Origin of the sequence: Methylobacterium sp. EM32 (assembly GCF_040593685.1) — a bacterium.
In the GTDB taxonomy this organism is placed as follows: Bacteria; Pseudomonadota; Alphaproteobacteria; order Rhizobiales; family Beijerinckiaceae; genus Methylobacterium.
Genome location: NZ_JBEXZS010000263.1, coordinates 1 through 49,448, shown reverse-complemented (window position 1 = coordinate 49,448; position 49,448 = coordinate 1). Strand labels below are relative to the sequence as shown.

General features: G+C 70.0%; 44 protein-coding genes and 1 tRNA gene. 22 read left to right on the top strand and 23 right to left on the bottom strand.

What is annotated here, in order from left to right:
* Positions 1-64: 64 nt before the first annotated feature.
* The 6 genes from ABZT49_RS32400 to ABZT49_RS32375 form a co-directional block, all read right to left on the bottom strand.
* Positions 65-967 carry a LysR substrate-binding domain-containing protein gene (locus ABZT49_RS32400; protein WP_355292489.1) on the bottom strand — a complete coding sequence of 301 codons (903 nt, stop codon included), beginning with the start codon at positions 965-967 and terminating at the stop codon, positions 65-67.
* Positions 968-1,076: 109 nt separating this feature from the next.
* Entirely contained in the window at positions 1,077-1,724 is a 648-nt protein-coding gene (gene ycaC / locus ABZT49_RS32395) for an isochorismate family cysteine hydrolase YcaC (RefSeq protein ID WP_355292487.1), read from the bottom strand.
* A gap of 197 nt (positions 1,725-1,921) precedes the next feature.
* Positions 1,922-3,379, bottom strand: coding sequence for an aldehyde dehydrogenase family protein (locus ABZT49_RS32390; RefSeq protein ID WP_355292485.1), 1,458 nt, complete (start codon positions 3,377-3,379; stop codon positions 1,922-1,924).
* A complete protein-coding gene (locus ABZT49_RS32385; protein WP_355292483.1) occupies positions 3,376-4,653 on the bottom strand; it encodes an FAD-binding oxidoreductase in 1,278 nt (425 codons plus the stop codon). The genes ABZT49_RS32390 and ABZT49_RS32385 overlap by 4 nt, the downstream gene beginning before the upstream one ends.
* 52 nt (positions 4,654-4,705) lie before the next feature.
* Positions 4,706-5,575 carry a GNAT family N-acetyltransferase gene (locus ABZT49_RS32380; protein WP_355292481.1) on the bottom strand — a complete coding sequence of 290 codons (870 nt, stop codon included), beginning with the start codon at positions 5,573-5,575 and terminating at the stop codon, positions 4,706-4,708.
* Between the two features lie 101 nt (positions 5,576-5,676).
* On the bottom strand, positions 5,677-6,564 hold the full coding sequence (locus ABZT49_RS32375) for a GNAT family N-acetyltransferase (protein ID WP_355292479.1): 888 nt from the start codon (positions 6,562-6,564) through the stop codon (positions 5,677-5,679).
* A gap of 317 nt (positions 6,565-6,881) precedes the next feature.
* Here ABZT49_RS32375 and ABZT49_RS32370 point away from each other — a divergent pair, with 317 nt between their 5' ends.
* The 5 genes from ABZT49_RS32370 (at position 6,882) to ABZT49_RS32350 (ending at position 13,572) form a co-directional block, all read left to right on the top strand.
* Positions 6,882-7,238: a cupin domain-containing protein gene (locus tag ABZT49_RS32370; protein ID WP_355292477.1), complete on the top strand. Its 357-nt coding sequence runs from the start codon at positions 6,882-6,884 to the stop codon at positions 7,236-7,238.
* 1,178 nt (positions 7,239-8,416) lie between these two features.
* Positions 8,417-10,027, top strand: coding sequence for an ABC transporter substrate-binding protein (locus tag ABZT49_RS32365; RefSeq protein WP_355292475.1), 1,611 nt, complete (start codon positions 8,417-8,419; stop codon positions 10,025-10,027).
* A 73-nt stretch (positions 10,028-10,100) separates the two neighbouring features.
* Positions 10,101-11,057, top strand: coding sequence for an ABC transporter permease (locus ABZT49_RS32360; RefSeq protein WP_355292473.1), 957 nt, complete (start codon positions 10,101-10,103; stop codon positions 11,055-11,057).
* Positions 11,054-11,917 carry an ABC transporter permease gene (locus ABZT49_RS32355; protein WP_355292471.1) on the top strand — a complete coding sequence of 288 codons (864 nt, stop codon included), beginning with the start codon at positions 11,054-11,056 and terminating at the stop codon, positions 11,915-11,917. The genes ABZT49_RS32360 and ABZT49_RS32355 overlap by 4 nt, the downstream gene beginning before the upstream one ends.
* On the top strand, positions 11,914-13,572 hold the full coding sequence (locus ABZT49_RS32350; RefSeq protein WP_355292469.1) for an ABC transporter ATP-binding protein: 1,659 nt from the start codon (positions 11,914-11,916) through the stop codon (positions 13,570-13,572). Before ABZT49_RS32355 ends, ABZT49_RS32350 begins: the two co-directional genes overlap by 4 nt.
* A gap of 34 nt (positions 13,573-13,606) precedes the next feature.
* Here the strand turns inward: ABZT49_RS32350 and ABZT49_RS32345 are convergent, their stop codons facing one another.
* The gene (locus ABZT49_RS32345) at positions 13,607-14,083 is read right to left on the bottom strand and encodes an Lrp/AsnC family transcriptional regulator (protein ID WP_093564527.1); all 477 of its coding nucleotides are present in this window, start codon (positions 14,081-14,083) and stop codon (positions 13,607-13,609) included.
* A gap of 357 nt (positions 14,084-14,440) precedes the next feature.
* Here ABZT49_RS32345 and ABZT49_RS32340 point away from each other — a divergent pair, with 357 nt between their 5' ends.
* Both ABZT49_RS32340 and ABZT49_RS32335 read left to right on the top strand, forming a co-directional pair.
* A complete protein-coding gene (locus ABZT49_RS32340; protein WP_355292467.1) occupies positions 14,441-14,725 on the top strand; it encodes a hypothetical protein in 285 nt (94 codons plus the stop codon).
* 170 nt (positions 14,726-14,895) lie between these two features.
* Positions 14,896-14,971: transfer RNA gene (locus ABZT49_RS32335), tRNA-Ile, on the top strand.
* Between the two features lie 404 nt (positions 14,972-15,375).
* On the opposite strand, the gene ABZT49_RS32330 is transcribed toward ABZT49_RS32335, so the two are convergent.
* The 4 genes from ABZT49_RS32330 to ABZT49_RS32315 form a co-directional block, all read right to left on the bottom strand.
* Positions 15,376-16,128 (bottom strand): ABC transporter ATP-binding protein, encoded by a 753-nt coding sequence (locus ABZT49_RS32330; protein WP_355292465.1) that lies wholly within the window; start codon positions 16,126-16,128, stop codon positions 15,376-15,378.
* Positions 16,125-17,903, bottom strand: coding sequence for a branched-chain amino acid ABC transporter ATP-binding protein/permease (locus ABZT49_RS32325; protein WP_355292463.1), 1,779 nt, complete (start codon positions 17,901-17,903; stop codon positions 16,125-16,127). The genes ABZT49_RS32330 and ABZT49_RS32325 overlap by 4 nt, the downstream gene beginning before the upstream one ends.
* Before the next feature lie 2 nt (positions 17,904-17,905).
* Positions 17,906-18,943 carry a branched-chain amino acid ABC transporter permease gene (locus tag ABZT49_RS32320; protein WP_355292461.1) on the bottom strand — a complete coding sequence of 346 codons (1,038 nt, stop codon included), beginning with the start codon at positions 18,941-18,943 and terminating at the stop codon, positions 17,906-17,908.
* Positions 18,944-19,192: 249 nt separating this feature from the next.
* Positions 19,193-20,350: an ABC transporter substrate-binding protein gene (locus ABZT49_RS32315; protein ID WP_355292459.1), complete on the bottom strand. Its 1,158-nt coding sequence runs from the start codon at positions 20,348-20,350 to the stop codon at positions 19,193-19,195.
* Positions 20,351-20,584: 234 nt separating this feature from the next.
* Between ABZT49_RS32315 and paaG the strand changes: the two genes are divergently transcribed.
* The 4 genes from paaG to ABZT49_RS32295 all read left to right on the top strand — a co-directional run bounded on the left by paaG (position 20,585) and on the right by ABZT49_RS32295 (position 24,043).
* Entirely contained in the window at positions 20,585-21,391 is an 807-nt protein-coding gene (gene paaG, locus ABZT49_RS32310) for a 2-(1,2-epoxy-1,2-dihydrophenyl)acetyl-CoA isomerase PaaG (protein ID WP_355292457.1), read from the top strand.
* Between the two features lie 35 nt (positions 21,392-21,426).
* Positions 21,427-21,834: a hydroxyphenylacetyl-CoA thioesterase PaaI gene (gene paaI, locus ABZT49_RS32305; RefSeq protein ID WP_355292496.1), complete on the top strand. Its 408-nt coding sequence runs from the start codon at positions 21,427-21,429 to the stop codon at positions 21,832-21,834.
* A 236-nt stretch (positions 21,835-22,070) separates the two neighbouring features.
* Complete coding sequence (gene paaK / locus ABZT49_RS32300) at positions 22,071-23,405, top strand: phenylacetate--CoA ligase PaaK (protein ID WP_355292455.1); 1,335 nt, start codon at positions 22,071-22,073, stop codon at positions 23,403-23,405.
* 8 nt (positions 23,406-23,413) lie between these two features.
* On the top strand, positions 23,414-24,043 hold the full coding sequence (locus ABZT49_RS32295) for a TetR/AcrR family transcriptional regulator (RefSeq protein WP_355292453.1): 630 nt from the start codon (positions 23,414-23,416) through the stop codon (positions 24,041-24,043).
* Between the two features lie 227 nt (positions 24,044-24,270).
* Here ABZT49_RS32295 and ABZT49_RS32290 read toward each other — a convergent pair whose 3' ends face one another.
* Together ABZT49_RS32290 and ABZT49_RS32285 are read right to left on the bottom strand one after the other, a co-directional pair.
* Positions 24,271-24,807 carry an N-acetyltransferase gene (locus ABZT49_RS32290; RefSeq protein WP_355292451.1) on the bottom strand — a complete coding sequence of 179 codons (537 nt, stop codon included), beginning with the start codon at positions 24,805-24,807 and terminating at the stop codon, positions 24,271-24,273.
* Positions 24,808-24,985: 178 nt separating this feature from the next.
* Positions 24,986-26,152, bottom strand: coding sequence for a type III PLP-dependent enzyme (locus tag ABZT49_RS32285; protein ID WP_355292449.1), 1,167 nt, complete (start codon positions 26,150-26,152; stop codon positions 24,986-24,988).
* 704 nt (positions 26,153-26,856) lie between these two features.
* Between ABZT49_RS32285 and ABZT49_RS32280 the strand changes: the two genes are divergently transcribed.
* The 6 genes from ABZT49_RS32280 to ABZT49_RS32255 all read left to right on the top strand — a co-directional run bounded on the left by ABZT49_RS32280 (position 26,857) and on the right by ABZT49_RS32255 (position 33,970).
* A complete protein-coding gene (locus ABZT49_RS32280; protein WP_355292448.1) occupies positions 26,857-28,476 on the top strand; it encodes a glucan biosynthesis protein G in 1,620 nt (539 codons plus the stop codon).
* Positions 28,473-28,985, top strand: coding sequence for a GNAT family N-acetyltransferase (locus tag ABZT49_RS32275; protein ID WP_355292446.1), 513 nt, complete (start codon positions 28,473-28,475; stop codon positions 28,983-28,985). Before ABZT49_RS32280 ends, ABZT49_RS32275 begins: the two co-directional genes overlap by 4 nt.
* Before the next feature lie 175 nt (positions 28,986-29,160).
* Positions 29,161-29,562, top strand: coding sequence for a hypothetical protein (locus ABZT49_RS32270; protein WP_355292444.1), 402 nt, complete (start codon positions 29,161-29,163; stop codon positions 29,560-29,562).
* Between the two features lie 503 nt (positions 29,563-30,065).
* The gene (locus tag ABZT49_RS32265; RefSeq protein ID WP_355292442.1) at positions 30,066-30,743 is read left to right on the top strand and encodes a 2Fe-2S iron-sulfur cluster-binding protein; all 678 of its coding nucleotides are present in this window, start codon (positions 30,066-30,068) and stop codon (positions 30,741-30,743) included.
* A 10-nt stretch (positions 30,744-30,753) separates the two neighbouring features.
* Positions 30,754-31,722 (top strand): xanthine dehydrogenase family protein subunit M, encoded by a 969-nt coding sequence (locus ABZT49_RS32260; protein WP_355292440.1) that lies wholly within the window; start codon positions 30,754-30,756, stop codon positions 31,720-31,722.
* Positions 31,723-31,744: 22 nt separating this feature from the next.
* Complete coding sequence (locus ABZT49_RS32255; protein WP_355292438.1) at positions 31,745-33,970, top strand: xanthine dehydrogenase family protein molybdopterin-binding subunit; 2,226 nt, start codon at positions 31,745-31,747, stop codon at positions 33,968-33,970.
* Between the two features lie 242 nt (positions 33,971-34,212).
* Here the strand turns inward: ABZT49_RS32255 and ABZT49_RS32250 are convergent, their stop codons facing one another.
* The 7 genes from ABZT49_RS32250 to ABZT49_RS32220 all read right to left on the bottom strand — a co-directional run bounded on the left by ABZT49_RS32250 (position 34,213) and on the right by ABZT49_RS32220 (position 39,801).
* Entirely contained in the window at positions 34,213-34,950 is a 738-nt protein-coding gene (locus ABZT49_RS32250) for an urease accessory protein UreF (protein ID WP_407943616.1), read from the bottom strand.
* A complete protein-coding gene (locus ABZT49_RS32245) occupies positions 34,892-35,398 on the bottom strand; it encodes an urease accessory protein UreE (protein ID WP_355292436.1) in 507 nt (168 codons plus the stop codon). The genes ABZT49_RS32250 and ABZT49_RS32245 overlap by 59 nt, the downstream gene beginning before the upstream one ends.
* 29 nt (positions 35,399-35,427) lie before the next feature.
* Positions 35,428-35,928 carry a DUF29 domain-containing protein gene (locus ABZT49_RS32240; RefSeq protein ID WP_355292434.1) on the bottom strand — a complete coding sequence of 167 codons (501 nt, stop codon included), beginning with the start codon at positions 35,926-35,928 and terminating at the stop codon, positions 35,428-35,430.
* A 28-nt stretch (positions 35,929-35,956) separates the two neighbouring features.
* Positions 35,957-37,684: an urease subunit alpha gene (gene ureC, locus ABZT49_RS32235; protein ID WP_355292432.1), complete on the bottom strand. Its 1,728-nt coding sequence runs from the start codon at positions 37,682-37,684 to the stop codon at positions 35,957-35,959.
* A complete protein-coding gene (locus tag ABZT49_RS32230) occupies positions 37,684-38,244 on the bottom strand; it encodes an HD domain-containing protein (RefSeq protein WP_407943615.1) in 561 nt (186 codons plus the stop codon). The genes ureC and ABZT49_RS32230 overlap by 1 nt, the downstream gene beginning before the upstream one ends.
* Positions 38,241-38,861 (bottom strand): urease subunit gamma, encoded by a 621-nt coding sequence (locus ABZT49_RS32225; RefSeq protein ID WP_355292431.1) that lies wholly within the window; start codon positions 38,859-38,861, stop codon positions 38,241-38,243. Before ABZT49_RS32225 ends, ABZT49_RS32230 begins: the two co-directional genes overlap by 4 nt.
* 91 nt (positions 38,862-38,952) lie before the next feature.
* Entirely contained in the window at positions 38,953-39,801 is an 849-nt protein-coding gene (locus tag ABZT49_RS32220) for an urease accessory protein UreD (protein ID WP_355292429.1), read from the bottom strand.
* A 240-nt stretch (positions 39,802-40,041) separates the two neighbouring features.
* Here ABZT49_RS32220 and ABZT49_RS32215 point away from each other — a divergent pair, with 240 nt between their 5' ends.
* The 3 genes from ABZT49_RS32215 to ABZT49_RS32205 all read left to right on the top strand — a co-directional run bounded on the left by ABZT49_RS32215 (position 40,042) and on the right by ABZT49_RS32205 (position 43,092).
* Positions 40,042-41,370 (top strand): FAD-binding oxidoreductase, encoded by a 1,329-nt coding sequence (locus ABZT49_RS32215; protein ID WP_355292427.1) that lies wholly within the window; start codon positions 40,042-40,044, stop codon positions 41,368-41,370.
* A 48-nt stretch (positions 41,371-41,418) separates the two neighbouring features.
* Complete coding sequence (locus ABZT49_RS32210; protein WP_355292425.1) at positions 41,419-41,856, top strand: cupin domain-containing protein; 438 nt, start codon at positions 41,419-41,421, stop codon at positions 41,854-41,856.
* Between the two features lie 249 nt (positions 41,857-42,105).
* Positions 42,106-43,092 (top strand): helix-turn-helix domain-containing protein, encoded by a 987-nt coding sequence (locus tag ABZT49_RS32205; RefSeq protein ID WP_355292423.1) that lies wholly within the window; start codon positions 42,106-42,108, stop codon positions 43,090-43,092.
* On the opposite strand, the gene ABZT49_RS32200 is transcribed toward ABZT49_RS32205, so the two are convergent.
* Positions 43,089-43,598: a MucR family transcriptional regulator gene (locus tag ABZT49_RS32200; protein ID WP_355292421.1), complete on the bottom strand. Its 510-nt coding sequence runs from the start codon at positions 43,596-43,598 to the stop codon at positions 43,089-43,091. The two genes, ABZT49_RS32205 and ABZT49_RS32200, sit on opposite strands and share 4 nt — an antisense overlap.
* Before the next feature lie 275 nt (positions 43,599-43,873).
* Positions 43,874-44,644 carry an alpha/beta hydrolase gene (locus ABZT49_RS32195; protein WP_355292419.1) on the bottom strand — a complete coding sequence of 257 codons (771 nt, stop codon included), beginning with the start codon at positions 44,642-44,644 and terminating at the stop codon, positions 43,874-43,876.
* A 358-nt stretch (positions 44,645-45,002) separates the two neighbouring features.
* Here ABZT49_RS32195 and ABZT49_RS32190 point away from each other — a divergent pair, with 358 nt between their 5' ends.
* Both ABZT49_RS32190 and infC read left to right on the top strand, forming a co-directional pair.
* On the top strand, positions 45,003-46,235 hold the full coding sequence (locus ABZT49_RS32190) for a glycosyltransferase family 4 protein (RefSeq protein ID WP_355292417.1): 1,233 nt from the start codon (positions 45,003-45,005) through the stop codon (positions 46,233-46,235).
* 237 nt (positions 46,236-46,472) lie between these two features.
* Positions 46,473-46,994, top strand: coding sequence for a translation initiation factor IF-3 (gene infC, locus ABZT49_RS32185; protein ID WP_048430889.1), 522 nt, complete (start codon positions 46,473-46,475; stop codon positions 46,992-46,994).
* Positions 46,995-47,120: 126 nt separating this feature from the next.
* On the opposite strand, the gene ABZT49_RS32180 is transcribed toward infC, so the two are convergent.
* Complete coding sequence (locus ABZT49_RS32180; RefSeq protein WP_355292490.1) at positions 47,121-49,385, bottom strand: amylo-alpha-1,6-glucosidase; 2,265 nt, start codon at positions 49,383-49,385, stop codon at positions 47,121-47,123.
* Positions 49,386-49,448: the final 63 nt, after the last annotated feature.

Sequence of the window (49,448 nt, the reverse complement as noted above, 5' to 3'; positions counted from 1 at the left end):
GGCGGGCTGACTACGACGAAATCGTGCGAGGCGTGCACCGTTTTTCGTGGCACTCCCCGGCCGGTCACGCCCTGACCTGGAGCAGTGCGGCCTCCAGGTCGCGGCGCAGGCGCTCGGCGGCGAAGCTCGGCTGCCGGTCGGCCGGAACGCAGAGGTCGAGGTAGGTCTCGACCGGCATCGTGTCGGGGAAGGGCACCGCCACCATCGTGCCGGCGGCGATTCCGTCGGCGACCGTGGCGCGCGGCAGCACCCCGAGGGCGCCGGCTTGCACGATGAGCGTGCGCTGCAGGTCGAGGGAGGCGGCCTCGAAGGTCGGCACGATCCGGCACCCGGCCTCGGCGGCCGCCCGGTCGAGATAGGTGCGCACGCCGAAATCCGGGCCCGGCAGCACCCAGCGATAGCCCGCGAGCGCGGCCGGAGTGGCGCCGCCCTCCCGCGTCACCGGGTGGTCCGGCGGCGCGATGATGAATTGCGGCAGCCGCACCCGCTTGATCACCGTGATCGCGTCGGAGGCCGGGGCGAAGAAGGTGAGGGCGAGGTCGCAGGAGGCGTCCTCGATTGCCCGCACCGCGTCCTTCGCGGTCCCGGTGCGCAGCCGGGCGCGGACGTGCGGGTGCCGGGCCGCGAAGGCGGCGAGCACCGGCACCAGGATCGCCGAGGCGACGCCCTCGGCGGCGTGGACGCCGACGAGGCCGCCGCGCAGGCCCTTCAGGTCGTCGATCAGGCGGACGACGTGGTCGAGCTCGTTGATCGTCCGGTCGAGCTTGGCGGCGAGCAATTCCCCCGCCGCGGTCAGGCGGATGCCGAGGGGACTGCGTTCCAGGAGCGGCGCGTCCATGTAGTATTCTAGCTGCGAGATGTGCCGCGCCAGGACGTTCGGATGGATGTCGAGCTGGGTGGCGGCGTCGCGCAGCGACGTGCAGCGGGTGACGACCGCGAAGTACTGGAGAGCGACGATCTTCGCCATGCCGGAGAGCCCGTGACCGAGACCGATCGACCTTCCCGCACGCGGGGAAGGTCGATCGACGCGCAGGGCCGCTCTATGTCACGAAACTCCCGCACCGTCATGGCGCGGTTTAGGCGCCGGGATTCGCGTTCGGGATCGTGCCCCGGAGCGCGGCGTAGCTCGTCATCAGGTTGCGATAGTCCGGGATGTGGTCGCCGAGCAGCGTCGCCAGCCCCTCGACGTCCCGGCGCCAGTCGCGGTGCAGTTCGCAGGCGACCGCGAACCAGTTCACCAGCTGCACGCCCGCCGCCGACATCCGGTTCCAGGCGCCGTCGCGCACCACCGGGTTGAAGGTGCCGGAGGCGTCGGTGACGGCGAACACCTCATAGCCCTCCGCGATGGCCGACAGGGCGACGAAGGCGACGCAGACCTCGGTGACGACGCCGGCGATGATCAGCTGCTTGCGGCCGGTCGCCTTCACGGCGGCGACGAAATCGGGGTTGTCCCAGGCGTTGATCTGGCCGGGCCGGGCGATAAAGGGCGCGTCCGGGAACTTGGCCTTCAGCTCCGGCATGATCGGGCCGTTCGGGCCCTCTTCGAAGCTGGTGGTGAGGATGGTCGGTAGCTTGAAGTAGGCGGCGAGGTCGGCCACCGCCAGCACGTTGTTCCGGAAGCGGTCGGGGTCGAGGTCGCGCACCAGCGACATCAGGCCGGCCTGGTGATCGACCAGCAGGACGACGGCCTGGTCGAGGTCGAGGCGGGTATAGGGCTTCGTCATGGTCATCTCCATCAGGGGCGGCCGGTGCGGCGCCGTTTCGATGAAGAGAGTATGTCTGCGGCGTTTCTGGCTGGAAACAGAAACGATGGAAAACGATCGTTTCCAAAAGCCGTCCATCACTGCGGGATGACGGCCCGGCGAGTGGGCGTGCCGGACACTGAAGGCCGTGATCCTCCGGGATCACGGCCCCGTCCCGGCTACCGGTAGAAACCGAGGATCGCCTTGGTCTCCAGGTACTCCTCCAGGCCCTCGCGGCCGTATTCGCGGCCGTTGCCGGAGCGCTTGTAGCCGCCGAAGGGCGCCGCCGGGTCCCAGTCCGGCGCGTTGAGGTGGACCTGACCGGCGCGGATCTGTGCCGCCACCGCCCGCACCTGGTCCATGTCGGCGCCCTGCACGTGGGCGCCGAGCCCGTAGATCGTGTCGTTGGCGATCTCGACCGCTTCCTCGACGCTGTCGTAGGGCAGGATCGCCAGGACCGGCCCAAAGATCTCTTCTTGCGCGATCGCCATGTCGCGGCGCACCTCGGAGAAGATCGTCGGGCGGGCGAAGAGGCCGGTCGTCAGGCCGTCGGGCCGCCCGGGGCCGCCGGCGACGAGCTTGGCACCCTCCTCGATGCCGATCCGGATCATCTGCTGGATCCGGTCGTACTGCGCCCGGTTGGCGATGGCGCCGTGGGTGGTCGCCTCGCGCCGCGGATCGCCGACCACGAAGGCGGCTACGGCCTGCCGCGCCAGGGCCTCGACCTCGGCGAGGCGGGCGCGGGGCACCAGCATCCGGGTCGGCGCGCTGCACGACTGGCCGAGATTGCGCATCGCCGCGGCGACGCCGTGGGGAACGCAGCGGGCGAGATCGGCGTCCGGCAGGACGACGTTGGGCGACTTGCCGCCGAGCTCCTGCGCCACGCGCTTGACGGTGGGCGCCGCGGCCTGCGCCACCAGCACGCCGGCCCGGGTCGAGCCGGTGATCGAGACCATGTCGACCTCGGGATGGGTCGCCAGCGCCTCGCCGACCACCGGCCCGGTGCCGTTGACGAGGTTGAACACGCCGGCCGGGCAGCCGGCCTCGTGCATCACCTCGGCGAAGAGGAGCGCGCTCAGGGGGGACAGCTCGCTCGGCTTCAGCACCACCGTGCAGCCCGCCGCGAGCGCCGGGCCGACCTTGGCGGTGATCTGGTAGAGCGGCCAGTTCCACGGCGTGATCAGCGCGCAGACGCCGATCGCCTCGCGGGCGATGGCGGTGGTGCCGCGCTGCGACAGGAAGGGGTAGGTCGCCAGCAGGTCGCGGGCGACCCGCAGATGGGCGGCGGCGAGCGGCACCTGCGCCTGGCGCGCGTAGGTGATGGGCGCGCCCATCTCGGCGCTCAGCGCCTGGGCGAACAGCTCCAGCCGCTCCATCACCAGCCCGTGGACGCGGTCGAGGAGCGCGGCGCGCTCGGAGGCTTGCGTGCGCGACCAGGCCGGGAAGGCGCGCCTCGCCGCGGCGACCGCGTGCGCGACGTCGTCTCGATCGCAGAGGGCGATCTCGGCGATCACCGTCTCGCTCGCCGGGTCGACGACGCCGGCGCGCTCCGTCCCCGCCGGCTCGCGCCACGCCCCGTCGCTGTAGAAGCGGCCGAGGAATCCGGCCTGCATCAGGTGCCGAAGCGGATCGGTCATTGGAAACGGTCCTTGAGGCGGTAATAGGCGCCGATCACCGGCAGGAACCAGGGCGGGCCGAAATGGCCCGGAATCGCCGGCCAGGCGAAGCCGCCCCAGGGATTCAGCTCGGCGCGCCCGTCCATCACCTCGGCCATGATGGTGCCCATCAGGGTCGACATCTGGGTGCCGTGGCCGCTGTAGCCCATCGAGTAGTAGATGCCGTCGCGCTCGCCGGCCCGGGGGAGGCGGTCGCGGGTCATGTCGACCATGCCGCCCCAGCAATAGTCGATCCGCACGTCCTTCAGCTCGGGGAAGACGTCGTGCAGGGCGGCGCGCAGGATCTCGCCGCTCTTCTCGTCCGAAGCCGGGTTCGAGACCGCGAAGCGGGCACGTCCCCCGAAGAGCAGCCGGTTGTCCGGCGTGGTGCGGAAGTAGTTGACGAGGTTCTTGGTGTCGGTGGCGTTGCGGCGGCGCGGCGTCATCCGGTCCAGCATCGCCAGTGGCAGCGGCTCGGTGGCGATCAGGAAGGCGCCGACCGGCACGATGCGCCGGCGGACCCAGCCGAGCGGCCCGGCCTGCGAGATGCCGCTGGCGAGCAGCACTTGTTTCGCCCGCACCGTGCCCTTGGGCGTGCCGACGAGGTGGCCGCCGCCCGGTGCCGCCTTCAGGCTGGTCATCGGCGTGCGCTCGTGGATTGCGACGCCGCGGCGGGCGGCGGCCTCGGCGAGCCCTCGGACGAAGCACCCGACATGCAGGGCAGCGCTCTTGCGGTAGATCAGGCCGCCGTAATAGCGCTGCGACCCGATTTCGGCGGGGAGGTCGGCGCGGCTGACCATTTCGGTGTCGGGATCGACGGTCGAGGCGAGCAGCTCCTGGCTGCGCGCTAGCTTGTCATAGTGCTCGGGCTTCGCCGCGAGCTTGATCTTGCCGACACGCGCGAAGCTGCAATCGATGCCTTCCTCCCGCACCAGCCGCTCGACCGTGTCGACCCCGGCATCGAAGGCGCGGTAGAGCGTGTTGGCGGCCTCCTGGCCGAGCTTGCCCGAGAGGGTGGCGTAATCCTGCGCGAAGCCGTTGTTGCACATGCCGCCGTTGCGACCCGAGGCGGCGCCGCCGATCACGTCGGCCTCCAGCAGGACGACGCGGGCACCCTTCTTGGCGAGCGCCAGGGCGGCGGAGGACCCGGTCAGGCCGCCGCCGATCACCGCGACGTCGCACGTGCCCTCGACCGGCCCCGTGGCACCGCCGGTGAACGGGTTCGACGTGTCCAGCCAATAGGATGTGAGCTTCATAGCGGCACCGGAAGATTCGAGGTCTGGAGGGGCGACGGAACGCAGCGTCGCGCTAATGGAAGGATTGGTTGGCGAGGGCGAAGAGGCGCGCCGGCCCGACCGGCGCGAGAGCGCCGCGCACCATGGTGAGGGCGTCGCCGACCTGATTCAGCCCGATCTCGGTGAGCCACGGCGAGAGCCCGGCGCCCTCAGGCACGTCGATCCGCACGAAATGCCCGTCGAGGCGGGTGAGGGACGCCGCGATCAGGCGGCGCGCCTCGTCCGGGCTCCCGGCGACGACCGGGCCGATCACGTGGCCCCGGCCGAAGGGCCGGGTAATTGCGTAGGCCGCGGGCGCGCCGTCGCGCAGGAGCACTTGGCCCTCGCCGGCCGCGATCAGGCACTCCAGCAGCGGGCGCCGCGCGAAGCCGGTCGCCGCCCGGTCGAGCGCCGCGATCGCCCCGAGGTCGTCCGGCGTGATCGCCCGCAGGTCCGGATCCGCGACTGCCGCACCGCATTGCTGGTACGGACCCTGGTGCTGCCGGACGGTGCCGACCGGCCGAAAGCCGTAGCGCGCGTAGAGCGCGCGCCCCTCGGTGGTCGAGTTGAGGAGCAGGGTCCGGGTCCCGGCCGCGCCGAGCAGCGCCTCCACCAGCCGCGTCCCGTAGCCCCGCCCCTGGGCCGCGCCCGCGACGATGATCATCCCGATCGTGGCGTGGTCCGCCTCGTCGGGGAACCAGGCCGCCGTGCCGATCACCGTGCCGTCGCGCTCCAGGGCGAAGCCGCGGCCGACCCGCAGGGCGAAGTCCCAATCCTCAAGCCGGTAGGGCCACGACATCTCCCGCGACAGCGCGAGCGCGCCGGGCAAGTGCGCGGCGGCGAACGGCACAAGGGCAGTCGCGTCGGCGGCGATCCGGCGGTCCGGGAGGGTGGCGGTGTCCATGGCAGGGGTATCCCAGTCGATGGGGCGCGCGACGCGACCTTCCGCCCGTCGGGGAGGGCGGTCCACGTCATGCGTCGCATCTCGAAAAGTGGTCGGGTGCTCTAGCTCAGGGCGTGCGCCGCCAGCCCGTAGACGCCGGGGCGCCCGGGCTCGACGAAGGGCAGCGGGGCGCCGCGGGTCAGCGTCCGCACCGTATCGAACAGGCGCAGGCCCGCCGCCTCGAGGTAGCTGCGCAAGGGTCCCGTCTCCTGCCGGGTGTCGAGGCGGACGAACTGGCCATCGAGGCCGGCGAGCAGGCTGGCGACCAGCGAAGCGGCCTCCTCCTCGCTCTCCGCCACGACTGGGCCGATCACCGTGCCGCGCCCGAAGGCGCGGCGCATGCCGTAGCCGACCAGGCGCCCGTCGCGCCGCAGGCCGCGGATCTCGGCGGTCCGGGCGAGCTGCGCCATCAGCCGGGGGCGTTCGGCGCCGAAGCCGGCCGCGTCGAGGCCTGCGACCTCGTCGAGAGCGGACGGCATCAGCACCTCGACCGCGTCGGCGAGGCTGGGCCGGGGCGCGGCCGCCGACGTCGCCTGGCCCTGGCACTGGTAGACGGTGGCCTGCGGCTCGAAGCCGAGCGAGACGTAGAGGCGGTAGGCGGCGCGGGTCGAGTTCAGGATCAGCCGGCGCTCGCCGCATTGCTGGAGGATGCGCTCCATCATCCAGCGCCCGCCGCCATGGGCCTGGAGCCGCGGCGAGGTGATGACCATGCCGATCGTCGCGCACTCCTCGCCGTGGGGGAACCACATCGCCGAGCCGAAGACGCGGCCAATCTCGTCGATGGCAGCCACGCCGTGGCCGAGAGCACGCAGGGCCTCCCAGTCGCCCGGGCGGTGCGGCCACTCGACCCCGAGGGACAGCCCGTGGAGCGCGTCCACGTCGACGGTGGCGATGTCCTGCGTGGCGAGTTCGAAGGACTTCAGCCGCATCGTGTTGGGGGGCGTCGTCACCACATCCTCTCCTTGCCGGCCGGCGCCGCGCGGGCGAGACGCAGGGCCCGAGACCCGCGCCGCGCCGTCATGGCACCACCGCTCGCCAAAAAGATGACCCGGACCGCGCCGACAATTCCGCTGGAGATCGGGCGGTTTTCGGAATTTTCGCCCGAAGCCTCCCGATTTACGGCAGGAGCCCCGGGTTCCCGCCGTTAAGGTCGAGCCGGTTCAAGGGGAGGCCGGCTCCGCGCCGCCGGCCTTCCGCCTCGATCCGCCTGCCGCCGGCGACCGGCGCGGCCGCGGATCCCGACACCCTACAAGCCCAGGAGACCGGCATGAGCCTTCTCGTCACCCTCGACACCGATCCGCGCTTCCCCCCCAAGGAGGCCCTGCCGCTGCCCGAGCGCCTGATCTCGGGCTCGCCGGAATTCAAGACCTGGGCGCAGGACGACACCCGCGACGGGATGATCAAGACCGGCATCTGGGAGGCGACCCCGGGCGAGACCCACTCGATCAAGGGCACCACCTTCGAGTTCTGCCACATCCTCTCCGGCCTGGTCGAGATCGAGGAGACGGGCGGCGAGACCCGGACCTACCGGGCCGGCGACAGCTTCGTGATGAAGCCCGGCTTCGTCGGCATCTGGCGCACGATCGAGACGGTGCGCAAGATCTACGTCTGCGTCTACGAGTGAGCGCGGACTGACCCACGACAGTGTCGGGAACGGAGGAGGCGGCCGGGAGGCCGCCTTTTTCGTGTCTGGCCGGCGGGAGGCGGGCGGCGGGTGCTTTCGGTGACTGCAGGGCGGCAGGCAAAGAAAAATGCGTTGGTTTCTCCTCTCCCCGTGGGTGGGGAGAGGGTCGTGTCCCCGTTCAAGGGACGCGACAAGCCCACAGGGCGAGGGTGAGGGGGTGGTGCTGGATGAGCCTCATCCCGAGAGACCCCCTCACCCTTGCTCCGGCTCCGCCTCCGCTCACTTCACCCCCGACAAGGGGGTGAAGTCCTCTCGCCGCGGGCGGCGAGAGGGGAATGTCCGCGCCCTTTCTTTCCCCAACAGCCTTTCCCCGGCAGCCCGTGACCAGTTCAGCGCAGGAATCCGGACCGCAGCAGATTGTTGCGCATCGTGGCGGGCCACCGGCATCGTCGGCACTCCGCCGGGACCGTCGATCCGCGCGGTCCGCCATTCCGACGAGACCGGACATCCCCCACTCGCCGCGTTCCACAAATGGCGCCGCCCCTGATCCGTAGAGGAAAGCCGCCGGCCGGACGCGGTCGTCCCCGACCCGGCGCTCACGCCAGTCGATACAAGGCCTCACGACCTCTCTCTTCTGCCGGAACAGCGACGTGACCTCGCCCTCGACTGCACAACGCCTCGTACCGCTCAAGCTGTAACAAAGCCGGACATGCCCGCTTGCCGCCGGAGCGCCGCCCGGCGGCCCGCTGCATAAATTTTGCCGGGACCGAAGATTCGGAATTTTGTGCCGTCCCCCTCCGTCGTTTCGGTGCAAATCGCGAGGCGGATCCGCCACACTGCTGTCATTGAGAGCCGGGCCGGGCCCCGATCCTCCGGAGGGGGAGGGCGCCGGACGGGATCGGATGGCACGGACATTGCGCCATCCGCGGAATTTCACCCGCCGCCGCCCGGATCGCCGGCGGCGTCGGACGGCCCTCCCGCCGCGGGCGCGGAGCGGCCCCGACATAAAGCGTCACGGCCCGCGAGACCGGATGTCGCCCGCGTCCCGGGCTCGTGAGCCACCGGTCCGTCCGCGCCCTCGTCACGACCGTCGTTGCGGGATGTGGCCCGCGTCGACGCGAAGAGCGTCCCGATCTTTCAAGCCGACGACGGATCACCGTCGCACCAGGAGACTTGCGATGAGCGACAGGATGGCCAACTGGACTCCCGGTGACGACGCGATGGTCGAGACTGCCATCCGGCGCGGCGCCGACCGGCGCGAATTGCTCAGGATGCTGCTGGCGGGCGGCGTCGCCCTCTCGGCCGGCACCGCGATCCTCGGCCGCGCCGGCGCGGCGCTCGCCGCCGAGCCGGTCAAGGGCGGCCACCTCAAGATCGCGGGCTTCTCGGCCTCGACCGCCGACACGCTCGACCCGGCCAAGGCCTCCAACGCCACCGACTACACCCGCTGCTGCGCCCTCTACAACCGTCTGACCTACATCAACGGCGCCGGCCAGCTGACGATGGAACTGGCCGACAGCGTCGAGAGCGCCGACGCCAAGACCTGGACCGTCAAGCTGCGCAAGGGTGTAACCTTCCACGACGGCAAGAGCCTGACCGCGAAGGACGTGGTCTACTCGCTCAAGCGCCACCTCGATCCGGCCACCGGCTCGAAGGTCGCCACCATCGCCAAGCAGTTCGCCGACGTCACCGCCGCCGACGACCTGACGGCGACGATCACGCTGACGGCCGCCAATGCCGACCTGCCGACGATCCTGGCCCTGCACCACTTCATGATCGTGGCCGACGGCACCACCGACTTCACCAAGGGCAACGGCACCGGGCCGTTCGTCCTGAAGGAGTTCAAGCCGGGCGTCCGCTCGATCGTCGCCCGCAACACCAACTACTGGAAGTCGTCGGGTCCCTACTTCGACACCTTCGAGTATTTCGCGATTTCGGACGAGTCGGCCCGCCTCAACGCGGTCCTGTCGGGCGACATCCATGTCGGCGCCAACCTCAACCCGCGCTCGCTGCGGATCATCGAGGGCAACCCGGCGATCGCCCCCTTCATCAGCAAGCTCGGCACCTATACCAACCTCAATATCCGCCTCGATCTCGCGCCGGGCGACAAGGCCGGGGTCGTCGAGGGCTTCAAGTATCTGATCAACCGCCAGGTGATCCAGAAGTCGGTTTTGCGCGGCCTCGCCGAGATCGCCAACGACCAGCCGGTCCCGCCGTGGAGCCCCTACTTCAACGCCGGGCTCAAGCAGCGCGAGTTCGATCCGGAGCGGGCGAAGTCCCTGTTCCAGAAGGCCGGCATGCTCGGCCCGGAAATCCGCATGGTGGCCTCGGACGCCGCCAGCAGCTCGGCCGACTACGCCGCGGTGCTGCAGCAGGCAGGCGGCAAGATCGGGCTGAACCTCGTCATCGACCGCGTCCCGTCGGACGGCTACTGGTCGAACCACTGGCTCAAGGACGCGGTCGGCTTCGGCAACATCAACGCCCGCCCGACTCCGGACGTCATCTTCTCGCAGTTCTACCAGTCGGCCGCGCCGTGGAACGAGAGCCGCTACAAGTCCGAAAAATTCGACGCGATGCTGCTCGAAGCGAGAGGCGCCCTCGACCAGGCCAAGCGCAAGCAGATCTACGGCGAGATGCAGGCGATGGTCGCCAACGAGGCCGGCACCGTGATCCCGGCCTTCCAGTCGAACCTCGACGGCGTGTCGCCCAAGCTGAAGGGGCTGGTGGCGAACCCGCTCGGCGGCATGATGGCCTACGGCCTCGCCGAGTACGCCTGGTTCGGGGCCTGACAACCCACGGGTCCCGGGGGCGGTCCGCCGCCCCCGGACCTCCTTCATCGTCGCGGCCAGCGCGGGAGCGCCCATGAACACTCTCATCCTCCGCATGATCGCGGGCCGCGTGGTGGTCACGGTGGTGACGCTGCTGATCGTCGCCGTGGTCATCTTCTTCGCGACCGCGCTCCTGCCGGGGGATGTGGTGCAGATCCTGCTCGGCCAGGCGGCGACGCCGGAGGCGGTGAAGGGCCTGCGGACCGCCATGCATCTCGACCAGCCCGCCGCCCTGCGCTTCTTGATCTGGCTGAAGAACCTCGCGACGGGCGATCTCGGAATCTCCTACGTCAACAACATCCCGGTCGCCGAGCAGATCGCCGGTCGCCTCGCGAACTCGCTGAAGCTCGCCGGGGTGACCGCGGCGATCTCGGTGCCGGTCGCGCTGACCCTCGGCGTCACCGCCGCGATCCTGCGCGGCACGCTCGTCGACCGGATCGTCGCGGTCTTCACCATCGCGGTGATCTCGGTGCCGGAATTCATGGTCGCGACCCTCTCGGTGATCGTCTTCGCGGTGTATCTCGGCTGGCTACCGGCCCTGTCGATGACCGGCGACGTGACGACGTTCGGGGGTCTCCTCAAGGCCTATGCGATGCCGGTGCTGACGCTGAGCTTCGTCGTCTCGGCGCAGATGATCCGCATGACGCGGGCCGCCGTGATCGAGACCCTGAACACGCCCTATGTCGAGATGGCGCTTTTGAAGGGTGCCTCGCGCCGTCGCATGGTGCTGCACCACGCCCTGCCGAACGCACTCGGGCCGATCGTCAACGCGGTGGCGCTGTCCCTGTCCTACCTGCTCGGCGGCGTCATCATCGTCGAGACGATCTTCAATTATCCGGGCATCGCCAAGCTGATGCTCGACGCGGTGTCGACCCGCGACCTGCCGCTGATCCAGGGCTGCGCGATGGTGTTCTGCCTCGCCTACCTGCTGCTGATCACGGTCGCCGACATCGTCACCATCGTCTCCAACCCGAGGCTGCGTCACGCATGAGCGTCTCCCTGTCCAGCACGCGGCCGGCTCGGCGCTGGCGCCTCGGCTACCGGATCAGCCCGGTCGGCGCGGTCGCCTTCCTGGTGATCCTCGCCTGGGCGGTCGTCGCGGTGATCGCGCCGCTGATCGCCCCCCACCCGGTCGGCGAGATCGTCGATTTCGACTTCTTTCAGCCGGTCTCGGGCGCCTACCCGATGGGGACCGACTATCTCGGCCGCGACGTGCTCTCGCGCATCCTGTTCGGTGCCCGCTACACGGTGGGGATCTCGCTGGCCGCGGTCGCGATCGCGTGCTTCTGCGGCGTCACCCTCGGCATGGCGGCGGCGGTGGTCGGCGGGTTCTTCGACTCCGCGCTCAGCCGCTTCCTCGACGCGCTGATCTCGATCCCGAGCAAGATCCTGGCGCTGGTGCTGGTGGCGGCGGTCGGCTCCTCGATCCCGGTCCTGATCCTGACGCTCGCCGTCATCTACATCCCCGGCTCCTACCGCTTCGCCCGGGCGCTCGCCGTCAACGTCAACGCGATGGACTACGTCACCGTGGCGCGGGTGCGCGGCGAGCGGCTCGGCTACCTGATCCGCGCCGAGATCCTGCCGGGCATCGTCGGCCCGGTCCTGGCCGATCTCGGCCTGCGCTTCGTCTTCATCGTGCTGCTCCTCTCCAGCATGTCCTTCCTCGGCCTCGGCGTGCAGCCGCCGAACGCCGATTGGGGGGCGCTGGTGAAGGAGAATATCGGCGGCCTGTCCCTCGCCGCGCCGGCGGTGATCTTCCCGCTCATCGCCATCGCCAGCCTGACGATCAGCGTGAACCTGCTCATCGACAACCTGCCCCAGAAGATCCGCGACCGGAGCGAAGACGCATGAGCCGCCTCGTCGAAGTCCGCGACCTGAGGATCGAGGCGCGCACCGATGCGGGCCGCACCCTCGAGATCATCCGCGGTGTCTCGTTCGACATCGACGAGGGCGAGATCGTCGCCCTGATCGGCGAGAGCGGCTCGGGCAAGACCACGATCGCCCTCGACCTGATGGGCTACACCCGCCCCGGCTGCCGCGTCACCGGCGGCACCGTCACCCTCGACGGCGTCGAGATGGGGGCGCTGCCCGAGAGCCGGCGCGCCGGATTACGCGGGTCGCTGGTCTCCTATGTGCCCCAGAGCGCGGCCGCCGCCTTCAACCCCGCCCACACGATCATGGACCAGGTGGTCGAGGTCGTGCGCATCCACGGCACGATGCCGATCGCGCAAGCCCGCGCCAAGGCGGTCGAGCTGTTCCGGGCACTGGCGCTGCCCAACCCCGACACGATCGGTGACCGCTACCCCCACCAGGTCTCCGGCGGCCAGCTCCAGCGCCTCTCGGCCGCGATGGCGCTGATCGGCGACCCCAAGCTCGTGATCTTCGACGAGCCGACGACGGCGCTCGACGTCACCACCCAGGTCGAGGTCTTGCGCGCCTTCAAGTCGGTGATGCGCAAGGGCGGCATCGCCGGCGTCTACGTCTCGCACGACCTCGCGGTGGTGGCGCAGATCGCCGACCGGATCATCGTGCTGCGCCACGGCGAGATCCGGGAGGAGGGGCGCACCGCCGACATCCTGGAACGCCCGCAGCACCCCTACACCCGCGAGTTGCTGGCGGCCTTCCGCCCGGCCGCCGCGCCGCGCGTGCGCCCCCTCGACCAGGACGAGGCGCCGCTCCTCGTGGTGCGCAACGTGGTGGCCGGCTACGGCAAGCCGGACGCCGAGGGCCTGCCCGCCTTGCGCATCCTCAAGGGCGTCGACCTCGCGCTGGCGCGGGGGCGCAACCTCGGCATCGTCGGCGAATCGGGCTGCGGCAAGTCCACGCTTGCCCGGGTGATCGCCGGCATCCTGCCGGCGGCCAGGGGCGAGATCCTCCTCGACGGCCGGCCGCTGGCGCCGGATTTTCGCAAGCGGCGGCGCGAGGACCTGCGCGATCTACAGATCGTGTTCCAGTCCGCAGACACCGCGCTCAACCCGCACCAGTCGGTGGGCGAGATTTTGGCCCGGCCGCTCGCCTTCTACCACGGCATGGGCGGGCGCGAGCGCGAGGCGCGGATCGAGCAGCTCCTCGACATGGTGCGGCTGCCCCGGCCCCTGCGCCATCGCCGCCCCGGCGAGCTGTCGGGTGGGCAGAAGCAGCGCATCAACCTCGCCCGGGCGCTGGCGGCGGATGCCCGGCTGATCCTGTGCGACGAGATCACCTCGGCCCTCGACACGGTGGTGGCCGCCGCGATCATCGACCTCCTGAAGGAGTTGCAGCGCGAACTGTCGCTGTCCTACCTGTTCATCAGCCACGACATCGAGACCGTGCGGGCGGTCTGCGACGAGGTGGTGGTGATGTACAAGGGCGAGAAGGTCGAGCAGCTCCGCCCCGATGTGAATGACGGGCAGCCGACGCAGCCCTATTCGCGGCTGCTGTTCTCCTCGGTGCCGCAGCTGCGCACCGGCTGGCTCGACGGCCTGACGCAGGATCCCGAGCTCACCCGGGCCTTCGCGCAACGGTAACGGGTCCCGCGCCCGGGGGCTCCGGGCGCCGCCGTCAGAGCCGGAACATCGTGTCGAGCGGCAGGTACGACCGCACGATCGGCGACTTCAGCACGACGAAGCTGAAATACTGCTCGATGCCGATGTCGAGATCGAGCAACCGCTCCATCGTCGTCTGGTACTCGATGACGTCCACGGTGACGAACTTGAGCAGATAATCGTAGCCGCCCGAGATCAGGTGGCACTCCATCACCGAGTCGATCTTCTCGATCGCGGCCAGGAACCGGGCGAAGTCGGCCTGGCGGTGGTTCTTGAGCGTCACTTCGGTGAAGACGGTCAGCGCCTGGCCGAGCTTCGACAGGTTGATCTGCGCCGAGTAGTTCGCGATGTAGCCCTCGCTCTGCAGCTTCTTCACCCGCATCAGGCACGGGCTCGGCGACAGGTTCACCCGCTCGGCCAGCTCGACATTGGTGATGCGGCCGTTCTTCTGCAGTTCGGAGAGGATTTTCAGGTCGATCCTGTCGAGCTTCATCGGGGTCTGTCTGGTTCGTCGTCGGCGCGGAGGCTCGACGGAGTTTTGCCGCTTTTGCCATGCCCCGCAATCGAGCGATCGGGCTCTCCGCCGGCACATTCGCCTCCGGTTTCGCGCGTGACGGCATGAAATGCCACCCTGCCGCGGACGCAGCGTCCCGGCCGGTGCCGGCGCGGAGGCCGAGGCCGGCACCCGCTCACATGAATTCCCAATCGCCATTCCAGCCAATACAGCGATGTCATTCAATCTGATGACGCCACTGGACTCGAATCGGCAGATAGATGACATCCGGACAGGCTGCGTAGATCGCGCAGTCTCTCGTCATACAGACAATAATCGAGATCCCGGGAGGGAGAGATGCGCTCGTTCGCTGCGCCGCTCGCGGCCTTGTTGATCGTCGGCTCCATAGTCCCCGCAGCGGCGCGCTGTCCGCTGTACCTGCCGATGCGCGTCGGCCCGACCACCGGCAACCCGGAGAAGGACACGGTCGGGCTGTTCTGTGCCCAGCCCGAGGCCGCCCTGCCTGCCGCCGCCCGAGCCGGTAGCCGCCCGGTGATGAATGTGGGCGCGTCGATGGGAGATGCGGAGAAGGACACGATGGGATTCGCGTCGTCGTCGGGCATGGAGCAGGCCGCGCGCTGATCCCTCGGCCGGGGCGAGAGCCCGGATCGGGCCGGCTCCGTGACCCCCGACTTGCGCAAGGACCATGGTAAAGGGGCTTGCCGACGCCATGGTCCCCAGGTACCTACGGGCAGGTCTCGCGTCGCCGTCTCTGCCGCCGAAGCGCCCGGAGACATCGAGACGAAGACCGAGGGCCTGTAGCTCAATGGTTAGAGCCGACCGCTCATAACGGTCTGGTTGTAGGTTCGAGTCCTACCGGGCCCACCAAGACTCCCGACGATTGAATCTCCGATAGATGACCCGATCGCAAATTCGCCGAGCCTGAGCGATGGCGCGAATTGGTGCGCGCAGATTCAATGCCGACGCCCGATCGCTTGACTTGCGCAGGATTGAAACCCTCCGCGTCATTCCGGGGCCGCGCAGCGGAACCCGGAAACCATAACCGCAGATGGCTCAGAACAGAGCGGCGCTCGTTCCGCTCCATTCTTCACCACTGGGGTTTCCGGACGCCGCTGCGCGGCCCCGGAATGATGCGCAGGGTCTTGAGGCCGTGGGGCGAGCCGAAACAGGCTCCGGCGCCAATCGAGCCGCCACCCAGTCCACCCTCGATGATAGCGCGACCGCGACCATCGGCGGATCCCGGGCCGGCACTCCAGGCTAAAATCCCCGGCTCAACGCCCGGCGGCGGCGCGGCTCGGCGGCTCGTCGACCGAGAGGCTGCCGAGATAGGTCTCGACCACCCGGGCATCGCCCTGGAGGGTGTGGCTGTCGCCCTGGAGCACCACGCTGCCGCCGTCGAGGACGTAGCCGTGATCGGCGATCTGGAGCGCCGCGCGAGCATTCTGCTCGACCAGCAGGATCGCCACCCCCTCGTCGCGCAGGCGCGCCACCGTGCGCATCACTTCGGCGACGATGAGCGGGGCGAGGCCGAGGCTCGGCTCGTCGAGCATCAGGAGGCGCGGGCGGCCCATCAGGGCGCGGGCCATGGCGAGCATCTGGCGCTCGCCCCCCGACAGCGTGCCGGCGTGCTGGCGCCGGCGCTCGGCGAGACGGGGGAAGAGCCGGTACATCTCCCCGAGGTCGCCGCCGCCCCCCGTGTTGCGGAACCGAAAGGCGCCGAGCTTCAGGTTGTCCTCGACGGTCATGGTCGAGAACAGCTCGCGGCGCTCGGGGATCAGGCTCAATCCTTGCGCGACCCGCGCCTCGACCGGCAGCCGCGTCAGGTCGCGCCCCTCGAAGAGGAGGCGGCCGCGGGCCGGCAGCACCCCCATCAGGGCGTTGAGCAGCGTCGTCTTGCCGGCACCGTTGGCGCCCAGCACCGTGACGAGCCGCCCGGGCTCCACTGCCAGGGACACGCCCCGCACCGCCTCGACCTTGCCGTAGGCGACGGAGAGGTTCTCGGCCTCGAGCATGGCCTGCGTCATGCGGCGCTCCCCAGATAGGCCTCGACCACGGCGGGGTCGCGCCGCACGGTCGCCGGCGCGCCCTCGCACAGCTTGGCGCCGAAATTCATCACCACCAGCCGGTCGGCGAGCCCCATCACGAAATCCATGTCGTGTTCGACGAGGAGAATGCCCAACCCCTCCTGGCGCAGGCGGCGCAGGAGGTCGCCGAGGGCCTGCTTCTCCTGGTGGCGCAGGCCGGCGGCCGGCTCGTCCAGGAGGAGGAGTTGAGGCCCGAGGCAGAGCGCGCGGGCGATCTCGACGATGCGCTGCTGGCCGAGCGCCAGGCTCCCGGCCGGCAGGTCGCGGCAGGCGCCGAGACCGACCCGGGCGAGCTGGCGGTCGGCCTCGGCGAAGAGCGCCGCCTCCTCCGCCGCGTCGAGGCCGAGCGCGCCGCGGAACGGCCCGGCCGAGCCGCGCAGATGGGCGCCGAGCGCCACGTTCTCGATCACCGACATGCCGGCGACGAGCTTGACGTGCTGGAAGGTGCGGGCGCAGCCGAGCCGGGCGATGCGCCGGGCCGGCAGGCCGGCGACGTCGCGGCCGGCGAACCGCACGGCGCCGGCGGTGAGGCGCGCCACGCCGGTGACGAGGTTGAAGGTGGTGCTCTTGCCGGCACCATTGGGCCCGATCAGCGCCACCACCTCGCCGGCCGCGACCTGGAAGCCGATGTCGTTGACGGCGACGAGGCCGCCGAAGGTCTTTCTCAGGTTCGCGGCCTCCAGCAGCACCGTGCCGGGAGCGGCGGCCGGGCGGGGCGCCAGGGGCTCGCCCGCCGGTCCGCGATCGGGCGGCGCCGCGACGGAGCGGCGGACGATCAGCGGCCACAGCCCGTCGGGCGCGCGCTGGAGCATCAGCACCAGCAGGATCCCGAACACGATCGCCTCGAAATTGCCCTGCGCGCCGAAGACCAGCGGCAGCACGTTCTGGAGCTGGTCCTTCAGCACCGTTACCAGCACGGCGCCGAAGACGCCGCCGCCGATCGAGCCGGCGCCGCCGATCACCGCCATCAGCAGGTACTCGATGCCGGCATTGATGCCGAAGGGCGTCGGGTTGATGGCGCGCTGGATATGGGCATAGAGCCAGCCCGACAGGGCCGCCAGCATCGCCGCGTAGACGAAGGCGACGATCTTCACCCGCGCGGTGTCGACCCCGAAGGATTCGGCCGCGACGACCCCCCCTTTGAGTGCCCGGATCGCCCGGCCTGTGCGCGAGCGCAGCAGGCGGTGGGTGAGCCACAGGCTCAAGGCCAGGAAGGCCCAGGTCAGCAGCAGGGCTTCGCCGCCGCCCAGCACCGGGTGGCCGAGAATCGAAATCGGCGGCAGGCCCGTGAGGCCGTCGTAGCGGCCGAGCGCGTCGGTGTTGCCGAGCACGTAGAAGAACGAGATGTTCCAGGCGATCGTGCCGAGCGGCAGGTAATGGCCCGAGAGCCGGAGCGTGATCGCGCCGATCACCCAGGCGGCGGCGGCCGACAGGAGCAAAGCCACCGGCAGGGACAGCCAGGGCGAGAGCCCGCCTTGAGTGGTGAGAAGGGCGGTGGCGTAGGCGCTGATGCCGACGAACATCGCCTGCCCGAAGGAGGTGATGCCGGCGACGCCCGTCAGCACCACGAGCCCGGTGACCACGATGGCCGAGAGGCCCGCATAGGTCAGTAGCGTGAGCCAGAACGGCGGCACGCCGGGCACGAACGGCAGGGCGACGACGACGAGCGCGGCGAGGCCGGTCAGGAGGGCGGTGGGCGTGAGGCGGGCGGGCATGGTCACTCCTCGTCCTCCACCGGGGCCGAGCGCAGGGAGCGCCAGAGCAGGACCGGGATGATCGCCATGAACACGATCACCTCCTTGAAGGCGCTGGCCTCGAACGAGGCGACGGATTCGATGATGCCGACGAGGATCGCGGCGGCTGCGGCGGCCGGATAGCTCGCCAGCCCGCCGATGATCGCCGCGACGAACCCTTTCAGGCCGATGAGGAAGCCGGTGTCGTAGTAGACGGTGGTGAGCGGCGCGATCAGCACGCCCGAGAGCGCGCCGATGAAGGCCGCGACCGAGAAGCTGAGCCGGCCGGCGAGGGAGGGCGCGATGCCCATCAGCCGGGCGCCGAGGCGGTTGACGGCGGTGGCGATCAGCGCCTTGCCGAGCAGCGTGCGCGAGAAGAACAGCCAGAGCCCCACGATGATCGCGAGCGTCAGGCCGATCATCCACAGCGACTGCCCGCTGACCAGCAGGGGCCCGGCCGGGAACGAGGCCTCCGACAAGGGCGGGGTGCGCGAGCCCTCGGCGCCGAAGAACACGAGGCCGAGGCCCGTCAGCGCCAGGTGGACGCCGACCGAGGCGATCAGCAGCACCAGCACCGAGGCGTGGGCGAGGGGCCGGAACGCCACCGCGTGCAGGAAGCCGCCCATCGGCGTGACGATGGCCAGCGTCAGCAGGATCTCGACGACGAGACCGGGCTTCGTCGGCGCGAGGAACCAGGCCGCGAGCGCCACGACCGCCGGCAGGGCGAGGTCGCGCAGCGCGAGGCGCGCGAGCACGCGCCCGCTCATTGTCGGGCGCGCCTCGGCGCAATCGGCCAGGAAGGCGAGGACGCCCAGCCCGAGGAGCAGCGGCACGGTGCCGGGCAGGGTGCCGGCCTCCAGGCTCGCGAGCGTGAGCGCCCCGTAGGCGACGAACTCGCCCTGCGGGATCAGGATCACCCGCGTGACGGTGAAGACCAGGACCAGCGACAGGGCGATCAGCGCGTAGATCGCGCCGTTCACCACGCCGTCCTGAAGGAGAAGAAGGAGGATCGTGGCGTCCACGGGGAAGGGCTCGGGGCGTTTTCGAGTGATGTTCTTGGATTTTTCCCGCTCGCAACCTCATCCTGAGGTGCCCACGCAGTGGGCCTCGAAGGAGGGCTCCAGATATCTCTGCGAGAACTGGAGCCTTCCTTCGAGGTCAGTCGATCTTCGATCGACTGACATCTCAGGATGAGGTCGCGGATGGGGAAAGCGATGCAAGCTTTCGTGCGAGGCGGGACACCAGGAGCCGATGGCTCCCGTCGCACTCGCTCAGTTCGTCGCCGACAACAGCTTCCACTTGCCGTTCTCGATCGTCACCATCACGCGGGCTCGGTCGTCCTGGCCGACATGATCGGTCGGGGTCATGGTGACGACGCCGTTGGTATAGACGACCTCCTTCAGGCCCTCGATCGCGTCGCGGAGCGCCGCGCGGAACTCCGGCGTGCCGGGCTTGGCGGTCTTGAGCGCGACGGGGATCGCGTTCGCCAGCAGCACCTCGGCGTCGTAGGCGTGGCCGCCGAAGGTCGCGAGCGAGCCCGCCCCGAACTTCGCCTCGTAGGCCTTGGTGTAGTCGAGGGCGACCTTGCGCACCGGGTTCGATTCCGGCAGCTGCTCGGCGACCAGCAGCGGACCGGCCGGCAGCACCGTACCTTCCAGGTCCTTGCCGCCGACGCGCAGGAAGTCGGCATTGGCGACGCCGTGGGTCTGGTAGTACTTGCCGGCGTAGCCGCGCTCCTTGAGCGTCTTCTGCGGCAGCGCCGCGGGGGTGCCGGAGCCGGCGATCAGCACCGCGTCGGGCTTGGCCGCCATCACCTTCAGCACCTGGCCGGTGACGCTGGTGTCGGTGCGGGCGAAGCGCTCGGTGACGGCGAGCTTGATGCCCTTGGCCTCGAGCCGGGGGGTGACCTCGGCGAGCCAACCGTCGCCATAGGCGTCGTTGAAGCCGATGAAGCCGACCGACTTCACGCCGGCCTTGGCCATGTGCGTGGCGATCGCCTCGGCCATCAGGCCGTCGTTCTGCGGCGCCTTGAACACCCAGCGGCGCTTGTCGTCCATCGGGGCGACGATCTTGGAGGAGGCAGCCAAGCTGATCAGCGGCACCTTGGCCTCGGCCGCGACCTCGATCAGCGCCAGGGAGACCGGGGTCACCGAGGAGCCGACGATGGCGTCGACCTTGTCGTCACTGGCGAGCTTGCGCGCGTTGGCGACGCCCTTGGTGGTGTCGGTGGCGTCGTCGAGGACGATCCACTCGACCTTCTGGCCGCCGATCTCGGTCGGCAGCAGCGTCACGGTGTTGGCCTGCGGGATGCCCAGCGAGGCCGCCGGACCGGTCTTGGCGATGGTGACGCCGATCTTGATCGGCTGCGCCAGCACGGGTCCGGCCAGCACGGTGCCGGCGAGGGCGAGCGCCCAGACGATGCGCCTCATGGTGGTGTCCTCCCGCTATCGGGCCGCGCCGGTTGCAATCCGGTCGCCGGCGTCCCGGGCTTCATTGAACCCGTTCGTGCTTTGCAGCCCCGCGCGCTCTCCGTCCACCCTGGCGTTCGGCTAACGGCACGCGCGTTTGACTTCGCCCGCACAGCTTTATAATTTACCGTCCGGTTGGTCAATAGATCGCGCCGGCGGCGATGCCCGGCACAGGCGCGACGGGGAGGGCACACCATGAGCGAGGCAACCGGCGAAAATCTCGTGCTGACGGAGCATCATGCGGGCTACCGCGTGCTGGTGCTCAACCGGCCCGACCGGCTCAACGCCTTCAACGAGCCGCTGCATCTGGCCCTGCGCGAGTCGTTGCGCGACGCCGCTGCCGATCCGGAGTGCCGGGCGCTGATCCTCACCGGAGCCGGCCGCGGCTTCTGCGCCGGCCAGGACCTCGCTGCCCGCAACTTCGCGCCGGACGTCGAGCCCGACCTGTCGCGCACGCTGGAAGAATTCTACAATCCGCTGGTGACGCAGATCCGCGACCTGCCGATGCCGCTGATCTGCGCCGTCAACGGCGTGGCGGCGGGCGCGGGCGCCAGCCTCGCCTTCCACGGCGACCTCGTGCTCGCGGCGCGCTCGGCCAAGTTCCTCCAGGCCTTCGCCAAGCTCGGGCTGATCCCGGATGCCGGCGGCACCTGGCTGCTGCCGCGCCTCGCCGGCCGGGCCCGGGCCCGCGGCATGGCGCTGCTCGCTGAGCCGATCACCGCCGAGCAGGCGGAATCCTGGGGCATGATCTGGCGGGTGATCGACGACGCCGAGTTGATGAACGAGGCACATCGCCTCGCCGCGCAGCTGGCGCAGGCGCCGACCTACGGCCTGGCGCTGATCCGCCGGGCGCTGGACGCCTCGGAGACGAACGACCTCGCGGCGCAGCTCGCCGTCGAGCGCGACCTGCAAGGTGAGGCCGGTCGCTCGCCGGATTACCGCGAGGGCGTAGCAGCCTTCCTGGAGAAACGCCCGGCGCGCTTCACCGGGCGCTCCCGGTGAGCCCGGAGGAGACGGCCCGCGCCTGTGCCGCGGCGATGTGGGCCGAGGACCGGGCGAGCCAGGGGCTCGGCATGATCCTCGACCAGGCCGGGCCCGGCGAGGCGGTGCTGTCGATGCGGGTGCGCGACGATATGGTGAACGGCCACGGCTCCTGCCACGGCGGCTTCATCTTCGCGCTCGCCGATTCGGCTTTCGCCTTCGCGTGCAACGCCTACGATCAGCGGGCGGTGGCGCAGCATTGCGCGGTGACGTTCCTGCGGCCGGGGAAATGCGGCGAGGTGCTGACGGCGCGGGCGGTCGAGCGGGTGCGCGAGGGGCGCTCCGGAATCTACGACGTGACGGTGACCGACGCGGAGGGCCACGTGGTGGCGGAGTTCCGCGGGCATTCGCGGACCGTGCCGGGGAGTGTGCTGGCGGGGGAGGGTGGGGCGGATCACAGGTGATCCCCCACGATTTGTCCACTCTCTGCGTCATCCCGGGGCCGCGAAAGCGGAACCCGGGATCCATAACCGCCGAGATGGCAGGATGAGGCGGGACGCGACCCACCTCTTCCTCCAACGTCAGCGGTTATGGATCCCGGGTTCACGCCTTCGGCGAGCCCCGGGGTGACGTGGAGAATGTCAAGTCTGTCGATGATTTCGTGCAGAACTTCATAAAAATACTTCAGGGAGAAGACGCCATGCTCCAAATCGCCCCCCGCAAGCTCGCCCGCATGGTGCCGGAGGCCTCCGAGCTCGACCGGTTCGAGACCGCCTCGCGGGCCGAGCTCGCCGCCTGGCAGCGCGAGAAGCTGCGCGAGACCCTGCACAACGCCTATTCCAACGTGCCCCATTACCGCGCCGCCTTCGACGCCGCCGGCGTGCATCCGCGCGATTTTTCCGACCTGCCCGACCTCGCCCGCTTCCCCTTCACCGCCAAGGCGGATCTCAGGGCGAACTACCCCTTCGGGATGTTCGCGGTGCCGCGGGAAGAGGTGGCACGCATCCACGCCTCGTCCGGCACCACCGGCAAGCCGACGGTGGTGGGCTACACCAAGGCCGACATCGACGTCTGGGCGGACGTGGTGGCGCGCTCGATCCGGGCCGCGGGCGGGCGGCCCGGCATGCTGATCCATGTCGCCTACGGCTACGGGCTGTTCACCGGGGGATTGGGCGCCCATTACGGCGCCGAGCGCCTGGGCTGCACGGTGATCCCGATGTCGGGGGGCATGACCGAGCGCCAAGTCCAGCTGATCCAGGACTTCAAGCCCGACATCATCATGGTGACGCCGTCCTACATGCTGGCGATCCTCGACGAGTTCCGCCGCCAGGGCCTCGACCCGCGCGCCTCCTCGCTCAAGGTCGGCATCTTCGGGGCCGAGCCCTGGACCAACGCGATGCGCCAGGAGATCGAGGAGGCGTTCGACCTCCACGCCGTCGACATCTACGGCCTGTCCGAGGTGATGGGGCCTGGGGTCGCGAGCGAGTGCGTCGAGACCAAGGACGGCCTGCACATCTGGGAGGATCACTTCTACCCGGAGATCGTCGACCCGCGCACCGGAGACGTGCTGCCGGACGGGGAGGAGGGGGAGCTGGTCTTCACCTCGCTCACCAAGCAGGCGATGCCGGTGATCCGCTACCGCACTCGCGACCTGACCCGGCTGCTCCCCGGCACCGCCCGGGCGATGCGGCGGATGGAGAAGATCACCGGGCGCTCCGACGACATGATGATCGTGCGCGGGGTCAACGTCTTCCCGAGCCAGATCGAGGAGAAGATCCTGACCATCCCGGCCCTCTCGGCCCATTACCAGGTGGTGCTCTCCCGCGAGGGCCGGCTCGACACCATGACGATCCGCGTCGAGGCGCGGCCCGAGGCCGACATCGCCGACCTGCGCGAGGCGGCGGCCGACCGGCTGTGTCAGGCGGTCAAGGACACGATCGGCATCACCGCGACGGTGGAGGTGCTGCCCCCGGGAGGCATCGAGCGCTCCCTCGGCAAGGCCCGCCGTGTCATCGACCAGCGTCCCCGGGATTAGCGACGAGCATGGCCCGCACCCGCGCCAGCGACTACGACGACAAGCGCCGGGCGATCCTCGATCGCTCGGCCGAGCTCTTTGCCGCCCACGGCTACGACCGCGCCTCGATGAGCCGGATCGCCGAGGCCTGCGGCGTCTCGAAGGCGAACCTGTATCATTACTATCGCGACAAGGACGAGATCCTGTTCGACGTGATCCGGCTGCACCTGGAGGAGCTGCTGGAAGCGGTCGAGGCCGCCGACCGCCCGGGCCTCGCCCCCGAGCCGCGCCTGCGCAGCCTTGCCGGCGCGCTGCTCGAGGCCTACCGGGACGCCGATGCCCAGCACAAGGTGCAGATCAACCACCTCGGCCTGCTCTCGAGCGAGCGGCAGGCGGAGGTGAAGGCGAGCGAGCGCGAATTGGTGCGCCTGTTCTCCGAGGCGATCGCCGGGGTGGCGCCGCATCTCGCCGGCACGGCGCTCCTGAAGCCCGTGACCATGTCGTTCTTCGGCATGGTCAACTGGCACTATCTCTGGTTCCGGCCGGGGGCGGGACTGACGCGGGCGGATTACGCGGATCTCGTCACCCGGCTGATCGCCGAGGGGGCGCGGGGGATCGCGGAGGAGCGGGTGCCGGAGGTGAGGGTGGTGGGCGGGTGATTGTCACCGGCTGCCGCGCGCATCCTCCTCTCCCCGCGGGCGGGGAGAGGGCTGCGTCCCTGTCCAAGGGATGCAGCGAGGCGGCAGCCGAAGGTAGGGGGAAGTGCCGAACGAGGCTCTTCCGGCAACACCCCCTCACCCTCGCCCTGAGGGCTCGCCGTATCACCTGAACGGAGACACGGCCCTCTCCCCGCCCACGGGGAGAGGGGATACCTGCGCTTTGCTGGTTACGCCGCGACGCGGAACTCCTCCGCCGGCAGAACGCTCGGCACCACCCGCCCGGTCGCCCGCACCATGCCGTCCGCGCCGTCGAGCGCGCCCGGCACGAGGTCGAGGGCGAGGAACCGCTCCGGCGCGTAAGGGCCGGGCAGGCTGAGGCTCCCGACCCGCTCGTGGGTGAAGCCGAAGCGGGCATAGTAGGGCGCGTCGCCCACCAGGATCACCGCGCGGTGGCCGAGCGCCGCGGCACGGGACAGGGCCTCGCGCATGAGCGTGTGGCCGATGCCGAGCCCGTGCAGGCCCGGATCGACGGCGATCGGCCCGAGCATCAGGGCGGGGATTCCACCGGCATCGACGTCCCACAGGCGCACGGTGGCGACCAGCCGGCCGTCCATCTCGACCACCAGGGCGAGGCCGTCCGACGGAAGGCGCCCCTCGCGCAGGCGCTCGCAGGTCTTGGTGAAGCGGGCCTCGCCGAAGCAGGTGTCGAGCAGGTGCTCGCGGGCGGCGACATCGGCGGCGCGCTCGTCGCGGATCTGGATCACGGCCGTACTCTCCCGAGACTCACGCAAAAACGGGCAAAGGACAGCCCTCGCACCCGCCGCGACGCGGCGGGCCGTCCGGGACTTCTGGGGATGGTGGAGGCGCGGACGCGCCGGGCCCGATCAAACGGGAAACCCGGCGCATCGTTCCGAAGGTTCGGCGCCGGAGGGCGCCGAAGGATCAGATCACGTAGGACTGGAGCGGCGGGAAGCCGTTGAACGCCACCGCCGCGTAGGTGGTGGTGTAGGCGCCCGCGCCCTCGATCAGCACCTTGTCGCCGATCGCCAGCGAGATCGGCAGCGGGTACGGGGTCTTCTCGTAGAGCACGTCGGCCGAGTCGCAGGTCGGGCCGGCGAGCACGCACGGCACCGTGCGGTCCTCGTCGTGGTCGGTGAGGATGCGGTAGCGGATCGACTCGTCCATCGTCTCGGCGAGGCCGCCGAACTTGCCGATGTCGAGATAGACCCAGCGCACCTCGTCGGCGGCGTCGGACTTCTGCGAGACCAGAACCACCTCGGCCTCGATCATGCCGGCATTGCCGACCATGCCGCGGCCCGGCTCGATGATCGTCTCCGGAAGCTGGTTGCCGAAATGCTTCGTCAGCGCCCGGAAGATCGCGTCGCCGTAGGATTCCACGCCCGGCACCGCCTTGAGGTACTTGGTCGGGAAGCCGCCGCCGAGATTGACCATCGAGAGATGGATGCCGCGCAGGGCGCATTCGCGGAAGATCATCGAGGCGGAGGCGAGCGCCCCGTCCCAGGCTTCCGTGTTGCCCTGCTGCGAGCCGACGTGGAACGACACGCCGTAGGCGTGGAGCCCCGCCCGGGTGCCGTGCTCCAGCACGTCCACCGCCATCTCCGGCACGCAGCCGAACTTGCGCGAGAGCGGCCACTCGGCCCCGGCGCCGTCGCACAGGATGCGGCAGAACACCTGCACGTCCTCACGGGCGACCTTGACCGCGTCGGCGGCGCGGGCGATCTTGTCGACCTCGGCCTGGCAGTCGACGGCGAAGAGCCGCACGCCGAGCTGGAGGGCACGGGCGATGCACCGCTCCTTCTTGATGGTGTTGCCGAACGACACCCGGTCGGCGGTGGCGCCGGCGGCGAGCGCCATCTGGATCTCGACCACCGAGGCGGTGTCGAAGCAGGAGCCCATCTCGGCGAGCGCGCGCAGCACCTCGGGGGCCGGGTTCGCCTTGACGGCGTAGAACACCCGAGTGTCCGGCAGGGCACGGGCGAAGGCGGTGTAGTTGTCGCGCACGACGTCGAGGTCGAGGACCATCACGGGACCCTCATCCCGGCCGAGCTCGCGGCGCACGCGCAGGAAATCGCGGATGCGATCGGTCATGATCAGCCCCACCAAAGGTTCGAGAGGGCTCCCGCGGGAACCCGAAGTCGAGATCAAGACGGCGCGCGTCGGCCGTCCGGCGTCAGGGGGCGATGCGGCGCGGCGCGGACGTGCTGTGGAGACACGCCGTGCGACGCGGGCGCAGAGCACCCGGAAGCTGCCTTTGCTTGGAACGGGGAAACCCGATCCGCACTCGGGGCAAGGAGAAACAAGCCTCTTCGGTGTCGGCCTTTGGAGGGCCGACGAGACCAAAAAAGCCCGTTCGTCGTTGCTTTAAGCTGCGTCCCCCGTGGAGAGCGGGGTTCGCCGGTTTTGCCTCCGGCTGCCGGTTGTTGTCGGGGTCCGGTGTCGCCACCTGGATGCCGGCCGGAGGGATCCACCCTTCCCGGCCATCGATCCTTTAAGACCCCTGGCGGCTGTCCGGCCTCTTGTCCGGATGCCCACCAACCGGCACGCGGCCACAGGCACGTGCGAAATTGGGCAAGGCGGTAGATACGGACGACGCCCCCCGGCCGCAAGCCCCAACGAACGGAATTCCGCCGGATTTCCCCAGGGTGGCCGAGATGACACGGTCCTCAAGGCCATGGCTCCTTCGCCGTGGAACGCTTCCCGCCCGTGGGGCCTTCTCAAGCGAAGCCGGACGGGCCATTCAACCGGCCGACGCGCACGCGCGCTCCGAACGCGCGCCTTATATCCGGACCACCATGACCCTCGCACCCTCGCGCCGCGCGCTCCTCGCCGGCCTGCTCTCCTCCGCCGCCCTGAGCCGGGCCGCCTCCGCCCAGGTCGGGCCGACCCAGCCCGGCCCGAGCGCCCTGCCGCCGCCCGATCCGGCCCCGGCGCCGTCGGGCCCGCCCCGCTTCCGCTTCGACGAGGTGGTGCGCCGGGCGAAGGCGCTCGCGGGTGCAGCCTTCGAGGCCAACGTGGCGCCGCTGCCGGCCCCGCTCGCCTCCCTCGACTACGATGCCTGGCGCGACATCCGCTTCCGGCCCGACAAGGCGCTGCTGGGAGACCAGGACGGGCCGTTCCGGCTCCAGCTGTTCCACCTCGGCTTCCTCTATACCCGCCCGGTCACCGTGAACGTGGTGCGCGACGGGGTGCCGACGCCGATCCCCTACCAGCCCGGCCTGTTCGATTACGGCCGCACCACCATCGACAAGCCGCTGCCGGTCAATCTCGGATTCGCCGGCTTCCGGCTGCACTATCCGCTCAACAAGCCCGGATTGCTCGACGAGCTGATCTCGTTCCTAGGCGCCAGCTACTACCGCTTCCTCGGCCGCGACCAGCTCTACGGGCTGTCGGCCCGGGGCCTCGCCGTGAATGTCGAGAGCGTCGGCGGGCCGGAGGAATTCCCGGTCTTCCGCGAGTTCTGGATCGAGATGCCGCCGAAGGGCGCCGACCGGGCGGTGATCTACGCCCTCCTCGACGGGCCGTCTTGCACCGGCGCGTTCCAGTTCCTGGTCTATCCGGGCGACGAGACGGTCGTCGACGTGCGCTGCTCTCTGCATCCGCGTCGCGAGCTCACCACGGTCGGTATCGCGCCGCTGACCTCGATGTTCTTCATCGGTGAGAACGACCGCCACCACTCCGACGATTACCGCCCCGAACTGCACGATTCCGACGGGCTGCTGATGCAGTCCGGCGGCGGCGAATGGATCTGGCGGCCCTTGCGCAACCCGAAGGAGCGCTGGATCTCCGCCTTCGAGGACCGCAACCCGAAGGGTTTCGGGCTGATGCAGCGCGACCGGGTGTTCGAGGATTACCAGGACCTCGAAGCGTACTACCACCGCCGCCCGGGCTACTGGGTCGAGCCGCAGGGCGAGTGGGGCGAGGGCACGGTGCGCCTCGTCGAATTGCCGACCGAGAACGAGACCCACGACAACATCGTGGCCTCCTGGCAGCCGAAGCAGCCCTACAGGCCCGGCGAGGCGGTCGAGCTGTCCTACAAGATCCGGGCGCTCGCCGAGACCGACGACCTGCATCCCGGCGGCCGGGTGGTGAACACCTACGTCGCCCGCACGACCGCCAGCGGCGGCACGGCGGATGCCAGCGAGCCGCGCACCCGGCGCTTCCTGGTCGACTTCTCGGGCGGCGACCTCGCCTACTGGCTCACCGACCCGAAGGCGGTCGAGATCGTGCCCTCGACGACGCAGGGCAAGATCACCGCGATCTCGCTGGTGCCGAACCTCCACGTGCGGGGCTTTCGCGCGGCGATCGACGTGCGGCTCGACCAGGCCGGGCAATCGACCGAGCTGCGCGCCTTCCTGCGCGCCCGCGGCCAGACGCTCACCGAGACCTGGACCTATCCGTGGAAGGCCGCGTGAGCGGCCACCCCGCGCGCGCGTCGGCCGTCACCGTCCGGCCGGCGCTCCGGGAGGACCTCGACGCCCTGATGGCGCTCGAGGTCGCGGCCTTCGCCACCGACCGGGCGGAGCGCCGGGCGATCCGTCACGCCATCGCGTCGCCGTCGATCTCGCTGCTGGTCGCCCTCGACGGCGCGGTGCTGGTCGGCGCCGCCACGGTTGAGCGCCGGCGCGGCAGCCGGCGCGCCCGCCTGTCCTCGATCGCGGTGGCGCCGAGCCGGGCCGGCACCGGCCTCGGCCGGGTGCTGCTCGCCGCCGCCGAGGCCGAGGCCTTGGCGCGGGGCTGCGGCTTCCTGCGCCTGGAGGTCCGCGAGGATAACGGCGCCGGCATCCGCCTCTACGAGCGCAGCGGCTACCGCCGCTTCGAGACCGTGGAAGGTTACTACGAGGACGGCACCACCGCCTGGCGCTACGAGAAGCGGCTCGGGGAGGGGCAAGGCGAGGGGACCCTGGCGCCTGCCCCGTCCTGATACAACCACGCTACGAGCGGAACGGGTCGCGATTCCATCGATGCCGCCATCCCGGCGAAAATGTGCCGTAGCGGCATGGTTTCCAACTGGTTTCGATTGGCACGCCAGACGCAAGTGATCCGGTAGCCGAGGCACATTGTGCCTCACCCCGAGATCTTGCGACGAGGTTGCAGCCATGGCCCTGACCAACGCCGATTTCCGCAGGATGATCGCCGGGACCCGCGACACCACCGCCCGTCCGCTCCCGCCCCTGACCCTGCCCGACCGGATGCCGGTGCACGTCGAGCAGGAGTTCGTTCGGTCCGCCCCGCGCGAGAGCCGCGACGTGCGCACCATCGAGATCGTCTGGGCGCCGCCTGCGCCGTCGAGCAGCCGCCTCCTCGGCGGTCTCGCGCTCATCGCCAAGGTGCTGGCCCTGCCGGCACTGGTCGCCGGCAGCCTCGTCGCCCAGCCGGCCTACGAGTGCCACAAGCAGAAGAGCCGCGGCATGCTGTATTACGGCACCACCGTGCAGATGTGCGTGAACGAGCGCCTGGCCGAGCGTGTCGACAGCGTGCAGGCGATGGTGAGTCGGTAACCGAGGGCGATGTGATGACATCGATTTTCGATCGTCATCGGCCGAACTGAACCCCACCTCGTCATCCCAGGGCTCGCCGAAAGGCGAGAACCCGGGATCCATAACCGCCGACGTCAGCGAAAGAAACGGATCGCGCTCCGCCTTGTCCTGCACTTTCAGCGGTTATGGATCCCGGGTTCCGCTGCGCGGCCCTGGGATGACGCGGAGAGAATCAAGACTGTCGGGCAATTCCTTGACCGCTCAAGCTTGGGTCTCCCTGATTGGGGGCTTCTTGCTGTGAGGTTGAAAGGCGGCCAAGACGGCCTTCAGCCTCCAATACGTGCTGAAGCGACACGCCTGCTCTCACCCTCCGCCTCCCCCCGCATGCGATGCCGCACCGGCGCCCCTCCCGGGACCCCTCCGCTCCGCCGAACGTTTGGTGAGCGTTCGCGTCGCGGCCCGACGGCCGAGGCGGCGCAAGGCGCGCCCTCGGGCCGTCACCTCGTTTCGGGCCGGGAGGCACCATGGACAAGTCCGATTCCGCGCCGCGATTGACGCGCCGGAGCGTTCTGGAGAGCGGCGTCGCCGCCGCGGCGGTGCTGGGCTTCACCGGACCGCTCCGGGCCGCGACCCCGCCGGCGCAGGCGCCCACCCCGCAGGCCCTCGCCGCCGAGCCGGCGACGCCGCGCATGCCGGTGACCCTCCAGATCAACGGCCAGGCCCGGCCCCTCGAGGTCGACCCCCGCACCACGCTCCTCGACGCTCTGCGCGAGCGCATCGGGCTCACTGGCTCGAAGAAGGGCTGCGACCACGGCCAGTGCGGCGCCTGCACGGTGCTGATCAACGGCCGGCGGATCAATTCCTGCCTGACGCTGGCCGTGATGCACGAGGGCGACGAGATCCAGACCATCGAGGGTCTGGCCGAGGGTGACACCCTGCACCCGCTCCAGGCCGCCTTCGTCAAGCATGATGGCTTCCAGTGCGGCTACTGCACGCCGGGCCAGATCTGCTCGGCCGCCGGGATGCTGAACGAGGCCAAGGCCGGCTGGCCCTCGACCGTGACGCAGGACCTCACCGCGACGATCGCCCTGACCGACGCGGAGATCCGCGAGCGGATGAGCGGCAACATCTGCCGCTGCTCCGCCTACCCGAACATCGTCGCGGCGATCCGCGAGGCAGGCGGCACCGCCACGCGGCTCTGAGGGGGATTCCATGAAGGCTTTCACCTACGAGCGCCCCGCCAGCGTGGCAGAGGCCGCCAGGGCCGTGGCCGGCCAGCCCAATGCCCGCTTCATCGCCGGGGGCACCAACCTCCTGGATTTGATGAAGCTGCAGATCGAGACGCCGACCCACCTCGTCGACGTCAACCGCCTGCCGCTCGACCGGATCGAGGCGACGGCCGAGGGCGGGTTGCGCATCGGCGCGATGGTGCGCAACGCCGATCTCGCCGCCGACGAGCGGGTACGGCGCGATTACGGCGTGCTGTCGCGCGCGCTGCTCGCCGGCGCCTCGGGCCAGCTGCGCAACAAGGCGACCACCGCCGGCAACCTGCTGCAGCGCACCCGCTGCCCATATTTCTACGACACCGCGATGCCGTGCAACAAACGCCAGCCCGGCTCCGGCTGCTCGGCGATCGGAGGGTTCAACCGCATCCTGGCGGTGGTCGGCACCTCCGAGCACTGCATCGCGACGCATCCCTCCGACATGGCGGTCGCCATGCGGGCGCTCGACGCCATGGTCGAGACGGTGACCCCGGAGGGCGCGGAGCGAAAGATCCCGATCGCCGACCTGCATCGTCTGCCCGGCGACACGCCGCAGGTGGAAACCAATCTCAAGCCCGGCGAGATCATCACCGCCGTGACCCTGCCGGCGCCGGTGCGTGGCCGCCATGTCTACCGCAAGGTGCGCGACCGGGCGTCCTACGCCTTCGCCCTCGTCTCGGTGGCGGCGGTGATCGAGGCCGACGGGAGCAAGATCCGTTCGGCCCGCCTCGCCTTCGGCGGCCTCGCCCACAAGCCGTGGCGGGTGGCGGAGGCGGAAGCGGCGCTCGTGCGCGAGGGCGTCGGCGCCGCCGGCGAGGCGGCGTTGAAGGGCGCCCGCGGCTACGGCGCCAACGACTTCAAGATCCCGCTCGCCAAGCGCACCCTCGCGGCCGCTGTCGCCGAGGCGATGCGCGCCTGATCGCCGGATTCGGAGAAAAGCCATGGACATGAGCCAGCCGATCGGCGTCACGCCCCTCGATACCCAACCCCACGGCCCGGTGGGCCAGCCGATCGACCGCGTCGACGGTCCCCTGAAGGTCACCGGCCACGCCACTTACGCCTACGAGAGCCGGGAGATGCAGAATCCCGGCTACGGCTTCGTCGTCACCGCAACGATCGCCAAGGGCCGCATCCGCGAGATCGACACCGTGGCTGCCGAGCGGATGCCGGGCGTCGTCCACGTTCTGACCCACCGCAACGTGCCGCCGCAGGGCGAGAAGAAGGAGCAGGTCGGCCCGCTCCTGACCGGCACCGAGATCAAGCATTGGGGCCAGCCGGTCGCCCTGGTGGTGGCCGAGAGCTTCGAGGAGGCCCGCGCCGCGGCAGCGGCCGTGCGCGTCGCTTACGACCAGGAGAAGGGATCCTACCTGCTCGCCGACGCGCTGGCTGAGGCGAAGAAGCCCGAGAAGGCGCGGACGCCGCCGGATTCGTCCCTCGGCGATTTCGAGGGCGGCTTCGCCGCGGCCCCGGTGAAGATCGACGCGCGCTACACCACCCCGGTGCAGAGCCACGCAATGATGGAGCCGCACGCCACGGTCGCGGCCTGGGAGGGCGATCACGTCACGCTCATCACCGCCAATCAGATGCCGAATCGCGGCCAGGACGCCCTCGCCTCGGTCTTCAAGCTGCCGAAGGACAATGTGCGGCTGATCAGCCGCTTCATCGGCGGTGGCTTCGGCGGCAAGCTCCAGCCGCAGGCCGACGCGATCCTGGCGGCGCTCGCCTCGAAGAACCTGAACGGCCGGCCGGTGAAGATCGCGCTCACCCGTCAGCAGGTCTTCCACGTCACGACGCGGCGCTCGGACACGGTGCAGCGGGTGCGCCTCGGCGCCGACCGGGACGGCAAGCTGACCGCCATCGCGCATGAATCCTGGTCCGACACCACGCCGGGCGACAGCTTCTTCGAGACCTCGGCCAACGTCACCCGGTCCCTCTACGCCGCCCCGAACCGCCTGACGGCGCACCGGCTGGCCTCGCTCGACCTGCCGCTCTCCTCCTCGATGCGGGCGCCCGGCGAGGCGGTCGGCATGCTGGCCTTCGAATGCGCCATGGACGAGCTGGCGGAGGCGCTGAACCTCGACCCAATCGAGCTGCGCATCCGCAACGAGCCGGCGCAGGATCCGGAGAAGCACGTCCCGTTCTCGACCCGCCAGCTCGTACCCTGCCTGAAGGAGGGCGCGCGCCGCTTCGGCTGGGACCGGCGCAACCCGAAGCCCGGTTCGGTCCGGGACGGGCAGTGGATGGTCGGCCACGGCGTCTCGGCCGCGGCCCGCCTCAACCCGCTCCAGCCGGCGAAGGCCAAGGTGCGCCTCGACCCCGACGGGACGCTCACCGCCCGGATGGCGATGACCGATATCGGCACCGGCACCTACACGATCCTGAGCCAGATCGCCGCCGAGATGATGGGCGTGCCGATCAAGCAGGTACGGATGATCCTCGGCGACACCGCCGATCCGATGTCCTCCGGGTCCGGCGGCTCGTTCGGCGCGGCCTCCTCGGGCTCGGCGCTCTACATGGCCTGCGAGGCCCTGCGCGAGCAGCTCCTGGCGAAGACCGATCTGAATCCTGCGAACGCGGTCTTCACCGACGGCCGGATCACCTCGGGCAACCGCTCGGCGGCGTTGCGCGACCTGATCGGCGCCGGGCTGGAGGCCGAGGGCGAGATCAAGCCGGGCGAAAACGAGAAGAAGTTCTCGCAGTATTCCTACGGCGCGCATTTCGCCGAGGTCGGCGTCGATGCCGACACCGGCGAGATCCGGCTACGGCGGATGCTCGGCGTCTTCACCGGCGGGCGCATCCTCAACCCGAAGACCGCCCGCTCGCAGGCGATCGGCGGCATGGTGTTCGGCGTCGGCGCGGCCCTGATGGAGGCGATCGAGGTCGATTCCCGCTACGGCAGCTTCGTCAACCACGACCTCGCCGAGTACCACGTCCCGGTCCATGCCGACCTGCCGGAGATCGACGCCGTGTTCCTGCCCGAGCTCGACGACAAGGCGAACCCGCTGAAGAGCAAGGGCTTGGGCGAGCTCGGCATCTGCGGCGCGGGGGCGGCCCTGGCGAACGCGGTCTACAACGCGACCGGGATCCGGATCCGGGACTATCCGCTGACGCTGGACAAGATCCTGGAGGGGTTCACCGCTCGGGAGACCGGGCAGCGGCGGGCGTGAGCGCGCTGTCGACGGTCTGATTTGCTTGAACGGATCGAACTGAAACCCTCCATGTCATCCCGGGCTCGCCGAAGGCGAGAACCCGGGATCCATAACCGCGGAGGGTGCAGGACAAAGCGGATCGCGTGCCGACCTATCCTGTCTCGTCAGCGGTTATGGGTCCCGGGTTCCGCTGCGCGGCCCCGGGATGACACCGCGGGTGTCGGTTCTTCCAGCGCGAATCGATCACCCTGCTGTCAAATCTACGACCGGAAGATCCGCGTATACTGCGTCTCGTGCCGGAACGAGCCGAGATCGAGCCGTACGGTCGCGGTCCCTGCCTCGTCGAGGGGGATTCCCTGAATCGCTCGCGCCAGGGACGCCGCCCGGGGCATCAGCGCCGCCACCACCCGCGTGCCGGCGGTCTGGCCCACGGGGGCGAGGCGCAAGCTGGCCGAGACGAGGTTCTGCAGGAAGGCCGCCAGATAGGCCGCCAGCACCGTGCCGCGGTCGAGCCCGTGGGCGCCCGCCGCCGCGCCGACCGCGACCGGGTAGGCCACCGGACCGTCGAGATGGGAGCCGAGTTCCGCGAGGCGCGGGACGTCCCAGGCGGCGCGGGTCGCGTCGAGGAACGAGCGGCCCTGCTGGCTGGTCTCCAGGTGCAATTCCCGCGAGGGGCTGAGGGCCAGGGCGAGGTCGTTCACCGCCACCAGAGCCTCCGCGTCGCCCACGGACGCCGCGTCGTGCGCGTGGGCGGCCAGGATCGCGTCGCTGCGGCCGGCGCCGTGCTCCAGCACGTCGGCGAGCCAGTCGCGCAGGGAGGCCTCGTCGCGCACGTCGCCGGCCTCCACCGCCCATTCGAGCCCGTGCGAGTAGGCATAGGCCCCGACCGGATAGCCCGGCGAGAGCCAGGCGAGCAGCACCAGGGCGTCCGGGACCCGCTCAGCCATGGGAATGGTCGTGCGGGTGGTGGTGATGCCCGTGCCCGTGGTCGTGTCCATGGTCGTGTGCGTGCCCGCCCGCATAGGCTCCGCCCTCGGGCCGGAACGGCCGTTCCACCGGCATCGCGGTGCCGCCCAACCCCTCGACCATCGCGGCGAGCACGTGGTCGTACGCGATCCAGAGCGCGTCGGTGCCGATCTCGGCCGGGATGTGCCGGTTGCCGATGTGCCAGATCAGCCGCTTCAGGGCGTGGTCGGTGGGCGCCCGGATCTCGAGCAGCCGCTCGGGCGCCGCCTCGACCCAGACGAGGCGACCGTCCTCGAGCCGCAGCGCGTCGCCGTCGTCGAGCAAAGCCGGCTCGGGCAGATCGAGCAGGAACGCGAGGCCGCCGACGCCGCGCATCACCATGCGGCGGCGGTGCCGGTCGCCGGAATCGAGCACGATGCGGTCGACGATCTCGCCGGAACTGAGGGCGTCGCGGCGGATGACGCGAGTGGCGCGGATCATGGGGTGATGTGATTCCATTCTAAAAATGATCAGACGACATCCGGCTCCTCCGGTCCCGGATAGAACCGCTCGTCGAGGATCTGCACCAGCGTGTACGGGCAGTCCGGCGGGAAGCTCCTCTCCGGCAGCCCGGTCTCGTCGGCCGCCCGCACCCGGGCGAGGCGATAGGCCTTGCCGAGGACCTCCGCCGGCCAGGCGCGCAGGCTTGGGCTCATCGTCACGAGGTCGTCCAGGCTCGTGCGCTGCTCGACGATCGTCGCCCGCCAGCCGTATTTCCGCTGCTGCGGCTGATGCTCCCATTTCAGGAGGTGATGCAGCAGGACGGTGAGGCGGGAGCGGATCTCGGATTTCTGCGAGCCGCCCAAGTCGGCGATCTCCTCGGCCAGGGCCTCGCGGTCGAGGGCCGACCAGCGGCCGGCCCGGATCAGCGCGGCCTGCGCTTGCGTCCAGAGGTAGTAGTCGGTGTCGTGCGAGACATTTGTCTCAGGCAGGGCACCGGTATCCGGCGCCCGCTCGGCGAGCTTGGGCATGACGATCGCTCCTGCCCGCCACATTACCTCAGAACAGGAAGTAGCGCTGCGCCATCGGCAGCACCTCGGCGGGCTCGCAGACCAGCAACTCGCCGTCGGCGCGCACGTCGTAGGTCTCGGGGTCGACCTCGATCACCGGGGTGGCGTCGTTGTGGATCATGCTCTTCTTCGAGATGCCGCCGCGCACGTTCTCGACCGCGACCAGCTCCTTCATGACGCCGAGCTTCTCGCGAAGCCCCGCCTCGATCGCGGCCTTCGACACGAAGGTGAGCGCGGTCTTCGCCGGCACGCGGCCGAAGGCGCCGAACATCGGGCGGTAATGCACCGGCTGCGGCGTCGGGATCGAGGCGTTGGGGTCGCCCATGGGAGCGGCCGCGATGGCGCCCCCCTTGATGATCAGATCCGGCTTCACACCGAAGAAGGCCGGCGACCACAGCACCAGGTCGGCGAGCTTGCCGACCTCCACCGAGCCGATATGGCGCGAGATCCCGTGCGCGATGGCTGGGTTGATCGTGTACTTGGCCACGTAACGCTTGGCGCGAGCGTTGTCGTTGCCGGAGGAATCGCCCGGGAGCGCCCCGCGTTGCCGCTTCATCTTGTCGGCGGTCTGCCAGGTGCGGATGATGACCTCGCCGACCCGGCCCATCGCCTGGCTGTCCGACGACATCATCGAGAGCGCGCCGATGTCGTGCAGGATGTCCTCGGCGGCGATCGTCTCCTTGCGGATCCGGCTCTCGGCGAAGGCGAGGTCTTCGGGGATCGACGGGTCGAGGTGGTGGCACACCATCAGCATGTCGAGATGCTCGTCGATGGTGTTGCGGGTGAAGGGCCGCGTCGGGTTGGTGGAGGAGGGCAGCACGTTCGCGAGCCCCGCCACCTTGATGATGTCCGGCGCGTGGCCGCCGCCGGCGCCTTCGGTGTGGAAGGCGTGGATGGTGCGGCCCTTGAAGGCTGCGATCGTGTCCTCGACGAAGCCCGATTCGTTGAGCGTGTCGGTGTGGATCATCACCTGGATATCGTGGGCGTCCGCCACCGACAGGCAGCAATCGATCGCCGCGGGGGTGGTGCCCCAATCCTCGTGCAGCTTCAGCGCGCAGGCGCCGGCGCGGATCATCTCCTCCAGGCTGTCGGGCTTCGAGGCATTGCCCTTGCCGGCGAAGGCCAGGTTCATCGGGAAGGCGTCGGCCGCCTCGATCATCCGGGCGATGTGCCAGGGGCCGGGGGTGCAGGTGGTGGCGAAGGTGCCGTGGGCCGGGCCCGTGCCGCCGCCTAGCATGGTGGTGATGCCGGAATTCAGCGCCTCGTCGATCTGCTGCGGGCAGATGAAGTGGATGTGGCTGTCGAACCCGCCGGCAGTGAGGATCTTGCCTTCGCCCGCGACGACCTCGGTCCCGGGCCCGACCACGATGGTGACGCCGTCCTGGATGTCCGGATTGCCGGCCTTGCCGAGCGCCGCGATCCGCCCGCCCTTGAGGCCGACGTCGCATTTCACGATGCCCCAATGGTCCAGCACCACCGCGTTGGTGATGACGGTGTCGACGGCGCCGCCTTCATTGCTGGCCTGGCTCTGCCCCATCCCGTCGCGGATCACCTTGCCGCCGCCGAACTTCACCTCCTCGCCGTAGCGGGTGTGGTCGTGCTCGACCTCGATGACGAGGGAGGTGTCGGCGAGGCGGATGCGGTCGCCCTTGGTCGGCCCGAACATCGCCGCGTAGGCGGCGCGGGGGAGGCTGGCGGGTTTGGGGGTGTTGGACATCAGACCGCTCTCCGCGCCGCGACGGCGGATTGATCGAAGATGGATTCGAGGGCCGCATTCGTGCCGCGGCAGCCGGCGACGACGCTCTCAGCCCAGGCGACGTAGTCGAGGACCCGGGTCCGGTCCCAGTCCTCCGGCGGGCTTGCCACGAGGGATCGCAGGTTGCTGATCTTGTCGGCGACCTTGATCGCCTTGGCATCCGGCGACTTGTGCGGTGCCCGCTCGACCTGGAGACGCTTGCGCTCCGCCTTCGGCAGCGACTTGTCGTCGGTGACCTCGGCCACGAGATCGGCGACGACCGGGCCGAAGAGGCCGGCGAGTTCGTCGCGGGTCGTACCGGTATCCTCGACCGTGTCGTGCAGCCAGCCGGCCGCAATCAGCCAGGCGTTCGGCTCGCTCGCGGAATCGGCGAGGAGGGCTGCGACTTCAGCAAGGTGATTCACGTAAGGTTCCCGCGCGGCACCCTTGCGGCGCTGACCCGCATGCCGGCGGGCCGCAAAGTCGGCCGCCCGCGTCACCAGTGCCAGATGTTCGCGCAAGACCTTGTCGTAGGGGCTCACAGCGCCCCCATCACGTCGCCCCGGAACCCGTACACCGCGCGCCCGCCCCCCATCGGGATCAGCACCACCTCCCGGGTCGAGCCCGGCTCGAAGCGGACAGCCGTGCCCGGCGCGATGTCGAGGCGCTGGCCCCGCGCCTTGTCGCGGTCGAATCGGAGCGCCGGGTTGACTTCGAAGAAGTGGTAGTGCGAGCCGACCTGGATCGGCCGGTCGCCGGTATTGGCGACCTCGATCACCGTGCGGGCCGCGCCCTCGTTGAACACGATCTCGCCGTCCGGGGTCGTCACCGCGCCCGGCACGTCGGCGGCGGGGGTGCCGCGGATCGGGTGGTGGACGGTGACGAGCTTGGTGCCGTCCGGGAAGGTCGCCTCGACCTGGATGTCGTGGATCATCTCTGGCACCCCCTCCATCACCTGGTCGGCGGTGAGGACCTGGGCGCCGAGCCGCATCAGCTCGGCCACGGTGCGGCCGTCGCGGGCACCCTCGACCACGAAGTCGGTGATCAGCGCCACCGCCTCGGGGTGGTTGAGCTTCACGCCCCGGGACAGGCGGTTGCGGGCCACCATCGCCGCCATGGCGACGAGGAGCTTGTCCTTCTCGCGGGGTGTCAGCAGCACGGGCGAATCCTCTGGATCACGGGCCGCCCCATCCTTCACCGAGGCTCGGCCGCGAGGCAAGGTTTCGGCAGGCAAGAACCGAGCCGCGCGCTCACGTCTGCCACACCCGCGGCAGGGGCCGGCCGCGAAACCCCTCGAGGATCCGCGCGGCGGCGAGGCGCAAGGGGCCGATCTCCGCCCCGAGCAGACGCATCACCAGCATGCCGTTCCAGGCGCTCGCCCCAGCCTCGACCGCGAGGGATTCGCGGCCGGCCGCCTCGATCAGGTCGCGGGCCTGGTCGAGGCGGCTCTCGGCGTCGGGCGCGAGGTGGAGGAGCGTCGCCATCGCGCGGGCGCCGCCGGCCACCGCCCGGCGGGCGAGCGTGTCCGCGATGGTCCCGTCGAGGCGGAACGTGTCGGCATAAACGAGACGCCCGGCGCGGCGCAGGCGCCAGGAATCGGCGAGCCGGCCGTCCCGCATCACCTCGCCCTTCGCGGCGCGGCCGAAGACCAGGGCCTCGAACAGGGTGAGCCGCGCATCCGCCGCCATCTCGGCCGAGAAACTGCGGGCAAGCCGCGCCCCGTCGAACAGGATCGTCTCCTGCGGCAGCCAGGCCAGGGCGGCCCCGGGCTCCAGGGTCAGCGCCACGTCGAGCCGCGTCACCGGCCCGTCCGAGCGGTAGATCTTCTCCGCCGCCGTGGTGGTGAGCACGAGGTCGGCGTGCCGGGCGAGCTGCGCCTCGATCGTGAAGCGGTCGCCGCAGGCGATGCCGCCGGCGCTGTTGAGCAGCACCGCCTCCATCGGGCCGGGCTCGGGCCGCGGCAGGCGCAGGCGTAAGGGGCCGGATTCGGCGAGGTCGGTGACCCGCGTGGCGCCGCCCGGCATCCGGGCGACGCTCAGCGCGACGTGTCCGATCGACCGCTGGCGGCGGAGGGCGTCGGGAACCGGGGGAGCTTGCATTGTGAGCCCAAGGCTGACGCGGGAAGGCTGGCGCGAAGGCAGACGCGGACGGTCCTCACGGTCACGCTTAGACCGCGCGAGCGGCCCCGCAGGCAAGCCCCTCGGCGACAGAACCTTGGCACCATCCGATGATGCCGGCGAGCGACCGGGCGCTCAGCAGAATCTGCCGCGCAGGCCTGCCTCTCCGGCGTCCGCGCACTGGCGCCCCTGCTAGTGTCCCCCGATCAACGGGAGCTCACCATGCCTGCACCTCTCCTCCACATCGACACCACGCCGGACCTGCCGGCCGCCGCCGAGGTGGTGGTGATCGGCGGTGGCGTGGTCGGGACCTTCACGGCCTATTACCTCGCGCGCCGGGGCGTCAGCGTAGCCCTGGTCGAGAAGGGCCGCATCGGGGCCGAGCAGTCGAGCCGCAACTGGGGCTGGTGCCGGCAGCAGAACCGCGACGCCCGCGAATTGCCGATGGCGACGAAGAGCCTCGACCTGTGGGACCGTCTCACGGCCGAGATCGGCGAGGATCCGGGCTTCCGCCGCTCCGGCCTGCTCTATCTCAGCAACGACGAGGCCGAGATCGCCCGCTGGGCGAAGTGGCGCGACTTCGCGGCCGGGGAGGGCGTCGTCACCCACATGCTGAGCGAGAGCGAGGCGCGTGCGCGGGGCGGCGCCACCGGGCGGACCTGGAAGGGCGGGGTGTTCTCGCCTACGGACGGCATCGCCGACACCTCGCGGGCGGTGCCGGTGGTGGCGCGCGGCGTGATGAAGGCCGGCGGCAGCGTGCACCAGTTCTGCGCCGCCCGCGGCCTCGAACTCGCGGGCGGCCGGGTGAGCGGCGTGGTGACCGAGAAGGGCACCATCCGCACCCGCATCGCGGTGATGGCCGGCGGCGCCTGGGCCTCGTCGTTCTGCCGCCAGCTCGGCATCCGCTTCCCGCAATCGGCGGTGCGCTCGTCGATCCTGGCGGTCGGGCCCCATGTCGAAGGCCTGCCCGACGCGCTCCACACCGCCGAGATCTCGGTGACCCGGCGCGGCGAGACCGGCGGCCACACGCTCGCCATCAGCGGCCGGGCCAGCGTCGATCCGACCCCGCAGCAGATCCTGTTCGCGCGGGAATTCGTGCCGATGTTCGCCAAGCGCTGGCGCGCCCTGCGGCCGGGCGGCACCGAGGGCTGGCGCAGCGGCCACGAGACCGCCGCGCGCTGGCGCCTCGACGAACAGACCCCGATGGAGCGCATGCGCATCCTCGATCCCCGGCCCGACGCGCGGCTGGTGGCCGAGACCCACCGTCGGGCCCTCGAGCTGCTGCCGGCCCTGCGCGGCACCGCGATCACCGCCTCCTGGGCCGGCTACATCGATTCAACCCCCGACGGCGTGCCGGGGATCGGCGAGGTCACGGGCGTGCCGGGCCTGATCCTGGCAGCGGGCTTCTCCGGCCACGGCTTCGGCATCGGCCCCGGCGCCGGCCACCTCATCGCCGACCTCGCCTCAGGCGCCGCGCCGATCGTCGATCCCAAGCCCTACCACCCGGACCGGTTCGCCGCCTCGGCCTGGGGGAAGGTGGCGGATTTCTAAGCGCGGCGCCCTGGCCTAAGCTCCCTCCGCTCCAGCGGAGGACGCGCCATGGACCTGTCGTCACCCCAGACTACCTGCCGGGTCGTGCGCCCGGGCCCCGATTACGTCGGCAAGCAGGCCCTCACCTACGCGCCGGCGGTCTCGGCCGAATCGGTGGGGTCGAAGGCGCTGCACATGCAGCTCGTCACCCTGCCGCCCGGGGCCCGCGCCAAGGCCCACCTGCACGAGGCGCACGAGACGGCACTCCACGTGCTCTCCGGCGTCGCCGGCATGTGGTACGGCGAGCGGCTGGAGCAGCATCTCTGGAGCCGGGCCGGCGACTTCGTCTACATCCCGGCCGGGATGCCGCACCTGCCCTACAATGCCAGCCGGACCGAGACCTGCACGGCGGTCATCGCCCGCACCGACCCGAACGAGCAGGAGAGCGTGGTCCTGCTGCCGGAGCTGGACGGGTTGCGGCTGGCGGAGGGGGACCTGATGGCGTAGGGCGCATCGCGTCCGGTCGGTCCGGGTCCGGAACCGCCCCGCGAAACGGCCGCGACCTGGCTCGCGGGCCCTCGGCGCGCCCGCGCGAGATCTCGGCCCCTCGAAAGGCCTGCGCGGTGTGCAGGCCTTTCAGATACTGGAATAGGAATAAAAGGATATATAGGGCGATTGATGATTTCGGGATTGTGTCGGATATTGTAAGATCTTAGATCGGAACATATTGCCCTAAAGACAATTGCCCCCTTCGAGATGCAAACATTATTCACGACCGCCAACGTCCGTCCCGAGGATCGGTTTCGCCAGTGGCGTGAGCTCTGCGAGGATCGGTTGGTCCCTATGGTGCAGAGTTCCTCGAGCGACGAACCGTTCCAAGCTGTGATCGAAGGCACCACGGTCGGTTCGTTCGTCTTCACGAAGTTTTCCCTGCAGAATTTGCGCGCTTCGACCACACCACAGACGATCCGACACCAGAATAATAAGACAGATCATCTATTTTTGAGCGTCGTGCTCTCCGGATCCGTGAAGGCGAACCAGAACGACCGCTCCACCATCGACCGGGCGGGGGATCTCTCGGTACGGGATCCCAACACGCCTTGGACCATCGAGCACGAAGGATATAGCGAAGTTCTGGCCATCGAGATTCCGCGCGATCGCCTGGAGCGCGTCCTCGGATCGTCCCGCCATTTCGTCGGCTTGGGCGTCGGAGGGCATCTTCCGGTCACGGCGCTGGCGCGGTCGTTCCTGCATAATCTCAGCCAGTTGAGCGAACAGCTGACGCCGGAATCGGCCGAGCGCATGAGTGCGACGGGCATCGATCTCGTCGCCGCGAGCATCGCCGAGCGGATGGCGCTGGAGGTTCCCGGATCCCTCAGGTCGTCGCTGACCATGCAAAAGGCGAAATCCTACATCGACAACAACATCGGCAATGCCGATTTGAGCCCGATGCAGGTATCGAGTGCCGTCGGCGTATCTCTGCGCCATCTTCAGGTTCTGTTTCGCGAGAGCGGGCAGAATATCGCCGCCTGGATCTGGCACAGGCGGCTGGAGAATGCGGCACGCCGTCTTTCCGATCCCATCAGCGCCCATATGATGCTGCAAGAGATCGCCTATCGATGCGGTTTCTCGGATCAGGCCCATTTCTCTCGTCGATTTCGCAGCCAGTTCGGCATGAGTCCGAGCGAGTATCGCCACGAGGCGCTCGTCCGTAGAGCAGGTGCGAGATCGACGAGTGGTTAAAGTTTTTCCGCGTTAAGATGACAACGCCCAGATTCGCTTCGCCCGGTTCGAACGACTTCGACCCTCGGCGGCTGACCGGTGGCCGGACTGCATCGGACGCGGCCGAACCTGGTGCGACCGAATCCGGTGCTCTTGGCGAGCTTGGAGCGCTCGGCCGTGAAGTTGGCCGCGACCATCGGGTAGTCCGGTGGCAGGCCCCACTTGCGGCGATACTCGTCCGGGGTGAGCCCGCGTATGGTCAGGTGGCGCTTGAGCGACTTGTAGGGCCTGCCGTCTTCCAGGCTGATGATGTGGTCCGGGGTGATCGTCCGATGGATCGAGGCGGCCGGCATCGGCCTGCCGTCCCCGGGCGCCGACGGGGGACAAAACTTCACCAGGGCCGCATGGGTTGCCGCCACGAGGCCCGGCAGCTTCGAGACCGGAATGTTGTTTCTCATAGCGTAGGCGCCGACGATATCGGAGGCGAGGGCACCGATGTCGATGCCCTTCTGCGTGACGTCATCCATCCGAGAGGCCCGAACTCTCTATTGTCTGCAAAAGAACGATAGAGCCTGCGCGTCGAGATGGATCAAGCCTTGATACGGCGCATCAAAATGAATTGCGCTCTGGAGCAAATCCGGAGCCGGTCAAGTTGTGCTGCGCTCGTGTCTTGTCGCCTTGGTTGCAGATCGCGAGGCGCGCCATCGAGGCCCGCCTCGCCGATCATCCCCGACAAAGACCCCGTCAGCGGACAGGCGGGCCCTCACGGCGGCGCCGGAAGCGGGGCGATCCTGCGGTTTCGTCAGGCGCCCGAAACCTCCCGCGGCACGATCCCCTCCACTGCCGCGACCAGCCGGTCGAGATCCGCCGGCCCGGAGAGGCGGTGGTCGCCCTCCTTGATCAGGGTGAGGACCACGCCGGCCGCCGGCAGCCGATCGACCAGCGTCATCGCGTGCGGCCAGGGCACGTCCGGATCGGCCATGCCCTGGAGGATATGCACCGGGCAACCCGGATCGATGGGGCCGCCGAGCATCAGGTGGCGCCGCCCGTCCTCGATCAGTGCCCGGGTCACCGGGGTCGGCTCGGGCGAGTATTGCGACTCGCGCCGCCACACCCCGTCCCGCATCACCTGCTGGCGGATCTCCTCCGGGAACTGCTTCCACATCAGCTCTTCGGTGAAATCCGTCGCGGGGGCGATCAGAACCAGGCCGGCGGGCCGGACCTTCGCCGCGGCGAGCAGCGCGATCCAGCCGCCCATCGAGGAGCCGACGAGCACCGGGCGCGCCGGCGCCAGGGCGGCGATCACGGCTTGCGCGTCCGCCAGCCAGTCCGAGATCGTGCAATCGGCGAAGGTGCCCTCCGACTCGCCGTGGCCGGTATAGTCGAAGCGCACGAAGGCGCGGCCTTCCCGCGCCGCCCATGCGTCCAGGGCCTCGGCCTTGGTGGCGCGCATGTCCGATCGAAAGCCGCCGAGCCAGACCACCGGCGGTCCGGCACCGGGCCGCACCAGGGTGGCCAGGCGGCGGCCCCGCACCGGCAGCATCTCGGCAGGTGTGCGCGCGGGTTCTTGCATGACGTTATCCCCGTTATTCAATGTGCAACCCCAGAGCATTTTCCGACGAAGTGGACACCGGTTCGTCGTAGAAAATGCTGCAAAATCAAAGATGTAGAGCGGCGTTCGATCGCCACGCGATCGAACGCCGCTCTTGCCGCGGGCGGCCGGCGCCCAAGGTTTACCGATCCGCAACAACGTAGGGCGACCTTGATGCATCGTCCGTGAGCGGACCGCGACGGCGGGGTTCTACACCGGAGGCGGCCGGCGACCATATGCGAGATCCGGCCGGCGTTCCGTCGGCCCTTCGTCGAACCCTGCGCGGAGCGGGCACCGTCACGCCGCGAGTGCTGCGATCAGAACTTTGACCCGGAGTCCCATGCCGTCGAGCCAGGCCACGCCGTTCCCGGCCGCGAGCCATCCGCTGGCGGGCCGCACCGTGCTCCAGATCATCCCGGAGCTCGACGCCGGCGGCGCCGAGCGCACCGCCGTCGACGTGGCGGCGGCGCTCGCCGCCGCGGGCGCCCGCGCGCTCGTCGCCACCGAGGGCGGCCGCCTCGTCGGCGAGTTGCAGGCCAAGGGCGGCGCCTGGGTGCCGTTCCCGGCGCGGACCAAGAATCCCTTCGTCATGGCGCTCAATGTCGGCCGGCTGATGCGGATCTGCCGCGCGGAGCGGGTCGACCTGATCCATGCCCGCTCCCGCGCCCCGGCCTGGGTGGCGCTGGGCGCGGCGCGGCGGCTGCGCATCCCCTTCGTCACCACCTATCACGGCAGCTATGCCGGCCGCTCGCCGGCGAAGCTCCTCTACAACTCGGTGATGGCCCGCGGCGACGCGGTGATCGCCAACTCGCACTTCACCGCCGACGCGATCCGGCGCCTGTTTCCGCAGATCGCCGGAAACCGGGTGCGGGTGATCCACCGCGGCACCGATCTCGCCGCCTTCGCGCCCGCCCAGGTGACGCCGCAGCGGGTCGAGGCCCTGCGCCGGGCCTGGGGCGTCGCCCCGCACGAGCGGGTGGTGCTGCTCGCCGCCCGCCTCACCCCTTGGAAGGGCCACCGCGTGCTGATCGAGGCGGCCGCGGCTTTGCGCGCCCAGGGGCTGTCCGAGTTCACGGTGGTGCTGGCGGGCGATCCGCAGGGGCGCACGGGCTACCTGCGGGAGATCGACGCGATGATCGCCGCCCACGGCCTCTCAGCCCAGGTGAAGCGCGTCGGCCATTGCGGCGACATGCCGGCGGCATACCGGGCGGCCTCCGTCGTGGTGGTGCCCTCGACCGAGCCCGAGGCCTTCGGCCGCTCCGCGGTCGAGGCCCAGGCCCTCGGCACGCCGGTCGTCGTCTCGGATCTCGGCGCCGTGCCGGAAACGGTGCTCGCCCCGCCGGAGGTGCCGGCGCACGAGCGCACCGGCTGGCGCGTGCCCGCCGGCGACCCGCAGGCCCTGGCCGCCGCCGTTGCGGAGGCGTTGCAGCTCGGCGCCAGCGCCCGCGACGCCCTGGTGCGCCGCGCCCGCCGCCACGTCGAGACGCATTTCTCCCTCGAGCTGATGCTGGCCGACACCCTGGCGATCTACGCCGCGCTCCTCGGCGTCGCACCGGCGGGGGAGGGGGCTTGAGCGGGCCGGCGCACCCGGATCACGAATCCGGGATCGCCTCCCGGGCCGAGCCGGATCTCGGCAACCAAGTTCCACTTGCGCGAGTTGACAAACCGGGCGATCTCGCCAAGGTGCTAGCGTACACCACGAGTATGCCCGCGCGGTGGTTCGGGACTGGTCCGGAAGGACATGGTCGGCGGGCCGCCGCCGGACGACGTGATTGAGGAGAATGAAGCCATTCGCAGACCTATGAGAGCCATGCCGGCCCCGCAGAAAGACGGGCCGCGCGCCAACCGGGACATCCGCGGCGTCCGCGAGGTGCAGCTCATCGACGATACCGGTCAGAACCGCGGTGTCATGGGCTTCTTCGAAGCGCTGCAGGTCGCCGAAGAGGCGGGCCTCGACCTCGTCGAGATCGCGCCGAACTCCGTGCCTCCGGTCTGCAAGCTTCTCGACTACGGCCGCTTCCGCTTCAACGAGCAGAAGAAGCAAGCCGAGGCGCGCAAGCGGCAGAAGACCGTCGAGGTCAAGGAGATCAAGCTCCGGCCGGGCATCGACAAGCACGACTACGAAGTCAAGATGAAGGCCGTGCAGCGGTTCTTCGAGGAAGGCGACAAGGTCAAGGTGACCCTCCGCTTCCGCGGCCGCGAGATGGCGCACCAGGATCTGGGCCTGCGCCTGCTTGAGCGCGTGAAGTCCGAGACGCAGGAAATCGCCAAGGTGGAGAGCGAGCCGCAGCTCGAAGGCCGCCAGATGATCATGATCCTGGCGCCGCGCTAAGCACGGCGCACCGCCGCGTTTTTCCGCGCGGGATGGATCACGGAGCGCTCCGGGCGCGGGCCTCTTTGTAAGAAGACCCGCGCGGGGAGCATCGAAGGGCCGGGCATGTCCCGGCCCATCGCTTTTTTACTTCAGCAACACAACCTGTGCGTCGCCGGTCCGGCGCACCACGTTCACCGTCACGTCGCTGCCGTGACGATGGATCAGCAGGTCGACGTGGCTGTCGCCGAGCTTCAGGTTGCGGATCAGCACGTCGTCGAGGAAGGCCGGCAGGATCGGATCGCGAAAACGGATCCGGTTGCGGTCGTGGCGCAGCTCCAGCCCGAGACAGGCGGCGAGGAACGCGAAGGGTGCGGCCGCCGCCCAGGCCTGCGGGCTGCACGCCACCGGATAATTCGTCGGCCCGCGCTGCTTGCGCTGGATGAAGCCGCAAAAAAGCTCCGGCAGCCGCCGCCCCTCCTGGTAGAGCGAGGCGCCGTGCTGGCCCTCGAACACCCGGGCGGCCTCGGCCTTCAGGCCGTAGCGGGCGAGGCCCAGCGCCACCAGGGCGTTGTCGTGCGGCCAGATCGAGCCGTTGTGGTACGACATCGGGTTGTAGCGCGCCTCGCCGACCGCGATCGTGCGCACGCCCCAGCCGTTGAACCCGTCCTTCGACATCAGCACCGCGGCGACGCTCGAAGCCCGCTCCGGATAGGCGATGCCGGTGAACAGCGCGTGCCCAGCATTCGAGGAGCGCACGGCGCAGGGGCGCTTCTCGCCGTCGAGGGCGAGCGCGTAGGTGCCGAGTTCAGGGAGATAGAACTTCTCGTCGAAGGCCTGGCGCAGCCGCTCGGCCTCGCCCTTCAGGCGCTCGGAGAGGACGTCGTCGCCCATCAGCGCGGCGAGCTTCGCGGCGCCCTTCTTGGCGGCGTAGACGTAGCCCTGGACCTCGCAGAGGGCGATCGGCCCCTGCGCCATGCGGCCGTCGGCGTGGAAGATCGAATCGTGGCTGTCCTTCCAGCCCTGGTTGGCCAGGCCCTTCTCGGTCTCGCGGGCGTATTCGACGAAGCCGTCCCCATCCCGGTCGCCGTACTCGTCGATCCAGTTCAGCGCCGCCAGAAGGTTGGGCCAGATCGCCCGGATGGTCGCGAGGTCCCCGGTCTGCTCGTAATACTGCCCGGCCAGCATCACGAAGAGCGGCGTCGCGTCGATCGTGCCGTAATAGAGCTTGAACGGGACCTCGCCGAGGATCGCCATCTCGCCGTTGCGGGTCTCGTGCAGGACCTTGCCGGGCTGGGCGTCGGCGGCGGGGTCGACGGTCGTCGCCTGCGTCGCCGCGAGGTGGCGCAGCACGCCCTTGGCGATCTCGGGATCGATCCACAGCGTCATCATGGCGGTGATGATGCCGTCGCGGCCGAAGACCGTGCTGTACCAGGGGATGCCCGCATAGGGGTAGACGCCGTTCGGCGTGCGGCTGAGCAGCATGTAGAGGTCGGCCGTCGCGCGGCAGGCGGCCTCGTTGAACTGGTCGTTCGAGCTCTCGATCGTGGTGATGTTGGCGGTGGCCTTGCGCAGGTCGCGCCGCGCGTCGCGATAGGCGAGCGCGAAGGTCATGCCCTCGCCCTTCGGATGGCCGTCCTCGCGGCGCGGGCTCGGATAGGCGGCGTGGGTGAAGGGCAGGGCGCTGCCGAGTACGGCCAAGCCGGCGCGGCCGAGATCGACCGTGTCGCAGATCGCCCGCACGAAGAGCGAGGCGCGCCCGCCGGGGGCGAGCCGGACCTCGAACTCGGCCCGGTTCGCCTCGAGCCGCGCGGGTCTGGGGCCGAAGCGCAGGCGGGTGGTGCGGCGGCGCTCGTCGAGCCCGTCATAGGTGAACGTCACCTCGTTGGCGCCCGTCACCTCGACGCTGCGCTTGCCGCGATGCGCCCGGTCGCTGCCGCGCACCTCGAACAGGTCGCGGAAATCGGCGTCGAAGCTCAAGGAGACGCGCAGGTGGCGCGGCTTGGTGTCGTAGTTGCGCAGGCCGATCCGGTCGTAGCAGGTGCCGCGAAACAGAAACTTGGTCCGCTCCAGCGCGATGATCTCGCGCGGGATGCTGGTCTCGTCGCCGGCGTCCAACCGGATGTCCGGCGTCGTCAGGTCGACCGAGAGGGCGCCGTTGTCGTCCTGCACCACCGAACCGAGCAGCATCGGCCGCTGGCCCTCGACGGTCAGCTCCAGGCGCGACAGGAAGCGCGTGTCCTGGAAGTACAGCCCCTCGGGCCCCGGGAAGACGCCGATGTCGCCGTAGCTGTCGAGCACCGCGAAGGCGTCGCCGTGCTTGAGCGAGCGCAGTTGGCGCTCGACCAGCGAGGTCTGCGCCTCGATGTGGTATTGCGGCAGCGTCTCGTCGTCGGGGGCGGTCGCGACCATCGGCACGGCTTCACTCCTTGGGGCTTCGCTCCGCGCGGCGACGCGGGGAAACGGGGCGGGATC

Bases quoted from the DNA above. Each gene is read 5' to 3' on its own strand.
- ABZT49_RS32295 (WP_355292453.1), top strand. From the start codon at position 23,414: ATGGCCCGCACCCGCGCCAGCGACTACGACGACAAGCGCCGGGCGATC.
- ABZT49_RS32340 (WP_355292467.1), top strand. From the start codon at position 14,441: ATGCGCTCGTTCGCTGCGCCGCTCGCGGCCTTGTTGATCGTCGGCTCC.
- ABZT49_RS32190 (WP_355292417.1), top strand. From the start codon at position 45,003: ATGCCGTCGAGCCAGGCCACGCCGTTCCCGGCCGCGAGCCATCCGCTG.
- ABZT49_RS32360 (WP_355292473.1), top strand. From the start codon at position 10,101: ATGAACACTCTCATCCTCCGCATGATCGCGGGCCGCGTGGTGGTCACG.
- ycaC (WP_355292487.1), bottom strand. From the start codon at position 1,724: ATGACGAAGCCCTATACCCGCCTCGACCTCGACCAGGCCGTCGTCCTG.
- ABZT49_RS32280 (WP_355292448.1), top strand. From the start codon at position 26,857: ATGACCCTCGCACCCTCGCGCCGCGCGCTCCTCGCCGGCCTGCTCTCC.
- ABZT49_RS32325 (WP_355292463.1), bottom strand. From the start codon at position 17,903: ATGCCCGCCCGCCTCACGCCCACCGCCCTCCTGACCGGCCTCGCCGCG.
- ABZT49_RS32355 (WP_355292471.1), top strand. From the start codon at position 11,054: ATGAGCGTCTCCCTGTCCAGCACGCGGCCGGCTCGGCGCTGGCGCCTC.
- ABZT49_RS32250 (WP_407943616.1), bottom strand. From the start codon at position 34,950: ATGGACACGACCACGGGCACGGGCATCACCACCACCCGCACGACCATT.
- ureC (WP_355292432.1), bottom strand. From the start codon at position 37,684: ATGTCCAACACCCCCAAACCCGCCAGCCTCCCCCGCGCCGCCTACGCG.
- ABZT49_RS32370 (WP_355292477.1), top strand. From the start codon at position 6,882: ATGAGCCTTCTCGTCACCCTCGACACCGATCCGCGCTTCCCCCCCAAG.
- ABZT49_RS32220 (WP_355292429.1), bottom strand. From the start codon at position 39,801: ATGCAAGCTCCCCCGGTTCCCGACGCCCTCCGCCGCCAGCGGTCGATC.
- ABZT49_RS32195 (WP_355292419.1), bottom strand. From the start codon at position 44,644: ATGCAAGAACCCGCGCGCACACCTGCCGAGATGCTGCCGGTGCGGGGC.
- ABZT49_RS32315 (WP_355292459.1), bottom strand. From the start codon at position 20,350: ATGAGGCGCATCGTCTGGGCGCTCGCCCTCGCCGGCACCGTGCTGGCC.
- ABZT49_RS32200 (WP_355292421.1), bottom strand. From the start codon at position 43,598: ATGGATGACGTCACGCAGAAGGGCATCGACATCGGTGCCCTCGCCTCC.
- ABZT49_RS32210 (WP_355292425.1), top strand. From the start codon at position 41,419: ATGGACCTGTCGTCACCCCAGACTACCTGCCGGGTCGTGCGCCCGGGC.
- ABZT49_RS32285 (WP_355292449.1), bottom strand. From the start codon at position 26,152: ATGACCGATCGCATCCGCGATTTCCTGCGCGTGCGCCGCGAGCTCGGC.
- ABZT49_RS32245 (WP_355292436.1), bottom strand. From the start codon at position 35,398: ATGATCCGCGCCACTCGCGTCATCCGCCGCGACGCCCTCAGTTCCGGC.
- ABZT49_RS32380 (WP_355292481.1), bottom strand. From the start codon at position 5,575: ATGGACACCGCCACCCTCCCGGACCGCCGGATCGCCGCCGACGCGACT.
- ABZT49_RS32350 (WP_355292469.1), top strand. From the start codon at position 11,914: ATGAGCCGCCTCGTCGAAGTCCGCGACCTGAGGATCGAGGCGCGCACC.
- ABZT49_RS32385 (WP_355292483.1), bottom strand. From the start codon at position 4,653: ATGAAGCTCACATCCTATTGGCTGGACACGTCGAACCCGTTCACCGGC.
- ABZT49_RS32270 (WP_355292444.1), top strand. From the start codon at position 29,161: ATGGCCCTGACCAACGCCGATTTCCGCAGGATGATCGCCGGGACCCGC.
- ABZT49_RS32255 (WP_355292438.1), top strand. From the start codon at position 31,745: ATGGACATGAGCCAGCCGATCGGCGTCACGCCCCTCGATACCCAACCC.
- ABZT49_RS32400 (WP_355292489.1), bottom strand. From the start codon at position 967: ATGGCGAAGATCGTCGCTCTCCAGTACTTCGCGGTCGTCACCCGCTGC.
- ABZT49_RS32205 (WP_355292423.1), top strand. From the start codon at position 42,106: ATGCAAACATTATTCACGACCGCCAACGTCCGTCCCGAGGATCGGTTT.
- ABZT49_RS32240 (WP_355292434.1), bottom strand. From the start codon at position 35,928: ATGCCCAAGCTCGCCGAGCGGGCGCCGGATACCGGTGCCCTGCCTGAG.
- paaK (WP_355292455.1), top strand. From the start codon at position 22,071: ATGCTCCAAATCGCCCCCCGCAAGCTCGCCCGCATGGTGCCGGAGGCC.
- ABZT49_RS32215 (WP_355292427.1), top strand. From the start codon at position 40,042: ATGCCTGCACCTCTCCTCCACATCGACACCACGCCGGACCTGCCGGCC.
- ABZT49_RS32365 (WP_355292475.1), top strand. From the start codon at position 8,417: ATGAGCGACAGGATGGCCAACTGGACTCCCGGTGACGACGCGATGGTC.
- ABZT49_RS32265 (WP_355292442.1), top strand. From the start codon at position 30,066: ATGGACAAGTCCGATTCCGCGCCGCGATTGACGCGCCGGAGCGTTCTG.
- ABZT49_RS32330 (WP_355292465.1), bottom strand. From the start codon at position 16,128: ATGACGCAGGCCATGCTCGAGGCCGAGAACCTCTCCGTCGCCTACGGC.
- ABZT49_RS32345 (WP_093564527.1), bottom strand. From the start codon at position 14,083: ATGAAGCTCGACAGGATCGACCTGAAAATCCTCTCCGAACTGCAGAAG.
- infC (WP_048430889.1), top strand. From the start codon at position 46,473: ATGCCGGCCCCGCAGAAAGACGGGCCGCGCGCCAACCGGGACATCCGC.
- ABZT49_RS32260 (WP_355292440.1), top strand. From the start codon at position 30,754: ATGAAGGCTTTCACCTACGAGCGCCCCGCCAGCGTGGCAGAGGCCGCC.
- ABZT49_RS32390 (WP_355292485.1), bottom strand. From the start codon at position 3,379: ATGACCGATCCGCTTCGGCACCTGATGCAGGCCGGATTCCTCGGCCGC.
- ABZT49_RS32180 (WP_355292490.1), bottom strand. From the start codon at position 49,385: ATGGTCGCGACCGCCCCCGACGACGAGACGCTGCCGCAATACCACATC.
- paaG (WP_355292457.1), top strand. From the start codon at position 20,585: ATGAGCGAGGCAACCGGCGAAAATCTCGTGCTGACGGAGCATCATGCG.
- paaI (WP_355292496.1), top strand. From the start codon at position 21,427: ATGTGGGCCGAGGACCGGGCGAGCCAGGGGCTCGGCATGATCCTCGAC.